The 56,249-nt window shown below is 67.5% G+C and carries 53 protein-coding genes (1 of these 53 running past the window's edge); 29 read left to right on the forward strand and 24 right to left on the reverse strand.

Annotation, left to right across the window (positions count from 1 at the left end):
* On the forward strand, positions 1-191 hold a 191-nt coding region (locus QRN07_RS17075), incomplete at its 5' end, for a hypothetical protein (RefSeq protein ID WP_285241705.1).
* Between the two features lie 29 nt (positions 192-220).
* Entirely contained in the window at positions 221-865 is a 645-nt protein-coding gene (nboR, locus tag QRN07_RS17080; protein ID WP_285241706.1) for a nicotine blue oxidoreductase, read from the forward strand.
* Here nboR and QRN07_RS17085 read toward each other — a convergent pair.
* The 6 genes from QRN07_RS17085 to QRN07_RS17110 form a co-directional block, all read right to left on the reverse strand.
* Entirely contained in the window at positions 850-1,830 is a 981-nt protein-coding gene (locus QRN07_RS17085; protein ID WP_056601181.1) for an aldo/keto reductase, read from the reverse strand. The two genes, nboR and QRN07_RS17085, sit on opposite strands and share 16 nt — an antisense overlap.
* Positions 1,831-1,996: 166 nt before the next feature.
* Positions 1,997-4,852 carry a molybdopterin-dependent oxidoreductase gene (locus QRN07_RS17090; protein WP_285241707.1) on the reverse strand — a complete coding sequence of 952 codons (2,856 nt, stop codon included), beginning with the start codon at positions 4,850-4,852 and terminating at the stop codon, positions 1,997-1,999.
* A 2-nt stretch (positions 4,853-4,854) separates the two neighbouring features.
* A complete protein-coding gene (locus tag QRN07_RS17095; protein WP_285241708.1) occupies positions 4,855-5,829 on the reverse strand; it encodes an FAD binding domain-containing protein in 975 nt (324 codons plus the stop codon).
* A complete protein-coding gene (locus tag QRN07_RS17100) occupies positions 5,820-7,070 on the reverse strand; it encodes an XdhC family protein (RefSeq protein ID WP_285241709.1) in 1,251 nt (416 codons plus the stop codon). The genes QRN07_RS17095 and QRN07_RS17100 overlap by 10 nt, the downstream gene beginning before the upstream one ends.
* 80 nt (positions 7,071-7,150) lie before the next feature.
* Entirely contained in the window at positions 7,151-8,653 is a 1,503-nt protein-coding gene (locus QRN07_RS17105) for an NCS2 family permease (RefSeq protein ID WP_050685139.1), read from the reverse strand.
* A gap of 14 nt (positions 8,654-8,667) precedes the next feature.
* On the reverse strand, positions 8,668-9,162 hold the full coding sequence (locus QRN07_RS17110; protein ID WP_050685138.1) for a nucleoside deaminase: 495 nt from the start codon (positions 9,160-9,162) through the stop codon (positions 8,668-8,670).
* A gap of 456 nt (positions 9,163-9,618) precedes the next feature.
* Between QRN07_RS17110 and QRN07_RS17115 the strand changes: the two genes are divergently transcribed.
* Positions 9,619-10,992 carry an 8-oxoguanine deaminase gene (locus tag QRN07_RS17115; protein WP_050685137.1) on the forward strand — a complete coding sequence of 458 codons (1,374 nt, stop codon included), beginning with the start codon at positions 9,619-9,621 and terminating at the stop codon, positions 10,990-10,992.
* 21 nt (positions 10,993-11,013) lie between these two features.
* Positions 11,014-12,258, forward strand: coding sequence for a non-homologous end-joining DNA ligase (gene ligD / locus QRN07_RS17120; RefSeq protein WP_285241710.1), 1,245 nt, complete (start codon positions 11,014-11,016; stop codon positions 12,256-12,258).
* 96 nt (positions 12,259-12,354) lie between these two features.
* On the opposite strand, the gene QRN07_RS17125 is transcribed toward ligD, so the two are convergent.
* The gene (locus QRN07_RS17125; protein WP_285241711.1) at positions 12,355-13,017 is read right to left on the reverse strand and encodes a biliverdin-producing heme oxygenase; all 663 of its coding nucleotides are present in this window, start codon (positions 13,015-13,017) and stop codon (positions 12,355-12,357) included.
* Positions 13,018-13,421: 404 nt separating this feature from the next.
* Between QRN07_RS17125 and QRN07_RS17130 the strand changes: the two genes are divergently transcribed.
* The 7 genes from QRN07_RS17130 to QRN07_RS17160 all read left to right on the forward strand — a co-directional run bounded on the left by QRN07_RS17130 (position 13,422) and on the right by QRN07_RS17160 (position 21,404).
* Complete coding sequence (locus QRN07_RS17130) at positions 13,422-14,417, forward strand: heme/hemin ABC transporter substrate-binding protein (RefSeq protein ID WP_231686036.1); 996 nt, start codon at positions 13,422-13,424, stop codon at positions 14,415-14,417.
* On the forward strand, positions 14,414-15,580 hold the full coding sequence (locus tag QRN07_RS17135; RefSeq protein ID WP_285241712.1) for a FecCD family ABC transporter permease: 1,167 nt from the start codon (positions 14,414-14,416) through the stop codon (positions 15,578-15,580). Before QRN07_RS17130 ends, QRN07_RS17135 begins: the two co-directional genes overlap by 4 nt.
* Positions 15,577-16,482, forward strand: a complete 906-nt coding sequence (locus tag QRN07_RS17140; protein ID WP_285241713.1) for a heme ABC transporter ATP-binding protein — start codon at positions 15,577-15,579, stop codon at positions 16,480-16,482. Before QRN07_RS17135 ends, QRN07_RS17140 begins: the two co-directional genes overlap by 4 nt.
* On the forward strand, positions 16,479-17,651 hold the full coding sequence (locus QRN07_RS17145; protein WP_285241714.1) for a hypothetical protein: 1,173 nt from the start codon (positions 16,479-16,481) through the stop codon (positions 17,649-17,651). Before QRN07_RS17140 ends, QRN07_RS17145 begins: the two co-directional genes overlap by 4 nt.
* The gene (locus QRN07_RS17150; protein WP_285241715.1) at positions 17,648-19,009 is read left to right on the forward strand and encodes a hypothetical protein; all 1,362 of its coding nucleotides are present in this window, start codon (positions 17,648-17,650) and stop codon (positions 19,007-19,009) included. The genes QRN07_RS17145 and QRN07_RS17150 overlap by 4 nt, the downstream gene beginning before the upstream one ends.
* On the forward strand, positions 19,006-20,388 hold the full coding sequence (locus tag QRN07_RS17155; protein ID WP_050685131.1) for a hypothetical protein: 1,383 nt from the start codon (positions 19,006-19,008) through the stop codon (positions 20,386-20,388). Before QRN07_RS17150 ends, QRN07_RS17155 begins: the two co-directional genes overlap by 4 nt.
* Positions 20,389-20,453: 65 nt before the next feature.
* The gene (locus QRN07_RS17160; protein ID WP_285241716.1) at positions 20,454-21,404 is read left to right on the forward strand and encodes a WxL protein peptidoglycan domain-containing protein; all 951 of its coding nucleotides are present in this window, start codon (positions 20,454-20,456) and stop codon (positions 21,402-21,404) included.
* A 165-nt stretch (positions 21,405-21,569) separates the two neighbouring features.
* Here QRN07_RS17160 and QRN07_RS17165 read toward each other — a convergent pair whose 3' ends face one another.
* Complete coding sequence (locus tag QRN07_RS17165; protein ID WP_050685129.1) at positions 21,570-21,758, reverse strand: hypothetical protein; 189 nt, start codon at positions 21,756-21,758, stop codon at positions 21,570-21,572.
* 351 nt (positions 21,759-22,109) lie between these two features.
* Here QRN07_RS17165 and pucL point away from each other — a divergent pair, with 351 nt between their 5' ends.
* Both pucL and QRN07_RS17175 read left to right on the forward strand, forming a co-directional pair.
* Positions 22,110-23,018, forward strand: coding sequence for a factor-independent urate hydroxylase (pucL, locus tag QRN07_RS17170; RefSeq protein WP_285241717.1), 909 nt, complete (start codon positions 22,110-22,112; stop codon positions 23,016-23,018).
* A 158-nt stretch (positions 23,019-23,176) separates the two neighbouring features.
* A complete protein-coding gene (locus QRN07_RS17175; protein WP_285241718.1) occupies positions 23,177-24,685 on the forward strand; it encodes a nucleobase:cation symporter-2 family protein in 1,509 nt (502 codons plus the stop codon).
* Between the two features lie 116 nt (positions 24,686-24,801).
* On the opposite strand, the gene QRN07_RS17180 is transcribed toward QRN07_RS17175, so the two are convergent.
* Both QRN07_RS17180 and QRN07_RS17185 read right to left on the reverse strand, forming a co-directional pair.
* Entirely contained in the window at positions 24,802-25,050 is a 249-nt protein-coding gene (locus QRN07_RS17180) for an SCO4226 family nickel-binding protein (protein ID WP_050685126.1), read from the reverse strand.
* 135 nt (positions 25,051-25,185) lie between these two features.
* Positions 25,186-25,941, reverse strand: a complete 756-nt coding sequence (locus QRN07_RS17185) for an IclR family transcriptional regulator (protein ID WP_050685125.1) — start codon at positions 25,939-25,941, stop codon at positions 25,186-25,188.
* A 210-nt stretch (positions 25,942-26,151) separates the two neighbouring features.
* On the opposite strand from QRN07_RS17185, the gene QRN07_RS17190 reads away from it, so the two are divergent.
* From QRN07_RS17190 to QRN07_RS17205, 4 genes are read left to right on the forward strand one after another with little or no spacing between them, the layout of a single operon-like run.
* Positions 26,152-27,600, forward strand: a complete 1,449-nt coding sequence (locus QRN07_RS17190) for an NAD-dependent malic enzyme (RefSeq protein ID WP_050685124.1) — start codon at positions 26,152-26,154, stop codon at positions 27,598-27,600.
* A 37-nt stretch (positions 27,601-27,637) separates the two neighbouring features.
* Positions 27,638-29,236 (forward strand): malate synthase A, encoded by a 1,599-nt coding sequence (gene aceB, locus QRN07_RS17195; RefSeq protein ID WP_050685123.1) that lies wholly within the window; start codon positions 27,638-27,640, stop codon positions 29,234-29,236.
* Between the two features lie 3 nt (positions 29,237-29,239).
* A complete protein-coding gene (locus QRN07_RS17200; RefSeq protein WP_285241719.1) occupies positions 29,240-30,508 on the forward strand; it encodes a DUF6986 family protein in 1,269 nt (422 codons plus the stop codon).
* Positions 30,509-30,523: 15 nt separating this feature from the next.
* Positions 30,524-31,336 (forward strand): bifunctional allantoicase/(S)-ureidoglycine aminohydrolase, encoded by an 813-nt coding sequence (locus tag QRN07_RS17205; RefSeq protein ID WP_050685121.1) that lies wholly within the window; start codon positions 30,524-30,526, stop codon positions 31,334-31,336.
* A gap of 86 nt (positions 31,337-31,422) precedes the next feature.
* Here QRN07_RS17205 and QRN07_RS17210 read toward each other — a convergent pair whose 3' ends face one another.
* A complete protein-coding gene (locus QRN07_RS17210; protein ID WP_050685120.1) occupies positions 31,423-32,604 on the reverse strand; it encodes a zinc-dependent alcohol dehydrogenase in 1,182 nt (393 codons plus the stop codon).
* A gap of 159 nt (positions 32,605-32,763) precedes the next feature.
* Here QRN07_RS17210 and QRN07_RS17215 point away from each other — a divergent pair, with 159 nt between their 5' ends.
* Positions 32,764-33,012, forward strand: a complete 249-nt coding sequence (locus QRN07_RS17215; protein ID WP_050685119.1) for a hypothetical protein — start codon at positions 32,764-32,766, stop codon at positions 33,010-33,012.
* A gap of 20 nt (positions 33,013-33,032) precedes the next feature.
* Here the strand turns inward: QRN07_RS17215 and QRN07_RS17220 are convergent, their stop codons facing one another.
* From QRN07_RS17220 to QRN07_RS17230, 3 genes are all read right to left on the reverse strand, one after another.
* The gene (locus QRN07_RS17220; protein ID WP_285241720.1) at positions 33,033-33,749 is read right to left on the reverse strand and encodes an HAD family hydrolase; all 717 of its coding nucleotides are present in this window, start codon (positions 33,747-33,749) and stop codon (positions 33,033-33,035) included.
* A complete protein-coding gene (locus tag QRN07_RS17225; RefSeq protein ID WP_050685118.1) occupies positions 33,746-34,033 on the reverse strand; it encodes a DUF1508 domain-containing protein in 288 nt (95 codons plus the stop codon). Before QRN07_RS17225 ends, QRN07_RS17220 begins: the two co-directional genes overlap by 4 nt.
* A 100-nt stretch (positions 34,034-34,133) precedes the next feature.
* A complete protein-coding gene (locus QRN07_RS17230) occupies positions 34,134-35,942 on the reverse strand; it encodes a glycoside hydrolase family 15 protein (protein WP_502934797.1) in 1,809 nt (602 codons plus the stop codon).
* A 124-nt stretch (positions 35,943-36,066) separates the two neighbouring features.
* Between QRN07_RS17230 and QRN07_RS17235 the strand changes: the two genes are divergently transcribed.
* A complete protein-coding gene (locus QRN07_RS17235) occupies positions 36,067-36,795 on the forward strand; it encodes a DUF72 domain-containing protein (RefSeq protein ID WP_050685116.1) in 729 nt (242 codons plus the stop codon).
* Between the two features lie 75 nt (positions 36,796-36,870).
* On the forward strand, positions 36,871-37,974 hold the full coding sequence (locus tag QRN07_RS17240; RefSeq protein ID WP_082484547.1) for an App1 family protein phosphatidate phosphatase: 1,104 nt from the start codon (positions 36,871-36,873) through the stop codon (positions 37,972-37,974).
* On the opposite strand, the gene QRN07_RS17245 is transcribed toward QRN07_RS17240, so the two are convergent.
* Positions 37,975-39,513, reverse strand: a complete 1,539-nt coding sequence (locus tag QRN07_RS17245; protein ID WP_056601327.1) for a glycoside hydrolase family 1 protein — start codon at positions 39,511-39,513, stop codon at positions 37,975-37,977.
* 107 nt (positions 39,514-39,620) lie between these two features.
* On the opposite strand from QRN07_RS17245, the gene QRN07_RS17250 reads away from it, so the two are divergent.
* Positions 39,621-41,012 (forward strand): AAA family ATPase, encoded by a 1,392-nt coding sequence (locus tag QRN07_RS17250; protein WP_285241722.1) that lies wholly within the window; start codon positions 39,621-39,623, stop codon positions 41,010-41,012.
* Here the strand turns inward: QRN07_RS17250 and QRN07_RS17255 are convergent.
* Complete coding sequence (locus QRN07_RS17255) at positions 41,009-41,713, reverse strand: phosphatase PAP2 family protein (protein WP_502934798.1); 705 nt, start codon at positions 41,711-41,713, stop codon at positions 41,009-41,011. The two genes, QRN07_RS17250 and QRN07_RS17255, sit on opposite strands and share 4 nt — an antisense overlap.
* 191 nt (positions 41,714-41,904) lie before the next feature.
* Here QRN07_RS17255 and QRN07_RS17260 point away from each other — a divergent pair, with 191 nt between their 5' ends.
* Complete coding sequence (locus tag QRN07_RS17260) at positions 41,905-43,014, forward strand: DNA alkylation repair protein (protein WP_285241724.1); 1,110 nt, start codon at positions 41,905-41,907, stop codon at positions 43,012-43,014.
* 20 nt (positions 43,015-43,034) lie between these two features.
* Here QRN07_RS17260 and QRN07_RS17265 read toward each other — a convergent pair whose 3' ends face one another.
* The 6 genes from QRN07_RS17265 to QRN07_RS17290 all read right to left on the reverse strand — a co-directional run bounded on the left by QRN07_RS17265 (position 43,035) and on the right by QRN07_RS17290 (position 47,823).
* Positions 43,035-43,907, reverse strand: a complete 873-nt coding sequence (locus tag QRN07_RS17265; RefSeq protein WP_056601315.1) for an NAD-dependent epimerase/dehydratase family protein — start codon at positions 43,905-43,907, stop codon at positions 43,035-43,037.
* Positions 43,904-44,497 carry an adenylate kinase gene (locus QRN07_RS17270; RefSeq protein ID WP_285241725.1) on the reverse strand — a complete coding sequence of 198 codons (594 nt, stop codon included), beginning with the start codon at positions 44,495-44,497 and terminating at the stop codon, positions 43,904-43,906. Before QRN07_RS17270 ends, QRN07_RS17265 begins: the two co-directional genes overlap by 4 nt.
* A gap of 145 nt (positions 44,498-44,642) precedes the next feature.
* On the reverse strand, positions 44,643-45,878 hold the full coding sequence (locus tag QRN07_RS17275) for an Ig-like domain-containing protein (protein ID WP_285241726.1): 1,236 nt from the start codon (positions 45,876-45,878) through the stop codon (positions 44,643-44,645).
* A complete protein-coding gene (locus QRN07_RS17280; RefSeq protein WP_285241727.1) occupies positions 45,875-46,432 on the reverse strand; it encodes a hypothetical protein in 558 nt (185 codons plus the stop codon). Before QRN07_RS17280 ends, QRN07_RS17275 begins: the two co-directional genes overlap by 4 nt.
* A gap of 1 nt (position 46,433) precedes the next feature.
* On the reverse strand, positions 46,434-47,276 hold the full coding sequence (locus tag QRN07_RS17285) for a hypothetical protein (RefSeq protein WP_285241728.1): 843 nt from the start codon (positions 47,274-47,276) through the stop codon (positions 46,434-46,436).
* A 91-nt stretch (positions 47,277-47,367) separates the two neighbouring features.
* Positions 47,368-47,823, reverse strand: a complete 456-nt coding sequence (locus tag QRN07_RS17290) for a hypothetical protein (RefSeq protein ID WP_285241729.1) — start codon at positions 47,821-47,823, stop codon at positions 47,368-47,370.
* Between the two features lie 392 nt (positions 47,824-48,215).
* Here QRN07_RS17290 and QRN07_RS17295 point away from each other — a divergent pair, with 392 nt between their 5' ends.
* Positions 48,216-48,959, forward strand: coding sequence for a GAF and ANTAR domain-containing protein (locus QRN07_RS17295; RefSeq protein ID WP_285241730.1), 744 nt, complete (start codon positions 48,216-48,218; stop codon positions 48,957-48,959).
* Here the strand turns inward: QRN07_RS17295 and QRN07_RS17300 are convergent.
* Positions 48,956-50,164, reverse strand: a complete 1,209-nt coding sequence (locus tag QRN07_RS17300) for an MFS transporter (protein WP_285241731.1) — start codon at positions 50,162-50,164, stop codon at positions 48,956-48,958. The two genes, QRN07_RS17295 and QRN07_RS17300, sit on opposite strands and share 4 nt — an antisense overlap.
* A complete protein-coding gene (locus tag QRN07_RS17305; RefSeq protein WP_162242826.1) occupies positions 50,161-51,000 on the reverse strand; it encodes a MurR/RpiR family transcriptional regulator in 840 nt (279 codons plus the stop codon). Before QRN07_RS17305 ends, QRN07_RS17300 begins: the two co-directional genes overlap by 4 nt.
* A 153-nt stretch (positions 51,001-51,153) precedes the next feature.
* Here QRN07_RS17305 and QRN07_RS17310 point away from each other — a divergent pair, with 153 nt between their 5' ends.
* The 6 genes from QRN07_RS17310 to QRN07_RS17335 all read left to right on the forward strand — a co-directional run.
* Entirely contained in the window at positions 51,154-51,747 is a 594-nt protein-coding gene (locus QRN07_RS17310; RefSeq protein WP_050685103.1) for a tripartite tricarboxylate transporter TctB family protein, read from the forward strand.
* 2 nt (positions 51,748-51,749) lie between these two features.
* Complete coding sequence (locus tag QRN07_RS17315; RefSeq protein WP_050685102.1) at positions 51,750-53,273, forward strand: tripartite tricarboxylate transporter permease; 1,524 nt, start codon at positions 51,750-51,752, stop codon at positions 53,271-53,273.
* Positions 53,270-54,277: a Bug family tripartite tricarboxylate transporter substrate binding protein gene (locus QRN07_RS17320; RefSeq protein ID WP_056601298.1), complete on the forward strand. Its 1,008-nt coding sequence runs from the start codon at positions 53,270-53,272 to the stop codon at positions 54,275-54,277. The genes QRN07_RS17315 and QRN07_RS17320 overlap by 4 nt, the downstream gene beginning before the upstream one ends.
* 2 nt (positions 54,278-54,279) lie before the next feature.
* Positions 54,280-54,918, forward strand: a complete 639-nt coding sequence (locus QRN07_RS17325) for an RraA family protein (protein WP_350224302.1) — start codon at positions 54,280-54,282, stop codon at positions 54,916-54,918.
* 128 nt (positions 54,919-55,046) lie between these two features.
* Positions 55,047-55,454, forward strand: coding sequence for a response regulator transcription factor (locus QRN07_RS17330; RefSeq protein WP_050685100.1), 408 nt, complete (start codon positions 55,047-55,049; stop codon positions 55,452-55,454).
* Between the two features lie 22 nt (positions 55,455-55,476).
* Positions 55,477-56,249: the 5' portion of a phosphodiester glycosidase family protein gene (locus QRN07_RS17335; RefSeq protein ID WP_285241732.1), read on the forward strand. It continues 208 nt past the right edge of the window; the window shows 773 of its 981 coding nt (coding positions 1-773); its start codon is at positions 55,477-55,479; the stop codon falls past the right edge of the window.

A 56,249-nucleotide genomic window follows, 5' to 3' on the forward strand; every position in this document is an offset into this window, starting at 1 on the left:
GCTTCTCCGACACCCGCGCAGCAGCACGCCGCTTCTTCAAAAACGACACCCACTCGATTGTGGTGAAAACCCTGCAGCTGCTCGCGGCGAGGGGCGACGTGGAGGAGGGCGCGCCGTCGTACGCCATGGACCGCTACAAGCTCCTGGACGTGCGGGCCGGCACTACAGGCGGCGCCGGCGGCGACTCCTGAGCGGGAGCCGCGCCGGATAGTCTGGGCCCATGAAGTACAACGGCGAACCGCGGACCATCGGCGTGGTGCTGGCCGCCGGCAGTGGCAGCAGGCTGGGGCTTGGCCCCAAAGCCCTGCTGCCCTACCGGGGCCGGCCGCTGGTGGAAGCCGCTGCCGCCGCCCTGGCCGGTGGCGGCTGCAGCGACGTGGTGGTGGTCCTGGGCGCCGGCGCGGACAAGGTGGCGGCGGCCGCTGACCTCGCCGCCTGCCGCGTGGTGGTCAACGCCGCGTGGGAAACGGGCATGGGCGGCTCCTACCTGCTGGGTGAACACACCGCAGGCCCGGCCGGCCACCTGCTGATCGCACTGGTGGACCAGCCCGGCCTGCTGCCGGATACGGTCCGGCGCCTCCTCGGGCAGCACCGGCCGGGCCGGATCACCGCCGCCGCTTATCGGGAACCTGCTGCCCCGGGCGGGCTTCGCCGCGGCCATCCGCTGCTGATCGACGCCTCGCTGCGTACTGCGGTGGCAGCAACGATAACGGGCGACGCCGGGGCGCGCGGCTTCCTGCGCGCACACCCGGAGCTCGTGGACGAGGTGGACTGCAGCGACCTGTCAGACGGACAGGACGTGGACACCCCGGACCAGCTGCACCTGTTGGCCGGTCCGGAGGCGGCCGGTTACCAGCGCGGGTGAATGGCCTCGCGGAAGTAGTGGTCGTAGATCCAGCGGACGCCGCCGTCGAACTCTTCATCGATTTTGACGGTGGCCGCGGCAGCGTTGGCCGTTGCCTGCTCCACGGAACGGGCACCGGGAATCACGCTGGTGACGCCGTCCTGGGCTGCGATCCAGGCGATGGCTGCCTGGGCGGTGCTGGCGCCGGCCGGGACCAGCTGCTCGAATTCCGCCACGGCCTTGAGGCCCAGGGCGTAGTCGACGCCTGAGAAGGTCTCCCCCACGTCGAAGGAGCCGCCGTCGCGGTTGTAGTTGCGGTGGTCGTTGTCCGCGAACGACGTGTCCTTGCTGTACTTGCCGGACAGCAGGCCGGAGGCGAGCGGGACGCGGGCGATGATGCCCACCCCGGCTGCCTTGGCGGCCGGCAGGACCTCGTCCAGCGGCTTGAGCCGGAAGGCGTTGAGGATGATCTGGACCGAGGCGGTGCCCGGATGACGGATTGCTTCGAGTGCTTCGTCGGTGCGTTCGACGCTGACGCCGTAGTTCCGGATGGCGCCTTCCGAGACCAGGGTGTCCAGGGCGTCGTAGACCTCGGCGTTGCTGTAGACGGGCGTGGGCGGGCAGTGCAGCTGGACCAGGTCCAGGGTGTCCGTGCCCAGGTTCTTCCGCGACCGGTCAATCCACTGGCGGAAGTTGGCCAGGGTGTAGTTTTCCGGCTTCTGGTCCATCCGCCGGCCCATCTTGGTGGCCACCGTGATGTCCAGGCCCGGGTTGTCCTTGAGGAACTTGCCGATGGCCTGCTCGCTTTTGCCGTCACCGTAGACGTCAGCGGTGTCAAAGAAGGTCACGCCGGCTTCGGCCGATGCCGCCAGCAGCTCCTGCGCCTGCGCGTCGTCCACGTTGCCCCAGTCCGCGCCGAGCTGCCAGGTGCCCAGCCCCACGGTGGAGACGTTCCGTCCGGTCCTGCCTAAAATCCGCTGTTCCATCCCCCGACTATAGGGGTTGGCCCGGCGGCGGCTGAATTCCGGAAACCGCCCCACCCCCTGTTGCCCTATCAGTTATGGTCCCCATCCGGCCGAATGGGGACCATAAGTGATAGGGCAACGAGGAGGGGTGATAGGGCAACGAGGAGGGGTGATGGGGCGACGGGGGTCAGGAAACCAGGTGCCCCTGCCCCACCCCCGCTTCCGCCGCCGGGACCTTGCCCGCTTCCCGGAGCCCCAGGTAGATCCGGTCGCGGGCGATGGGCAGTTGCGCGAACCGCACCCCGGTGGCGTTCCGGATGGCGTTGGCCAGCGCGGGTGCCACCGGATTGAACGGGCTTTCGCTCATGGATTTGGCGCCCAGCGGGCCCGTGGAGTCGTTGGTGTCAGCGAAGTAAACCTCGCTCCGGGGCACGTCGGCGAAGGTGGGGATGTGGTACTGGCGCAGGATGTCGGTGGTGACGCGGCCGGCGTCGTCCACCACCACCTCCTCATACAGCGTCGCGCCGATCGCCTGGGCGATCCCGCCCTCGATCTGCCCCCGGCACTGCCGTGGGTTGACCACCACGCCGGCGTCGGCTGCCTGCACGCTTTGCAGGATTTTCAGCTCGCCCGTGTTCCGGTTCACGGCCACCCGGAAGCCGTGGACGTTGAACGCCACGGACCGCGGGGTGCCGCCCCAGCGCCCTTCGGCGGCAAGTTCGACGCCGGCTTCCGCGGCCGCCGCCGCAAGCTCCGTCAGTGGCACGTCGGTTCCGTCACACACCACCGTGGCGCCGTGGATGACGCAGGCCGAGGCCTGGGTTTGCCGGATCCCGGCGGCAAACGCCCGGATCCGGACGGCCAGTTCCTCCGCCGCGGCCAGGGTGGCTTTGCCGGCCACCACCGTCCCGGCGGAGCCGAAGGCCCCCGTGTCGTGCTCGATCAGGTCCGTATCGGACTGCCGGACCTGCACACGGGTGGACTCCGTGGCGAGCGCGGTGGCCGCCAGCTGGGCGTGCACGGTGGTGGTGCCGTTCCCGAATTCCGCCGTGCCGACGTCGGCCTGGTACGTCCCGTCCGGCAGGAGCCGGATCTTCGAGTGGGCAAAGTGGCCCCGCGGCGGGACGGTGTCAATCATGGACAGCGCCTGGCCCTCCCCCACCAGCCAGTCCGGGCCAAGGTCATCAAGTCCGGCCTCGCGGTACCTGTCCTGGCCGCGCTGCAGCGCATCCCGGACCAGGTCCAGGCACTGGTCCAGCCCGTAACTGCCGTAGTGGACGTCCTCCTCCGGTTCGGGCTGGGTGGACAGCATGTCATCCCCTTCCCGGACCATGTTCCGGCGGCGGAACTCCTGCGGATCCATGCCGATGCCCGTGGCCAGCTCATCCATTGCCGATTCGATGGCGAAGATCATCTGGCTGAGCCCGTAACCGCGGAACGCCCCGGCCGGGACGGTATTGGTGTACACCGAGTGCGCGTCCACCTTTTTGTTGGCGCATTTATAGACACTGAGCGATTCGCCGCAGCCGTGGAACATCACCCCCGGACCGTGGTTGCCGTACGCGCCGGTGTTGGTGACCACGTCCAGTTCCAGTGCTGTCAGCCGGCCGTCGGCGCTGGCACCGGCCTTCAGTGCGATGGTGAACGGATGCCGGGTGGTGGTGGCGGTGAACTGCTCGGTGCGGGTCAGTTCCAGTTGGACCGGCCGGCCCAGCTGCAGGGCCGCGAGCGCCACGAGGTCCTCGGTGAGGACTTCCTGCTTTCCGCCAAAACCGCCGCCCACGCGGCCTGCCACCACATGGACGCCGTCCTCGGGGAGCCCGAATATACGGCAGAGGGTCCGCCGGACCAGGAAGGGGACCTGGCTGGAGGTGCGGACCTGGAGCCGGCCCGCTGGGTCCACGGAGGCGATGGCTGCGTGGGTTTCCAGCGCCACGTGCTGGACGCGCTGGGTGCGGTAGGTCTGTTCGTGGATGAAGTCGGCAGCTGCGAAACCGTCCGCCACGCTGCCCAGCTCAGAGTGGAGCTCGGCCACCACGTTGCGGTCCGGCCGGGAAATCCGGGCGATGGGACCGTCCTTGTCGCCGTGGACCTGCGGGGCGCCGGGCTGCAGGGCGTCCTGCGGTGAAAACACGGCAGGCAGCACCTCGTAATTAACAGCCAGGGCCCGGACGCCGGCCTCCGCGGCGGCCACCGTTTCCGCAACGACGGCGGCCACCCGCTGCCCGATGAAACGGACCACGTCGTCGAGGACCCGGGTGTCGTCCGGGTCATCGGTGAAAAGTTCGTGCTGGGCGGTGGAAAAGAGCTGCTCCGGGGCGTCGGCCGAGGTCAGGACGGCCACGACGCCGGGAATTTCCAGCGCAGCGGCGGCGTCGACGGACAGGACCCGGGCGGAGGCGTGCGGGGAGCGCAGGATCTTCAGGTGCAGCAGCGCCTGCTGCTCCGCCACAGGGAGGTCCAGCGTGTAGCGGGCGGCGCCGGTGACCACTGCCCGGCTGGCGGGCGCGGGGACGTCGTCGCCCAACTGGCCGGGGACCGGATCGGGCTGGCTGTCCCCGGCGATGCCCGAGCCGGGCCCCTCCGGCGCGGGGTGCCCGGCGTGGCCGCAGATCGCGTCCCCGATGGCCCGGTAGCCGGTGCACCGGCAGAGGTTGCCCTTGAGACTGCGGGGCAGGTTGCTTTCCTGCTCGGCGTCGAAGGTTGCCGCTGTCATCAGCATGCCGGCGGTGCAGAACCCGCACTGGAAGCCTTGCCGCTCCATAAACTGCTGCTGGACCGGGTGGAGCCCAGACTCCGAGGGTTCGGCCGCGGTGGCGGCCAGCCCCTCGATGGTGGTCACGGCGTGGCCCTCCGCCCGGACTGCCGGGTAGATGCAACTGTGCACCGGGGTGCCGTCAACGTGGACGGTGCAGGCGCCGCAGTCCCCGCCGTCGCAGCCCTTTTTGACGCCGGAGTTGCCTTGCTCGCGCAGGAACGTCCGGAGGCACTGGCCCGGGCGGGGCGCAGCGTCTGCGGCCGTTCCGTTGATGCTGATGGCCATGCTCAGGCCCCTTCCTGGTTGGTGGTGCCGGACGCAGGCGGGATCGATCCAGCCGGGATGGGCCCTGGCGGGACCGCTGCGGTCGGCGTGGACCCGGGCTGCGGCGGCCAGAAGTCGCCGGAGACCTGCAGGCCGGGCGTTCCTTCCGGTGCGCCGAGTTCGGCGCGGATCTCCTCGGCGAGGAGGTGAGTCATGTCGCGGCGCCAGTCCGGCAGGCCGTGGATATCGGAGTGGTACAGGTCGGGGGCGATCGCGTCATCCAGGGCAGCGGCCAGGGCCGGGGCCGCCGGGATGCCCTCGAACCGCAGCTGGACGGGCCGGGTAGTGGCGGCGGTGACGGTCAGCACCAGGGCGGTCCCGCCGTCGAGCCTTCCCACCAGCAGCACCCCGGACCGGCCCAGGTTGCTCAGTGACAGTCGCCGGAATGCCACCCGGCCAGACAGTGCCGACGCCGGCAGGTGGATGCTGCGCAGGAGTTCGCCGGGTGCCAGCGCATTGGTGGCGTCGCCGGTGACCAGGTCAGCCACCGGCAGGGTCCGGCTGGAGCCGCCGGGGCCCAGGATGGTGGCCACGCCGTCCAGTCCCGCGCACAGTGACGTGACGGGGCCCGCCGGCAGGGAGGTGCAGATGTTGCCGCCCACGGTGGACATGTTCCACACCTTGAAGGAGGCAACAAAGGAGTCGCAGCAGGGCCGGATGAGGTCCAGCCCGGGCCAGGAACGGCCGGTCACGGCCGCGGGCAGCGCATACAGTTCCGCCACCGTGCATGTGGCGGCGAGTTCAATTCCGGTGTCCGTTACAGTGACCGGCGTCCACCCGGCGCTGCCCAGGTCGAGAAGGCGTGTGAGCGGCTCGGGGCCAAACGCGTAGCTGCCGTAGGAGAAGAGGACGGTGCCGCCGGCCAGCCAGGCATCGCCGTCGCGCCACTGCGCGGGGTCATCGGTGGGAACCACTGCCTCAATGGTGTTCATGTCCATGCGATCTCCTGCTGGGTCATAGGGGCTGCAGATGCAGCGAGTAGGTGATGGATGGGACCGCTTGCCTCGCGCAGGGGCATGCCGGTGGCGGCACGGCTGCGGGCGGCGATCAGTTCGGCGGTGATGGACACTGCCACTTCCGCGGGGGTTTCGGCGCCGAGGTCCAGTCCGATGGGTGAATGCAGCCGGGCGATCCGGTGCGCCGGGATTCCCGCGCCAAGCAGGTCGTCCACCCGTTGAAGGTGGCTCCGGCGCGACCCCATGGCGCCAACATAGGCGAGGTCAAGGGCCAGCGCCGTTTCCAGCAGCGGCAGGTCGAATTTGGGGTCGTGGGACAGGACGGCGGCCACGGTGCGGCCATCCAGCCGGCCGGCCGCCGCTTCATCGGCCAGGTAGCGGTGCGGCCATTGCGCCACCACCTGGTCGGCGGCCGCGAAGCGGGGCTGGGCGGCAAAAGCCGGCCGGGCGTCCACCAGGGTGACGTGGTAGCCCAGCAGCTTGGCGGCGGGGAGCAGTGCGGCGCCGAAGTCGTTGGCGCCAAACACCAGCATCCGGGGTGCCGCGATGCGGGATTCCACCAGCAGGACGGCCGACGCCGGCTCCTGGCTGTGCAGGTCCGGCGGGCAGGAGCCTGCCTGGGTCAGCCCCACCAGCCCTGCTCCGCCGCGGCGGAGCAGGGCAGCGGCCTGGGCCAGCGGCGCCGGCCAGGCTCCGGCCCGGCGGTCCTGCTGGTTGCACAGTTCCGCCAGGCCGGGCAGGACAGCAGATGCTTCACCGGGATTGCTGACCACCACTGCCTGGCCTGGCCGGCCGGGGACGGCCAGCCGCCGGACCAGTCCCACGGGCTGGTCCGGGCCGGTTGCTGCCAGGGCCACAAGCGCGGTCCGGAGCGGCTGGCAGGCAGCCATCCCGCCCGGATCCACGGCGGGGACGGGCTCGACGTGGATGTCCAGCTCGCCCCCGCAGGTGAGCCCGGCGGCGAAGGCATCAGCGGAACTGAAACCGAACCGCTGCCGGCGGGGGCCGGCGTCGTCCATTGCCGCCATGGCCAGCGCCACCACGGCGCCTTCCACGCAGCCGCCGGAGAGGCTGCCCAGGATGGACCCGCTGCCGGCGACCAGCATGGACGTTCCCACGGGCCGGGGAACCGATCCGGTGGCCGCCACGATGGTGGCCACCGCGAACGGTCCGCTGGCAACGGTGGGCACCCAGCCGCGCAGTGAAGGGATCAGGTCAAGCATGTCGGTGCTCCTTCTGCCGCGCGGCGGTGGTGTCCATATTGTCGTCGGTCAGGGGTGGTTGGGGGAAGGAACCGCGCGGGTCAGGCGCCCAGCAGGGCGTTGATGGGCCCGCGGGCGAAGTAGACCAGGAAGCCGGCGCTGACCACCCACATCAGCGGATGGATCTTTTTCGCCTTCCCGGATGCCGCGCCGATGATCGCCCAGCTGACGAAGCCCACCCCGATGCCGTTGGCGATCGAGTAGCTCAGCGGCATGGTCACGATGGTGAGGAAGGCCGGCAGTGCCACCGTGAACTTGGTGAACTTGATCTCGCGGATCTGGGCCATCATCATGGCGCCCACCACCACCAGGGCTGCGGCCGCCACCTCAATCGGGACCACGCTGGTGAGCGGCGTGAGGAACATCGAACCCAGGAACAGGACACCGGTGACCACCGACGCCAGGCCGGTGCGGGCGCCTTCGCCGATCCCTGCCGCGGAGTCGATATAGACGGTGTTGGAGGATCCTGAGGTTGCTCCGCCGGCCACGGCGCCGAAGCCTTCCACAATGAAGGCCGACTTGAGGCGCGGGAACGTCCCGTCCTTATGGGCGACGCCGGCGCTCTTGGCCAGGCCGGTCATGGTGCCCATGGCGTCGAAGAAGTTGGTGAACACCAGGGTGAAGACCAGCATGGTGGCGGCGAGTCCGCCGATCCGGCCGAACGCACCGAACACGTCGAACTGGCCCACCAGGCCAAAGTCCGGTGCCGAGACCAGCTGGCCGGAGAGGACCGGCGTGTTCAAGTGCCAGCCGCCGGGGTTGGTGGCGCTGGCCGGGCCGATCTTCAGGAAGGCTTCCACGACGGCTGCCAGGAACGTGGTGGCCACGATGCCGATCAGCAGGCCGCCCTGGACCTTCCGCGCCACGAGGATGCCCATGGCGAGCAGGCCCACCACAAAAACCAGGGTGGGGATGGAGGTAATGGAGCCGCCGTCGCCAAGCTGGACGGGCGGGCCGCCTGCCGTGGGCCGGACGAAACCGGAGTCCACAAAGCCGATGAAGGCGATGAACAGGCCGATGCCCACCGTGATGGCGGCCTTGAGTTCCTTGGGGACGGCCCGGAAGATCGCGGTCCGGGCACCGGTGACGCCGAACAGGACGATCAGGATGCCGTTGATCACCACCAGTCCCATGGCCTCGGCCCAGGTGACTTCCTGGATTACGGAGACGGCCAGGAAGGAGTTGATGCCCAGCCCGGCGGCCAGTCCGAACGGCAGGTTTGCCACCAGCCCGAACAGGATGGTCATAACGCCGGCGGTGAGGCCGGTGACGGCGCCCACCTGTGCGGCGGACAGCCAGCCGCCGGCCACATCCGTGGGGGCGTTGTCCGCGCTGAACCCGCCCAGGATCAGGGGGTTGAGGATCACGATATACGCCATGGTGAAGAACGTGACCAGGCCGCCGCGGAATTCGCGGGCCAGGGTGGATCCACGCTTGGTGATCTGGAAGAAGCGGTCCAGGAAATTTTCCGGCGGCGTGGGCGCCTGGGTGGTGCGTGCCTGCGGAGCCGGTTGCTCCCCGTGTGAATTGTCCAAAATAGTCATCTCAGCCACCGGGCCTAGTAATCAATCCTGGATTCGAGCGTGTTCCAGGTGTTGAACGGCTCCAGCGGCGCCGGGGCGTCGGGGCCGGCCAGCACCAGTTTGGACACGGGCATCAGGGCATCCCGGTCCTGGTTTTCGAAGTACTCGTAAAAGACTGCGTCATCGAATCCCACGGAGGCGGCGTCATGCCGGCCGGCGGCAAACACCACCCGTTCCACGCGGGCCCAGAGGGCCGAGGCGAGGCACATGGGGCACGGCTCGCAGCTGGTGTAGAGGACGGCTCCGCTGAGGTCGAACGTGCCGAGCTCCCGGCACGCGGTGCGGATCGCGGTGACTTCTGCGTGGGCCGTGGGATCGTTGTCCGCGGTGACCCGGTTGACGCCATCAAACGTCTTTCCGTCCGCGGTGACGATCATGGCGCCGAAGGGCCCGCCGCTGTTGAGGACGTTGGCTGTTGCCAGCCTGATGGATCTGGCCAAAAACTGTTCGGCCGTGACGGTGGTACTCATGATGCGACTCCCTTTGCCGGGAAGCCGGATAGCCGGGTGCAGGACCAAGGGGACCAGGTGCGACGGTTACCAGGCTTCAGCATTTGCTGTGAAGGTTAAGTTGCGCCTGGTAGATAGCTTCCCGGGGTCCGGGTGCCCGCCTTTGGCAAATTGAGATTAGCACCACACCTGTGGTCCGCGCCATAGTTTCTGGAAACTTAATTTCGCAATGTGAAATTCATGTTTCGGCTGGCTCACGGCGTGGGATTTCCGCCGCCGCTTCAAGCCGCCGTTCCAGGCCCCGGTCCGCCCGTCCCTCCCGCCAACAGACCGGCCGGTCACATTCGGGCCGTTGACGGCCACCGCCGGCGTTCCCTACGCTGGACCCAGCCGCACATCGCTGCGGTCACCTGGATCAGCAGACAGGGCTTCACTGAGCTGGATTTACCGCCGCTTCGCTCAGACAAGGACAGCCCCATGACCCAGCCCACTCCTTCCGCCGGCAACCAGCGCCTCTGGATCCGGAACCCGCAGGCGGCTTTCACCGCCAACCACCTGGACGCCTCGGGCGGCATAGTGGTCAGCGGCGGCGTGATCGTGGAGGTCCTGGCCGCGGGCCAGCAGCCCGCCACGCCCTGCGAGACCACGTTCGACGCCGGCCGGCACGTCCTGATGCCGGGCCTGATCAACACGCACCACCACTTTTACCAAACGCTCACCCGCGCCTGGGGGCCCGTGGCCAACGCGCCGTTGTTCCCGTGGCTGCAGAACCTGTACCCCGTATGGGCCCGGCTGACACCGCGGGACCTCGAACTCGCCGCGACAGTGGCCCTGGCCGAGCTCCTGCTGTCCGGGTGCACCACCGCCGCGGACCACCACTACCTCTTCCCGGACGGCCTGGAACACGCCATCGACATCGAGGTGGAGGCTGTGCGGCGGCTTGGCATGCGCGCCACCCTTACGCGCGGGTCCATGACGCTGGGAACGGACGACGGCGGCCTGCCGCCACAGTCCACGGTGCAGGCTCCGGAGGTGGTGCTGGCGGACAGCGAACGGCTGATCGGCCAGTATCACGAGCGGGGTGCGGACGCCGTGATCCAGATTGCCCTGGCCCCGTGCTCTCCGTTCTCGGTCACCAAGGAAATCATGGCCGAAAGTGCCCTGCTGGCCGGCCGCCTGGACGTCCGCCTGCATACGCACCTGGCAGAGACCCTGGACGAGGAAGACTTCTGCCGGGAGATGTTCGGCCTGCGGACCGTTGACTACCTGGACAGTGTCGGCTGGCTGACGGACCGCACCTGGCTGGGCCACGGCATCCACTTCAGCGACGACGAGATCCGCCGGCTGGGCGCCGCGGGCACCGCCGTCGCGCACTGCCCCACCTCCAACATGCGGCTGGCCTCGGGCACCGCCCGGGTCCTGGAACTGGAGGCCGCCGGCGTCCCCGTGGGGCTGGGTGTGGACGGTTCGGCGTCCAACGATGCCTCGAACATGATCCTGGAAGCACGCCAGGCGCTCTACCTCCAGCGCCTCCGCTACGGCGCGGACGTGCCCGTTGAGCGCGCCCTGGGCTGGGCCACCCGTGGCTCGGCGGCGGTCCTGGGCCGGCCGGAACTGGGCCAGCTGGCACCCGGGATGCAGGCGGACCTGGCCCTGTTCACCCTGGATGAGCTGCGGTTTTCCGGCAGCCACGATCCCATCGCTGCCCTCCTGCTCTGCGGCGCCGACCGTGCGGACCGGGTGATGGTGGGCGGCCAGTGGCGGGTGGTGGACGGCCAGATCCCGGGCCTCGACATTGCCGGGCTGATCGCGGAACATTCGACGGCGGCGCGAAGGCTGGTTGCCGGCTGACCTGGCTGCTAGCGTGGCCGCATGACCCCGTCGAAGACGCCGGCTGAAGTCCTCACCATTAACGGTGCCGAGGTCCGCATCTCGAGCCCGGACAAGGTGGTGTTCCCGGAACCCGGGCTGACCAAGCTGGATGTGGTGAAGTATTACGTGGCCGTCGCTGAGGGTGCCCTGCGGGGCGCCGGCGGCAGGCCCATGGTGCTCAAGCGCTTCCCCAAGGGCATCGACGCCGAGCCGTTTTTCCAGAAGCGGGTGCCGGAGAACCATCCCGCCTTCATTGACACCACCACGCTGCACTATGCGTCCGGCACGTCGGCGGAGGAGGCAGTGATCCGGGACGCTGCGGGCCTGGCGTGGGTGGTCAACCTTGGCTGCCTGGACCTGAATCCGCACCCGGTGCGCGCGGAGGACCTGGAACACCCGGACGAACTCCGGGTGGACCTGGACCCGATGCCCGGCGTGGACTGGTCGCGGATCGTGGACGTCGGGTATGTGGTGCGGGAGGTGCTGGACGACGTCGGCCTGGCCGGCTGGCCGAAGACCAGCGGTTCCCGGGGACTCCACATCCTGGTGCGCATCGCCCCGGAGTGGTCCTACCGGGACGTCCGGCTGGCTGCCGAGACCCTGGCCCGCGAGGTGGCGAACCGGGCCCCGGGCCTGGCCACGGCGCGGTGGTGGAAGGAGGAGCGCGGCGAGAGCGTGTTTGTGGACTTCAACCAGAACGCCAAGGACCGCACCGTGGCCTCTGCCTATTCCGTCCGGGCCCTGCCGGACGCGCGGGTTTCCACGCCGCTGACCTGGGACGAAGTCCGTACCGCCCTGCCCGCGCAGTTCACCGTCCGCACCGTGCTGGAACGGTTCGCAGCCATTGGCGATCCCCACGCCGGTATCGCTTCCTCGGTGGGCCGCCTCGACGGGCTGCTGGCGCTGGCCGCAGAACTCGGGCCCGCGGAAAAGCCGCCGCGCAGTGGGGACGGGTCCGGCCGGCGGCAGTCGGTGATGCCCCTGGTGGAGGTGGCCCGCACCCGGACCAAGCCGGAGGCGCTGGCCGCCCTCGGGGAATGGAAGTCCCGGCACGCCGGCATCGTCGCCGCGTTGCAGCCGGCGGATGTCCTGGTGGACGGGATGCGTGGCTCCAGCTCGCTCTGGTACCGGGTCCGGGTGAACCTGCAGCACATTCCGGAGGCGGAGCGTCCGGCTCAGGAGGAACTGATCGCCGACTACGACCCCTGGGCCAGCCGGCAATGGCCGGGTAAGCCGGGATCCTGACGCAGTTTACTTTTCGACGCGCAGATTCCCTGGCGCCCCCGTTATTCCGGGTGCGCCTGGGAATATGCGGGTCGGCAGTGAATTTGCGCGTCGGTTTCAGCTGGGGACGCCGGACCCCAGCCGGTGCGCCATCAGATCCACAAACACCTGCCGGTTTGTTTCGAACGCGGCGGCGGCGTGGGCCAGTACGTCGGCGCGTTCCGATCCGGAGAGCTCCACGTCATCCAGGCGCTGCCGGTAGGCGTCCTTGTAGGCCTTGAGTTTGCCGACGCCGTCGAAGGCGTAGAAGTTCAGCCCCTCAGGACCCAGTCCGTAGTGCCGCTGGACCAGGGTGGAAATGATCTGGCCACCCGAAAGATCCCCCAGGTACCTGACGTAGTGGTGGGCCAGGAGATATGCCACGGACGTGGGCCCCATCGCGGCCAATTGGTCCGCATACGCCCGGGCGCCGGGCGTCACGTACAGGTTGGCCTCGGCTGGCAAGCTCTCCCAGCCTGCACCGAAGTGCACCTGGAGGTCCTGTTCCAGGGCGGGCACCCGTGCCAGTGCCGGATCGGCGAACGCCTGCAGGCGCGGGTCCTGGTTGGCAGCCAGCGCCTCCTCGAGGGCGCGGTAGATGATCAGGTTCTGCAGCAGCAACGCGCCGACCTGGCCCCGGTCCAGCCTGCCGGCGAGGAGTTCGGTGACGAATCCGGCGTCCTCGGCGTGCTGGTGTGCGGCAGCCGTATGCGCCTTGAGCTGTTCGGAAAATTCTGTCATGGAGACTCCAGTGAGGGTGGTCGGATCGCCACGGTCGGGGCGTTTGATGACACTCTGTCACACTCTTCGGAGTTAGGTAAGAGTTTTGTGACGTAATGCTGAAACTTAATGTTAGGCTAGCCTCACCTTAGCGCCAGCAGGACTGCATCATGCCTGTTCAGCGGCCTGAATCCAATAAAACACACGTCCAGGTGCGGCTTTAGCATGCCCATCTTCGGGGGAGAACCATGCTCAAAAACCAGCCGCAACGACCGGCAGTGCGTGCTGTCAACGCCGCAGCACGGCGTGCGACAGCAGCCCCTGCCCGCCGGCGCGGGACCCTTCGGTGGGTGGCCGCCGTCGCCCTGTGCCTTGCCCTGGCCGGTTGTTCAACTGCCGGGGCAGGCGCTGGCAGTAAGCCGGGCGTGGCCCTGCGCGATGCCGTGGTGCTCGAGGATCCCCAGGCCTATGTGGGGCCCTCGACGGCCGTGCTCAACAGCCCGGACCTTGACCCGCTGGATTCCCCCCAGGAGCAGGTCCTGCCCGCGACGGTCACGGACAGCCAGGGCACCACGGTGACGGTGGCGGACACCAGCCGGATCCTGGCCATCGACCTGTACGGCACCACGGCCCGCACGGTCTTCGAACTGGGACTGGGCGCCAACGTGGTGGGCCGTGACGTGAGCTCAGGCTTCCCGGAAATCGCCGGCCTGCCGCTGGTGACGCAGAACGGCCACGAACTCAGCGCCGAAGCCATCCTGGAACTCGCACCAACAGTGATCATCACCGATTCCAGCCTGGGGCCGTGGAATGCCGTCCTGCAGATGCGGGAAGCCGGGATTCCCCTGGTGGTGGTTGATTCGCACCGGTCCATGGACAACGTGGGACCACTCATCAAGCAGGTGGCCGACGCCCTGGGCGTGCCGGCCGACGGCGATCGGCTGGCCGCGCGGACCGCCGACGCCATCAGCGCAATCACGGCAGCCATTGCCGGGATCACGCCGCCCGACGGCAGGAAGCTGCGCATGGTATTCCTTTACGCCCGCGGCCAGTCCGGCATCTACTACCTGTTCGGGCCCGGGTCGGGTACCGATTCGCTCATCACGGCGCTGGGCGGAGTGGATGTGGCAGCGGAAACCGGCATGCAGGGCATGCAGCCGCTGACGGATGAGGCGCTGGTGGCGGCCAGGCCGGATGTGGTGCTCATGATGACCAAGGGCCTGGAATCGGTGGACGGCGTGGACGGGCTGCTGACCAGCGTCCCCTCGCTTGCCCACACCCCGGCCGGGGAAAAGCGCCGGATCGTGGACATGGCGGACAACGACGTCCTGAGCTTCGGCCCCAACACCGCCAGCGTCCTGGAAGCCCTGTCCGTTGCCATTTACGCGCCGGCCAGCACGTCCGCGGCGGTCGCAGGATGACCGGCGTCGGGCTGCGCCAATCCGTCACGGCGCTGCCGGCGCCCCTGAAGCTCGACGCCCCCGGGACCCTGCCTGCACCATCGGGCACCGGAACCGGCGCAGCACAGGCTCCAACCACGCCGGCCGGAAACCGTACCCGCACCGGCCTCCTGTTCGGCACGCTGGCCGCGGCGCTCCTGGTCCTGGTCTTTGTCTCCGCAGGCTTGGGCCAGATGGGCATCAGCGCCGGTGAGGTGCTGGGCTCGGTCCTGCACCGGATCGGCATCCCCGCCGGCCCCCTCCCCCAACAGCAGTATGCCGAGTCCGCGCTGTGGTCCATCAGGTTCCCCAGGGTGGTCCTGGCCCTGGCGATCGGCAGCGCCCTGGCCACGGCAGGAGTCCTGATGCAGGGTGTGTTCAGCAACCCGCTGGCCGAGCCCGGCGTGGTGGGCGTCTCCTCCGGCGCAGCGGCCGGCGCCTGCATTGCGATCGTTTTCCAGCTGGACTTCCTGGGCAACTGGACCCTGGTGGTGGCCGCCTTCCTGGGCGGGCTCGCTGCCACGGCACTGGTCTACGTGACGGCACGGCAGGGCGGCCGCACGGAGGTGGTCACCCTGGTCCTGACCGGGATCGCCGTCAACGCCGTGGGCGGAGCCATCATTGCCTTGATGACGTTCCTGGCCGACACGTCGGCCCGCGAGCAGATTGTCTTCTGGCAGCTGGGCAGCCTGAACGGCACCCGGTGGGAACATGTGGCCATCGTTGGGCCCATCACCATTGTTGGCATTGCCCTCGCCCTGTTGTTTACGGGGAAGCTCGACCTGCTGTCCCTCGGCGAGCGCCCGGCCCGGCACCTTGGCCTGAATGTGGAACGCCTGCGGATCCAGGTGGTGGTCCTGGTGGCCATCCTGACCAGCGCCGCCGTCGCCTTCGCCGGCATCATCGCGTTTGTAGGACTGGTGGTGCCGCACATCATCAGGATGGTTGTGGGCCCCGGACACCGGGTCCTGCTGCCGGCCAGCGCCCTGGGCGGCGCGCTCCTCCTGCTGGCGGCGGACACCTCCGCCCGCACCCTGGTGCCGTTCGCTGACCTGCCCATCGGGATGCTGACGTCCCTGGTGGGCGGCCCGTTCTTCTTCTGGCTGATCCGGCGTACCCGCCGCGGTGCGGGCGGCTGGCAGTGAGCGCCGGAACCGGGGCGCCGGCCGCCGTCGTCCCTGCTGCCCGGGCCAACCCGGAAACCCCGCCCACCCGGGAGACCACGGCCGCGCCTGCCCTGGCAGCCTTCGGCGTGGGGGTCACCCTGGCCGGAACCCGCATCCTGGCCGGCATCGACCTGGCTGTGCATGCCGGCGAGGTCGTAGCGCTGGTGGGCCCCAACGGGGCCGGCAAGTCCACACTCCTGGCGGCACTGGCCGGGGACGAGGCCTGCTCGGAAGGCCACGTGGAACTCGGCGGCACCAGGCTGGACAAGATTCCGGTGGCCCACCTGGCGCGCCACCGTGCCGTCCAGCTGCAGGAAGCCAGGGTGTCGTTCGCGTTCACCGTGGCCCAGGTGGTCGAGATGGGTCGCGCACCCTGGCACAACACCCGCCACGAAACCGGCGACAGCCGGGCCGTCAGCACGGCAGTGGCCCGCACCCGGACCGGGAACCTCACGGGGCGCAGTTTCCCCTCGCTCTCCGGCGGGGAGATGGCCCGCACCTCGTTTGCCCGTGCCCTCGCGCAGGAAACGGCGGTGCTGCTGCTGGACGAACCAACCGCGGCCATGGACCTGCGGTACCAGGAGCTGGTGCTCAGCGAAGTCCGCCGCCGGGCCGACTCAGGAGCCGCCGTTGTGGTGGTCCTGCATGACCTGTCCCTCGCCAGCGCGTACGCGGACCGCATCGTCCTGCTCCAGCAGGGCAAGGTCCGGGCCGTAGGCAGCCCCCGCGAGGTCCTGACCGCGGAGCTGCTGGAAGAGGTGTACCAGCATCCTGTGGTGGTTATCGACCACCCCGGCTCCGGGGGCCTGGCGGTCCTGCCGCTGCGTCCCGCCGCACCACTCCCTGCACCCCTTGTCCCTGCATCAAAGGAAACGCCATGAAGTTCCCCCTCCGCCGGCGCGCCGCCGCGGCTGCGGCAGCCATCACCCTGGGCGCCATGGCCCTGCCTGTCGCCCAGCTTGCGGCCGGCACGGAAGCCCGGGCCGCCGGCAGGGTCAGCATCAGCTCACCGCTGGGCGGCAACCAGGCGGCCGCAGGCAGTCCCACCACCGTGAGCCTCACCGGCAACGGATTCCAATCCATCCAGGGCGGCTTCGGCGGGGTCTACGTATTTTTTGGCTGGGTCAGCGACGGCGCCTGGCAGCCCAGTGCGGGCGGCAAAACCGGCACTGACCTCCTCTACGTTCCGGACAGCGAAGCCAGGGACAACCAGGGCTACCAACGCTTTATCGCCTTTCCCGGTTCCGGTACCGCCGCTTCAGCCAATGGCGGGACGCTCGGTACTGACGGGGCCTGGTCCGTCCAGCTGACCATCCCCGGGGCCTCGTTCTCCGCCCTGGACAGGTCCGGCGCCAGCAAAACCGTGGACTGCCTGGCGGTCACCTGCGGCATCATCACCATCGGCGCCCATGGCGTGGCCAACCCGGAAAATGAAAGCTTTACGCCCATCAGTTTCACGGGGCAGGCAACCGGGGAAGCGAACACGGCCCCCGGCAGAGCAGCCCCGGGCGGAACGGCGCAGGCCGGCGCGGCCCAAGGAACCGGCAGCTCGGTAGTCCCCGGCGCGGCGGCTGCACCGGGTGCGGTCCCGGCGGGCCCTGCTTCCCTCGGCGTGGACAGCAAAACCATCATCGCCGGACGGGTGTTGACCTTCAACGCCCGGGGCTTCCTGCCGGGTGAACAGGTCAGCGCCAGCGTCAGCGCCGGCCTGGTGGGAGCGGGGGCGCTGGTTGCCGGGCAGCATGGCGAGGTGGCCGGCGCCGTCCAGCTTCCCGCAGACATGCGCGCCGGAACCCACGTCATCAAGGTGGCTGCCGCAGCGTCCGGGACCACGGCACAGGCGGAATTCTCCGTGGTGGCCGACGCCGCACTCCTCAACGCGCAGACCTCCACCGCAGACGCCGGGACGGGCTGGTCGTGGCCGCTTTCCGCCGTGCTGGCAGCGGGCGGGATCCTGCTCCTTCTGGTGCTTACGTCGCTGGTCACCGCCATCCTGCGGCGGCGGGCAACCAAACCCCGGCGCGAAAACACCCCGGCGGCCACAGCGTGAGCGCCGGATGGTGGCGGCCCGCAACGGCGGCAGCCGCCCTGGCCCTGGGCGCCCTGGCCGGCCTGGCCCCGCCGGGCGCAGCTGCCAGCGATGGCAACGCCGGGGATGGCACCGGCAGTGGATCCGCCGTCGAAATTTCCGTGACCATCCCCGCCACCGGTGACCGCAACACCACCACCGGCCAGCTCCGCTGGGGCATCAACACCGAAGCCGGCAGCGGCTCCTTCTTTGGCGGCTGCAACTTCCTGTCCGCCGGCGTGCCCGGAAACTCAGGCAGTTCCCGGCCCTGGACGGCGGCCGACGGCTTCTACAGCCCCCAAAGCGGCAACGTCACCATCCAGAAACCCACCAGCAGCGGTTCCTGGGAAACATCCACGTGGAACGACAGATGCCAGGACCCTGCCGGCCGTGCGGTGGGCACCGGTCCGGCGGAAAAAGGCACCGGCGCGCAAGTGGTCTTCGGCTCCGGCTCCGGACGGGTGGACGTCGCCGCCGGCACCGCACAGCTGGGGTGGGAAGGTTCCTTCAGCGTGGTGTTTTACGGCGGCCTGACCTATTGGTGGGCCACGGATCCGCAACTGAACATCGCCAACGGCAAGGGAACCCTGACCGCCACGGCCTCCGGTTACGGCTCGGACCGGGCCAACGCCGCCAAGTGGGTGGAACTTGCGCCCACCACCATCACCCTGGCTACCCTCTCCAACGTGGAGCTTGGCGCCAACGGCATCACCGCCATCCCGGACTACCGCGGCGTTGCCACCACCCCCGGAGCGGACGGACCGGCCCAGGCCAGGACCGGAGCGGACTGGGGCGCCTTCCCACAGGACTTCATCGATTTCCAGGGCAACACCGGGCAGCAGGCCTACTGGTACTCCTCCGGGGGCCTGCGCGACTACGCCAAACCGGCCCTGCCCCTGTACGTCAGCTATGACGCGGCCAACCCCGTCCCCGTCCAACCGCCGGCCGTTACGCCGCCGGAAGCGGCACCGGGCACAGGCTCCGCGTCCGGCCAGGATCCGCGGCCGACGGCGGTCGGCCCCGCCCCCGTTCCCCGCACCGACGCAGCGGCCCCGACAGTCCTGCCCGCCGTGGCCGGGCCGGTCACTGCCGTTGCAGCCGCCGCGACCTGGCTGGGCAACAGCCTGATACCTCCTGCCACGGCCCAGGATCTGGTGAACCTCCGGGACACCTTCCTATGGGCACTGGCAGGCCTTCTCGCCCTGGCCGGCATCGCCGTGCTGGGCTTCCGCCGGGGCTGGCTGGTCCTGCCCGGCACCAAAAGACCTCCCGCCGCTGTCCGCGGCGGGGCTTCAGGAAAACCATCGCATCCCGTAAACGCATCAACGGAGGAACCATGAAACGACATTCCGCAACCGGCCGCCTTGCAGCAGCCCTCGGCACAGCGGCCGCTGTGGCCGCCCTCAGCGGGGTTTTTGCCCCCGCAGCACAGGCCGCCGAAAGCTCGATCACCGACGTCACCCTGCGCTGGGGCCTGAGCCAGGAAGCCGGCGGCGGCTCCTACTTCGGCGGCTGCAACTACCTGTCGGCAGGCAAGGCCGGCAACACAGGTTCCAGCCGTGTCTGGACCGAGGCGGACGGCTTCTACGCCGCATCGGCCGGGAACGTCAGCATCGAAAAGGACGGCGCCAACGCCACCAAGGTAGCCCCCACCTGGGCCACCAAATGCATCGGCGCCGCGGGTACCCCCGTCACGCCGGCCCCCGGCAGCAGCACCAATAACCAGGTGGTCCTCTCCGCGGGAACCGGTGTGGTGGACGCCGCTGCCGGTACCGCCAAAGTGCAGTGGGACGGCGACTTCACAGCGGTGTTCTACGGCGGCCTGACCTACTGGACGGCCTCCGATCCTGAACTGACGGTCAACGCTGACGGCACCGCCACCCTCACCGCCACCGCCAGCGGTTACGGCGCCAGCATGGAGGACACCACCAAGTGGGAGGCCATCAGCCCCCGCGTGATCGACCTGGCCAAGTTCACGGATGCCAGCCTGACCGCGAGCGGCTTCAGCGGCACTCCCGTTTACCGCGGCGTTGTGGTGACCGGTGTGGACAACCAGGTCACCACCGGCGCCAACGCCGGTGCTTTCCCGCAGTCGTACATCGATTTCCAGAAGCTGACCGGCCAGGCAAGCTACTGGTACTCCTCCGGCGGCGGCGCCGATCCCAAGAAGGTCGCTGCCCCGCTGGCGGCCTCCTGGACGGCACCCACCACCCCCAGCCCGGAGCCGTCCGACGACTCACAGGCAGTGGAAATCGGTGTCGACGTCCCCGTCACCACCCCCACCACTCCCGAAGAGTTCAAGTGGAGCATCGCCGGCACCGGCGCCGTGAACCTGGGCAGCGCCCAGCAGAACCAGGCCGGATCGTTTGCTGCCACCGGCGCCCTGCCCACCATCACCGTGACGGACACGCGCTCCGGGCAGTCGGGCTGGTCGCTGAGCGGCAGCGTCTCCGGGTTCACCTCCGGCGCCGGTTCCTTCGCGGCATCCGCCCTGGGCTGGGCCCCGGCGCTGGCCAACAACACCGTGGGTGCAGCCGCCGGTGCGGCAGTGGCTCCCGCCGCTCCGGGCCTGGGCAGCTCCGCTGTCCTGGCATCGGTGGGCAACGGGCACACCGCCGGATCCGTTGACGTCAACGCCGCGCTCAACCTGCTGGCACCTGCCGGCACGGCTGCAGGTTCCTACACCTCAACCCTCACCATCACCGCGCTGAGCGACTGATACAAACCCATGGCCGGGGCCGTCCGATTCCGGGCGGCCCCTGCCCCCTCCCCCTTGAAGGACCCATGTACCGTACAGCCGCCGTCGTCCTCATCAGCCTCCTGGCCCTGTTGGCTGGCGCGTTGCCGGCGCAGGCACTCGCCGCCACCAGCACCACCGCAGACGGACTCTCCTGGAGCATCCGGCCCGGCAGCACCGACGCCGCGCAGCGCAGCAATTTCTCCTACACCCTGGACCCCGGTGCCACCATCCAGGACACCCTGGTGGTGACCAACCTGGGCAGCACGCCGCTGGACCTCGCTGTTTATGCGGCCGACGGCGTGACGTCCGCGAGCGGGCATCTTGACCTGGAACCGGCCGCCACAGCCGCGGCCGGCGTGGGCAGCTGGTTCGCGGCAGACGCCGCAACCATCACCGTTCAACCCGGTGCGGCCCGGGAAGTCCCGTTCAGCCTGGCTGTCCCCGCCGATGCAAGCCCAGGCGACCATGTGGGCGGGGTGGTGACCTCGTTCGTTTCGGCTGCTGCGCAGGGCACGGTGAAACTTGACCGGCGCCTGGCCACACGGCTCAACGTGCGGGTGGCCGGTGAGGAAACCATCGCGATGGCCATCTCCGACGTCACCGTCAACTACCCGGCCGCGTGGAACCCGTTCGCACCGGTGGCACCCGAAGTCACCTATACCGTGACCAATAACGGCAACGTCCGCGCGCGGGCCGACGAAAACGTGGACGCGTCCGGCCTGCTGGGGGCCGGAGCGGCCTCCGGCGCCGTGGCGGAACTGATCCCCGGCGGAAGCAGCACCCGGACCGTGACCCTGCCGGGGACCTGGCCCATATTTGCCGGGAACGCCACAGTAGTCCTTCAGCCGTGGTCCGTGGCCGGCAGCCCCGGTACCGAGGTAACGGCCGCCGCATCGACGGCAGCAGTGCCGTGGGGCCAGCTGGCAGTCCTGCTGGTCGTTGTGGTGCTGGCAGTGATCCTGGGCCGCCGTCGGGCGCGGCAGGCGCGGGCCTGAATCGCTCTGCCCCGGCGGCGCCGTTGCCTGCGACGCGCTCCCTGGCCTGCGACGCGCAGATTCCCTGACGCCCCCGTTATCTGGGGCGCGGCAGGGAATCTGCGCGGCGGGAGTGAATTTGCGCGGCGGGCAGCGGCCCGGACCCGCGTTGCCAGGTGTACTGCGCTAGGAGCGCTGGCGGCCGAAGCCCGGGATCGCGGCGATCCAGCGGGAGATCCGGCCGGGAACGTGTTCCCTGTCCGCCGGCACGTGGAAGTCCGGATCAATTCCGCCGCCCCGGGGAAGGTAGAACTCCTGGGCGGCGGGTGCGGTGGCCGGCGTCGGGGTCACCGGCGTCGTATTGTGCTGGAACATCTAATCCTCCTCGTTATTTCGTATTGCGGAAAGTATTTATTGCTATACGAAATAGTAGGATCACCGCCTCCACCCAGTCAAGGGGTATCCCGAAGCGGCGCGGCCGGCAGCCGGTCACAATCCGGATTTTCATTTTGTGATGTACACCACCGATTTGCGGGAGTACGCTGTTAGTCAACTCGTGGCCCAGGTCACGTAACCTGGGAGCAGCAGGCAGGGTCGTAATGAGCTGGCATCAATCGATGCCGGCTCTTTTTTTGTTGGGTCGGCAACACCGGAAACGCGCACGAAATGCGCGCTTAATTTCAGTGAAGGAACCTAGGTTCCACTACCGGAAGTTGGGAACAGACCATGAGCAGCAAGATCATCCTCGGCGAAAACCAGTACGGCAAGGCAGAAGTCCGGGTCGTCAAAATCACCCGCGACTCAGCCCGCCACGAAATCGAAGACCTTAACGTCACCTCGCAGCTCCGGGGCGATTTCTCGGCCGCCCACCTCGAAGGCGACAACGCCCACGTGGTGGCCACCGATACCCAGAAAAACACCATCTACGCCTTTGCCCGCGAAGGCATCGGCTCCCCCGAGGAATTCCTCCTGCGCCTCGGCGGGCACTTCACCTCCAGCTTCGACTGGGTCACCGGCGGCCGCTGGGAAGCGGAGGCCTACAGCTGGGACCGCATCCAGGCCCACGGCAGCGAACACGACCACTCCTTCGTCCGCAACGGTCAGGAAGTCCGCACCGCGGTCCTGGTCCGCGACGGCGGCACCAGCCACCTGATCTCCGGGCTGAAGGACCTCACCGTCCTCAAGTCCACCCAGTCAGGCTTCGCCGGCTACCCGCGGGACAAATACACCACCCTTCCCGAAACCGCCGACCGCATCCTGGCCACGGATGTATCTGCCCGCTGGCGCTTCAAGACCGGCACCGACTTCAGCTCGCTGGACTTCAACAAGAGCTACGACGACGTCAAGGGCCTCCTGCTCGAGGGCTTCACCGAGAACTACTCGCACGCCCTCCAGCAGACCCTGTTCGACATGGGTACCAAGGTCCTCGAAGCGCACAGCGAAATCGATGAGATCAAGTTCTCCATGCCCAACAAGCACCACTTCCTGGTGGATCTCTCCCCCTTCGGCCTGGACAACCCCAATGAGGTTTTCTTCGCCGCCGACCGCCCCTACGGCCTGATCGAGGCCACCGTCCAGCGCGACGACGCCGAGGCCGCCCCGGTGGCCTGGTCGGGCATCGCCGGCTTCTGCTGAGCCCGCACCAACACCCGCACCACCCCGCTGCACCACCAGCCTGGAAACCGGTGGCCGCGCCGCATCCCGGCCCGGCCACCGGCACCACAGGCAGCACCACGTCAGCCAGACAACGTTAGCCAGACAAAGACGTCTGCCATGAACCCAGAAAGTCTGCCATGAACCTCAAAAAGAAGCCGGCCGCTGCTGCCGCCGGCAAACGCACGTCCCATACCGGCCGCCTCGAAGACCAGCGACTGTCCCTCGGAAGCACGTTCGCTTACGGATTCCAGCACGTCCTCACCATGTACGGCGGCATCATTGCCCCGCCGCTGATCATTGGCGCCGCTGCCGGCATGAACTCGCAGGACATCGGCCTGCTGATTGCCGCCTGCCTGTTCGTCGGCGGCCTCGCCACCATCCTGCAGACCGTGGGCATCCCATTCTTCGGCTCCCAGCTTCCCCTGGTCCAGGGCGTCTCCTTCGCGGGCGTCTCCACCATGGTGGCGATCGTCAACGGCGGGGGCGGTATCCAGGCGGTGTTCGGCGCCGTCATTGTGGCGTCCGTTATCGGCCTGCTCATCACCCCGCTGTTCTCCAAGATCATCCGGTTCTTTCCGCCCGTGGTTACCGGAACCGTCATCACCACCATCGGCCTGACCCTGATGCCCGTGGCAGCCAACTGGGCCATGGGCGGCAACAACAAGGCCCCCAACTACGGCAGCGTCTCCAACATCGGCCTCGCCGCGGCCACCATGGCAATCGTCCTGCTCCTGAGCAAAGTGGGCAGCGCCGCGATCTCCCGGCTGTCCATCCTGTTGGCCATGGTCCTGGGCACCCTGATCGCCTTCCTGTTCGGCATGGCTGACTTCTCCAAGGTGGGCCAGGGCGAAATCGTCGCCTTCCCCACCCCCTTCGCGTTCGGCCCGCCCGTCTTCGAAATCGCCGCCATCATTTCCATGTTGATCGTGATCCTGGTGACCCTGACCGAAACCTCCGCGGACATCATCGCCGTGGGCGAAATCGTGGGCACCAAGGTGGACTCCAAACGGATCGGCGACGGCCTGCGCGCCGACATGCTCTCCAGCGCCATCTCCCCCCTGTTCAACTCCTTCACCCAGAGCGCCTTCGCCCAGAACGTGGGCCTGGTGGCCATCACCGGCGTCAAGAGCCGCTTTGTGGTCAGCGCCGGCGGTCTGATCCTGGTCATCCTGGGCCTGTTGCCAGTCCTGGGCCGCGTGGTGGCGGCCGTCCCCACGCCCGTCCTGGGCGGCGCCGGTGTGGTCCTCTTCGGCACCGTTGCCGCCTCCGGCATCCGCACGCTGTCCAAGGTTGAATACAAAAACAACATGAACCTGATCATCGTGGCCGCGTCCATCGGGTTCGGAATGATCCCCATCGCGGCCCCGTCCTTCTACGACCAGTTCCCGTCCTGGTTCGGCACCATCTTCCACTCCGGCATCAGCTCGGCAGCCGTCATGGCCATCCTGCTGAACCTCCTCTTCAACCACCTGCGGGCGGGAAATTCGGAGAACCAGTCGGTGTTTGTGGCCGGCACCGGCCGTGTGGTCAAGGAAGAGGAACTGAAGTGCCTGGCCGACGGCGACCGCTTCGAAGGCGGCAAGCTCATCGACTGCGACGGCAAGGAAGTCCCGGTCCAGTCCAGCGAAAAGGCGTCAGAGCACTAACCCCCCACGCGAGATGGCACTTCGCGGCAATGTTTTCGAAGAACATTGCCGCGAAGTGCCATCTCGCGCTTCGGCGGTGGGGGCACAACGCCGGCAGCCGTGGTTCCGCGGCAGCTTCACACCACCAGGGGAACCGGATGGTATTCGTCGGCGGGATGCCCGGACCGCTCGTGGATCCGTTTCACGGCTTCCACGTCCGGCGCCTCGGACAGGCAATACACCAGGCCGGAGTCGGGATCAGCCCACGCCTGCTTGAACTCCACCTGCTCGTCCGCCTGGATTGCCAGGTCGGCGTTGTGGGCTTCGTGCAGTTGCTCAGCGGTGATGCCGACCATGTTGTGATGCACGTCCATGAAGGTTGCCATGACAGCGCTCCCAGGGTTGATTTCCAATGGATGCGCTGATGCTACGCCCGGGCCCGGAGGGGGTCAACGGCCGTGGCTGACCCGTGCCGGAAGCCCGGACAGGCAGGCTCCACCCGCCCGTCCGGACCGGCAGGATCAGTTGCGGTTGAGCTCATCCGAGATGGCCTGCGCGGCGTCCCGGAGCATGGGCACTGCCCGTTCGCCGAAGGAAAAGTCCACCCGGGATACGGGCCCGGACACCGAGATGGCAGTGGGGGTCGGCGCGTTGGGCACGGCCATGGCGAAGCAGCGCACGCCGAGCTCCTGTTCTTCCTCATCGATGGAATAGCCGCGTTCCCGGATCCGGCCCAGGTCCGCCAACAGCGCTTCGATGTCGCCGATGCTTTTGGCCGTGGGGGTGGGCATGCCGGTGCGGGCCACGATGCCGCGGACCACCTCGTCGTCCAGCTGGGCCAGGATGGCCTTGCCCACGCCGGTGTCATGGGTGTGGGCGCGCCGGCCCACCTCGGTGAACATCCGCATGGAGTGCAGCGAGGGAACCTGCGCCACGTAAATCACCATGTCAGAGTCCAGCACAGCCATGTTGGAGGTCTCCCCCAACCGGTCCACCAGGCCCTTGAGCTGCGGCCGGGCCACGGCGCCGAGCTGTTTGTTGGCGCCTTCGCCGAGCCGGATCAGCCGGGGCCCCAGCGCATACCTGCGGTTGGGCAGCTGGCGGATGTACCCCAGGGACACCAATGTCCGCAGGAGCCGGTGGATGGTGGGCAGCGGCAGGTCCGTGGACGAGGACAGCTCACTCAGGGTGACGTCGCCGCCAGCGTCCGTGATCAGTTCCAAGAGTTCGAACACGCGTTCAACGGACTGAACGCCTCCGGCGGCTTTCTCAGCCATGTACCAGTCTCCTGTGGACTCGGATTCCGACAAGTCTTATCCGCATGGTGAAAAAGACGTGCCCTAGTTGTCCCAACTTACAGCACGGCCGCGGCCGGACGCCATGAAACACCTCGGGGCTTGTATTTCCACAAAGTAGATAATAATATCCATAATACGAAAACTTTTCGAAAGCAGAAAGCCCGCTAGGGCCCTACAGGAGGACATTCAATGGCGAACCCGAGCCCCGGAAATTCGATCACCCTGCGCGTGGAAGCACCCTCAAGCTTCACGGCCACCAGTGAACTGGCCGCCGCCGTCGGCGCAGCCGGCGCAGCCATCACCGCACTGGACGTCACCGAGTCCCACCACGAGACCCTTGTAGTGGACGTCACCTGCAACACCACCGACGACGACCACGCCGGCCGCGTGAAGGACGCCCTGAACGCGCTTGACGGCGTCACGGTCCAGCATGTCTCGGACCGCACGTTCCTGATGCACCTGGGCGGCAAGCTTGAAGTTGTCCCCAAAGTAGCCCTGCGCAACCGCGATGACCTGTCCCGCGCCTACACGCCCGGCGTCGCCCGCGTCTGCATGGCCATCGCCGAGGACCCCGCTGCTGCCCGCAACCTGACGGTCAAGCGCAACACCATCGCTGTGCTCACTGACGGTTCGGCGGTCCTGGGCCTGGGCAACATCGGCCCGGCCGCGGCCCTGCCGGTCATGGAAGGCAAGGCGGCACTGTTCAAGCAGTTCGCCAACGTTGATGCCTGGCCGGTCTGCCTGGATACCCAGGACACCGAGGAAATCATCATGATCGCCAAGGCCATGGCCCCCGTTTACGGTGGCATCAACCTCGAGGACATCGCCGCCCCGCGCTGCTTCGAGATTGAGAACCGCCTCCGCGAGGAACTGGACATCCCGGTGTTCCACGATGACCAGCACGGCACCGCCATCGTCACCCTGGCAGCCCTGGTCAACGCCCTGCGTGTGGTGGGCAAGACCCTCGCCGAGGTCAAGATCGTTGTCTCCGGCGTTGGCGCCGCGGGTTCCGCCATCATCCAGCTCCTCAAGGCCCAGGGCGCCCAGCACATTGTTGCTGCCGGCCGCTCCGGCGCCATCCACTCCGGCGAAACGTACAACGACAGCCACCGCAGCTGGATTGCCGCCAACACCAACGAGGAAGGCTTCGCCGGAACCCTGCACGAGGCGCTCAAGGGTGCCGACGTGTTCATCGGCGTCAGCGCACCGCACGTCATCGGCGAGGAGCAGGTCGCCTCGATGGCCGCAGATGCCATCGTGTTCGCCATGGCCAACCCCACGCCGGAGATCGACCCCGTCATCGCCGCAAAGCACGCAGCAGTAGTGGCCACGGGCCGCAGCGACTTCCCCAACCAGATCAACAACGTGCTGGCGTTCCCAGGCTTCTTCCGCGGCCTCCTGGACGCCGGCGCATCGGACATCACGCCGGAGATGCTGGTGGCCGCCGCGGATGCCATCGCCAACCGGGTAGCTGACGACGAGCTGAATGCCAGCTACATTATCCCCAGCGTCTTTGATCCCCACGTGGCCGCCGATGTGGCGGCAGCGGTGGCAGCAGCCGCCCGTTCAGCCCAGGCGGCAACAGCGGCTGGCCAGGCAACGGAACCGGCGGCCGAGGCCGCTTACGCCAACGCCTGACACACCGCCTGACCCGCAGCCAAGGAAAGGACCAGAAATGGCCATCACAGTCACAGACCCCACGCCGATCGAGCGCGCGGAGGAAATCCTCACGCCCAAGGCGCTGGCTTTCGTGGAGGAACTCCACAAACGTTTCGCCGGCACACGCGACGAGCTCCTGGCTGCCCGCGGTGCCAAGCGCCAGCGTGTTGCCGAAACCGGCAAGCTCGATTTCCTGCCGGAAACGCAGGAGGTGCGCGCCGGCGACTGGAAGGTTGCCGCCGCACCGGCAGCCCTGCAGGACCGGCGCGTGGAAATGACCGGGCCCGCTACGCCGGCCAAGATGGCCATCAACGCCCTTAACTCCGGTGCCAAGGTGTGGCTCGCGGACCTCGAGGATGCCAGCACCCCCACGTGGGGCAACGTCATCGACGCCATCCTCAACCTCCGCGACGCCGCCCAGGGCACCCTGGCCTTCACCTCTGATGAGGGCAAGGAATACCGGCTCCGCACCGACGCGCCCCTGGCCGTCGTGGTGGCCCGCCCCCGCGGCTGGCACATGGCGGAAAAGCACCTGCTGCTGAACGGCCAGCCGGCCGTAGGCGCGCTGGTGGACTTCGGCCTGCACTTCTTCCACGTGGCAAAGCAGCTGGTCCTCAACGGCCAGGGCCCGTACTACTACCTGCCCAAGATGGAAAGCCACCTCGAAGCCCGGCTGTGGAACGACGTGTTTGTTTTCGCGCAGGACTTCCTGGGCCTGGGCCAGGGCACCATCCGGGCCACGGTGCTGATCGAGACCATCCCGGCTGCGTTCGAGATGGACGAAATCCTGTACGAACTGCGGGACCACGCGTCGGGCCTGAACGCCGGCCGCTGGGACTACCTGTTCAGCATCATCAAGTACTTCCGGGACGCCGGCGAGGAATTCGTCCTGCCGGACCGCGCCTCCGTGGCCATGACCGCACCCTTTATGCGGGCCTACACGGAACTCCTGGTGAAGACCTGCCACCACCGGGGCGCCTTCGCCATGGGCGGCATGGCGGCCGTTATCCCCAACCGGCGCCACCCTGAGGTCACCGAGGCGGCCTTCGCCAAGGTCCGCGCAGACAAGACCCGGGAAGCAAACGACGGCTTCGACGGGTCCTGGGTGGCCCACCCGGACCTCGTCCCCACCTGCCGCGAAGTCTTTGACGGGGTCCTCGGCGACAGGCCCAACCAGCTGGACAAGCAGCGCCCCGAGGTCACCGTCACGGCAGCCCAGCTGCTGGACGTCTCCTCCGCCGACGGCCAGGTCACCGAAGCCGGCCTTCGCCTGAACCTCTACGTGGCCGTCGCGTACACCGCCGTGTGGCTTTCGGGCAACGGCGCCGTGGCCATCCACAACCTGATGGAGGACGCCGCCACCGCGGAAATCTCCCGGTCGCAGGTGTGGCAGCAGATCCGCAACAAATCGGTGCTGGCCGATACCGGCAACACCGTCACCAAGGACCTGGTGGAGCGGATCCTGGGCGAGGAAACCGAACGGCTCCGCACGGAGGTGGGCGACGAAGCGTTCCTCCGCTACTACCAGCCGGCCAGCGGGCTCATCGGGGACATCTGCCTTTCCGATGGCTACACCGACTTCCTGACCACCCCTGCCTACGAACTGGTGGGCTGAGGCATGGCGGCAACACCTTCTCTCTCTGCTGCGGACCTGGCCCACATCGACGGGCAGCTCGCAGCCACCGACCGGTTGCTGGACCGCAACTACCCGGGCGACGACGGCTCCCGCCAGCCCGTCCATACGGTGTACGTGCCCGCTGACCGTTTCTCGCCGTCGTTCGCTGCGGACTGGGGCGCCGAGGCGCTGGCTACCGTGGCAGCCAAGGGCGGCTTCGGTAAGCTCGCGGACCTCCTGGGCCAGGACGCCGGGCTGGCCGAGGCCGTGTCCACCCGGGTGGCGGCCAAGCTGGCCAGCGAACCCATCGAGGACCTGCGGCTCGACTTTGAGGACGGGTTCGGCGACAGGGGCGACGACGCCGAAGACACCGCCGCCGTTGCCGCGGCTTCCGCCGTGGCCGCCGCAGCCGCGGCCGGGACCGCCCCGCCGTTCATCGGGATCCGGTTCAAATGCTTCGAGGCCGCCACCCGGGCCCGGGGGCTGCGGACCCTGGACCTGTTTGTGTCCGGCTTGGCCGCTGCCGGCGAACTTCCCGAGGGCCTGATCCTGACCCTGCCCAAAGTCACCACCGTGGCGCAGGTCCAGGCCATGGACTTCGCGGTCTCACGCCTGGAAACAGTTCACTCCCTGCCTGCCGGCAGGCTCCGCTTCGAGGTGCAGGTGGAAACACCGCAGCTGATCCTCGGACCGGACGGCACCTCGCCGGTGGCGCAGCTTCCGCACGCCGTGCCCGGCCGGATCAGCGGCCTGCACTACGGCACCTACGACTACTCCGCGTCGCTGCAGATCGCGGCCGAGTACCAGTCCATGGAGCACCCCGTTGCCGACTTCGCCAAGGAAGTCATGCAGCTGGCCGTGGCCGGCACCGGCATCCGGCTCTCCGACGGGTCCACCAACATCATCCCGGTGGGCGACAACGTGGAAAACGCGTGGCAGCTGCACGGCCGGCTGGTCCGCCGTTCGCTGGAACGCGGCTACTACCAGGGCTGGGACCTGCACCCGGCCCAGCTCCCCAGCCGGTTCGCCGCCACCTACGCCTTCTACCGGGAAGGCCTGCCCGCAGCTGCCGCCCGCCTGCGCAACTACGTTGAGCGGACCGAAGGCGGTGTGATGGACGAGCCCGCCACGGCCCGCGCCCTTGCGGCGTTTGTCCTCCGCGGTGTCCAGTGCGGCGCTGTTGGTGCCGACGAGGTCCTTGCGGGGACCGGCGTCGACATTTCCCACCTCACGGCCCTTGCCCACCCGCGGCTGGCCGCTTCCACCTCCTAAGCAAAGGACTTCCCCATGGGCAAGTACTACACCCCCCAGGGCGGCCTGCCGCCGCAGAGCCACCTGACCACCGAGCGCGCCATCGTCACCGAGGCCTACACGGTGATTCCCAAAGGCGTGATGACGGACATCGTGACCAGCAACCTGCCTGGCTTCTCGAACACCCGCTCCTGGATCATCGCCCGGCCCATCTCGGGCTTTGCCACCACCTTCTCCCAGCTCATCGTCGAGGTGGGCCCCGGCGGCGGCGCACCGAAAGCTGAATTCGAGCCGGGCGTCGAAGGCGTGGTGTTCCTTACCCGCGGCAGCCTCAGCCTCACCCTCGACGGCGAGCTGCACCAGCTGGAGGAGGGCGGCTACGCCTACCTGGCCGCCGGCTCGGAGTGGGGCGTCGAGAACAACTCCACCGAACCGGCGTCGTTCCAGTGGATCCGCAAGGCCTACGAACGCCTGGAAGGGCACGAGGCCAAGTCCTTCGTGACCAACGAAAAGGACGTTGAGCCCACCGCGATGCCGGACACCAACGGCGCGTGGAAGACCACCCGCTTCACGGACTCCAGCGACCTTGCCCACGACATGCAGGTCAACATCGTGACCTTCCAGCCCGGCGGCGTGATCCCCTTCCCGGAAACCCACGTGATGGAACACGGCCTCTACGTCCTCGAGGGCAAGGCCATGTACCTGCTGAACAACGACTGGGTGGAAGTGGAGGCCGGCGACTTCATGTGGCTGCGCGCGTTCTGCCCGCAGGCCTGCTATGCCGGTGGCCCGGGCGAGTTCCGCTACCTGCTGTACAAGGACATGAACCGCCAGGTCCGACTCACCTAGGAACTTCTTCTTCCCCACCTGAGTAGCGCCAAGTGTCGTTGTTAACCCTCATGACGGCACGTGGCGCTACTTGGTTGGGTTGGGGCTTATGCTCCGGGGTTGAGGACCACCTTGATGCAGCCGTCCTCTTTCTTCTGGAACTTCTCATACAGGGCCGGCGCACCGTCCAGCCCGGACCGGTGGGTGACCAGGTCCATCACGCCCAGCGGATCGGCGTCGTCCTCCACCAGCGGCAGGATGTCATCGGTCCAGCGCCGGACGTTGCACTGGCCCATCCGCACCTGCAGCTGCTTGTCGAACATGGTCATCAGGGGCATGGGGCTTGCCTCGCCGCCGTACACGCCGCTCAGGGAGAGCGTTCCACCGCGCCGGACGGCGTCGATGGCCGTGTGGAGCGCCGCGAGCTTGTCCACGCCGGCCGTTTCCATGGCTTTCTGTGCCAGCTTGTCCGGCAGCAGCCCCAGCGCCTGGTGCGCGAACCCGGCAAGCGGGGAACCGTGTGCTTCCATGCCGACGGCGTCAATCACCGCGTCAGTTCCGCGGCCGGCAGTCATCTCCCGCAGTTCGTCCGCGATGCCTTTGCTGTAGTCCAGCGTTTCCACGCCGTGCCTGGCAGCCATGGCCCGCCGTTCAGGTACCGGATCAACGCCGATGACCCGGACGCCGCGGTGGGCGGCGATCCGGCTGGCGAACTGGCCCACGGGACCCAGCCCGAACACCGCCAGCGTTCCGCCCGGCTCAACGTCTGCGTAGTGCACACCCTGCCAGGCGGTCGGCAGGATGTCGGAGAGGAAGAGGTACCGCTCATCCGGCAACTCGGTTCCCACTTTGACCGGCCCGTAGTCGGCGTGGGGAACGCGCAGGTACTCGGCCTGCCCGCCCGGGACGGACCCGTACAACTCAGAGAACCCGAAGAGGGAAGCTCCTGAGCCTTTTTCCTTGACCTGGGTGGTTTCACATTGGGACTGCAGCCCCTGGCTGCACATAAAGCAGTGCCCGCAGGAGATATTGAATGGGACCACCACCCTGTCGCCCTTGCGCAGGTTGGTTACCGCGCTGCCCACTTCCTCCACGATGCCCATGGGCTCGTGGCCAATCACATCCCCCTTATGCATATATGCGCCAAGGACTTCATAAAGGTGCAGGTCCGAACCGCAGATGGCGGTGGACGTGATCCGCACAATGGCGTCAGTGGGTTCCTGGATGACGGGATCCGGCACTTCCTCAACACTTACTGATCGTTTTCCCTGCCACGTCAGTGCTCGCACTGTCTTCTCCTTTACCTCGGGTCCGGGCCGGCTGCCCTCGTTTCGACGCTATCGGATTCCGCCCAAAAAAGTAAGCATGCTGATGAAAACCCTTGTCGTCCGCGCCACAGGCTCTTAGCGTAGGAAGAACAGATCCGTACCGCAGGAAGGGGAACAGCCATGACGCTCTACCAGCCGGAACCAGTCGAAATTTCCACCCGGATACGGCCCGGCGAATGGACCGAGGAAAGCCTTACGCAATTGGTGGCGTCGTACCGCACCAGGATCACGGAGATGGGGGCCGTCCCGGCCGACGTCGGAACGAACGTCCAGCGCAACGGCGACGGCTCCGTCCATGTGCTGGTGACGTGGAACAAGCCGCCCGACGCCGGCGATGAGGACGCTGCCACGGCCGGGCCAACTGCCTGACCCACCGGGAGAACCGCTGTTTACTGCCCGGGATCCGGGGTGAGGAGCCGGCCGATCGCACTGGCGCCAAGCTTGTCCAGCAGCTCACGCGGCCCGCTGTAGACCTCCACGGCCCCGGCTTCCCGGAGCGCTTCGGCGGGGATGCCGCCGCTGGTGACCCCGATCGCCGGTATGCCCAGCGCCGCCGCAGCCTTCATGTCCCACACCGCGTCCCCCACGTAGACCGCGTCTGCAGCTTCCACCCCGATGGCGGCCAGGGCGGCCACCAGGATGTCCGGGGCAGGTTTGCTGCGGCTGGCATCATTGGCGCTGGTAGCAGCGTCAATCGCATCGCCGGCGCCCAGGACGTCCCGCATGACCGCCAGGTCCTCGGTGCGCGCGGACGACGCCAGTGCGACGGCGAGGCCCGCGGCGTGACAGCCGGTCAACAGGTCGGCAGCGCCGTCAAAGGCCCTTAGTGCGGGCCAGTTGGCGGCGTACAGGGCACCGTGGGCGGCCAGGACGTCCGCAGTGGCCGGGCGGTGGGGTCCAGCCGGAAGCAGAGCGTCCACCAGGCGCGCGCCGCCCATGCCCACATGCTGGTGGATCGCGGCCATGGGGATGTCCTGGCCGTATTGGCGGAACGCACCCCACCACGCCACGGTATGCAGATACGAGGAGTCAATCAGCGTCCCGTCCACATCAAAAAGCACCCCCCGGCGCAGGCCGGAGGGCGCCTGGTCTGCCGCCTTACTCACACTGCCGCCCGCCGGACGTCCGGCGCTTTACGGCGCAGGGCCGCTTCCTCCTTGGCGGAACTGACGGGCCGGACCCGTTCGCGGAGCACAGTTCCTGCACCGCCATGGCTCTTGTCCCGGATCAGGCCGGTGCCGGCCACCTCGCGGGCCATGGCAATGCCGGCGGCGGCCGCCCGCTTGGTGGGGAAGGTTACGGAGATGGCCATCAGGTTCCCCGCCCCATCCATCATCCGGACCCGATAGCCGCCGTCGGGCGCATCCACGAGTTCAAAATATCCGGCCATTCGTATCACTCCTCCGTTAATCACGGCACTGTGCATCTGGAAGCACTCCATGAAGTACTAGTAAGTATACTTACCGGTTGGCTGATGGAAAAGCGGCGGTTCAGCCGGCGGGAACCGTTTCGGGCGGGATGGGCCTGTCGCTGCGGCGCATGGTGTCCTGGTGCAGCTCCAGCGCGCTGGTCACCAGGGCGAAGTGGCTGAAGGCCTGCGGGGTGTTGCCGAGCTGGCGGCCGGCTTTGACGCCCCACTCCTCACTGAGCAGTCCCACGTCATTGCGCAGTTCCAGCAGGCGCTCAAACAGCTGCCTGGATTCCACGTGCCGGCCGGCGCCCAGCAGGGCCTCCACCAGCCAGAACGAGCAGGCCAGGAACACCCCCTCGTCGCCCGGCAGGCCGTCGTCGCTCTCGTCGGGGCGGTAGCGCAGCACGAAGCCGTCCTCCGTCAGGTCCCGCTGGATGGCCTCGATGGTCCCGATCACGCGGGGATCATCCGGCGGCAGGAACCCCACCCGGGGAATCAGCAGCAGGCTGGCGTCCAGCTCCGGCCGGCCGTAGGACTGGACAAAGGTGTTCCGTTCGGCGTCGAACCCGTTGGCCATCACTTCCGCGTGGATGGTGTCCCGGAGCTCCTCCCACCGTTCCACCGGACCGGGCAGCCCGTAATCCCGGACGCCCTTGACCATCCGGTCCGCGGCAACCCAGGCCATCACTTTGGAGTGCGTGAAGTGCCGGCGGGGACCGCGCATTTCCCACAGCCCGTTGTCCGGCTGGTCCCAGATGGTTTCCAGGTGGGCCATCAGGGCCAGCTGCACCGCCCAGGCCTCGTCCGAGTGCTTCAGCAGTGAATTCCGGGTCAGCGCCAGGCAGTCCAGGACCTCGCCCCACACATCCAGCTGGAACTGGTCAGCGGCACCGTTGCCGATCCGCACCGGAGCGGAGTTTTCGTAGCCTTTCAACCAGGGCAGTTCCATCTCGGGGAGCCGGCGTTCGCCGTGGATGCCGTACATGATCTGCAGGTCTGCCGGGTCGCCGGCCACGGCGCGCAGGAGCCAGTCGCGCCACGCTGCGGCCTCGGCCGTGTAGCCGGCGGCGAGGAGCGCCTGGAGCGTCATGGCGGCGTCGCGGAGCCAGCAGTACCGGTAGTCCCAGTTGCGGGGGCCGCCCAGCTGTTCCGGCAGGGAGGTGGTGACGGCAGCAACGATGCCGCCGGTGGGCGCATAGGTCAGCGCCTTGAGTGTCACCAGGGAGCGGACCACGGCGTCCTGGTACTCGCCCTTGACCGCGCACTGCGATGTCCAGCCGCGCCAGAACGCGAACGTGGTGCCCAGGACCTCTTCCGCATCCATCATGTGGGGCCGGCCCACATGGCTCGGCGCCCACGTCAGGACGAACGGGATCCGCTCCCCTGCGCTGACCGTGAAGTCGCTGACGGTGTGCATGTTCTCGCCGTGCAGCGGGGCAGGGGTAACCAGGTAAACCGCGTCCGGGCCAGCGATCGCGTGGAGCCCGTGCTTGTCCCGGCGCACCCAGGGAATGATGTGCCCGTAATCGAAGCGGAGGGTCAGCTCGCCGTGCATTTTGACGGTGCCGCTGATGCCTTCAACGATGCGGACTATATCGGCCACGGAGTCGCGTGGCGGCATAAAGTCGATGACGCGCACCGTGCCTTCCGGCGTCTCCCACTCCGTGTCGAGGATGAGGCTGCCGTCCCGATAGCTGCGCCGCGTGCAGCTGCCGCCGCCTTCGGGCGCGAGGAGCCAGCGCCCGGCGTCGGGAGTGTCCAGCAGCGCGTTGAAGCACGCCGGCGAATCGAACCGCGGAAGGCAGAGCCAGTCGATGGAGCCTTCCTTGCTGACCAGCGCCCCCGTGTGCAGGTCGCCCACTACCGCATAATCCTCGATACGTGCCATGGTCCCACCCTGCCATATGCACCTGCGGCCAGGGCCGGTTCCGGCGTGTAGCCTGACAGTTGGTGATGCAACAGCCTTCCAGTCCGGCCCGCCCGCGGCGGGCCCACCACTAACGGCAGGTACCATGGCAATCCACATCGGCACGTCCGGCTGGAGCTACGACCACTGGGAGCATGTCCTCTACCCTTCCGGGTTGCCCGCCCGCGATCGGCTGCAGCAATACGTGTCCCGGTTCAGCACGGTTGAGTTGAACGCCAGCTTCTACCGCTGGCCGCGGGACACCGCATTCGCTGGCTGGAACCGCCGCCTGCCCGCCGGCTTTGCCATGTCCGTCAAGGCGCCGCGGGGACTGACGCACGGCAGGAAGCTTTACGGCCCGGAGGTCTGGCTGGAACGCATTGCCCGCTGCTGGCACGAACTGGGCGACAAACGGGCTGTCCTGCTGGTCCAGCTGCCGCCACAACTGGAACGCGACGAAGCGCGGCTGGACTACTTCCTGTCCGCCGTCCCGCCGTGGATCCGGGTGGCAGTCGAGTTCCGCCATCCCAGCTGGGACTGCCCCGGGGTGTACGCCCTGCTGGCGCGGCACCAGGCCGCGTACTGCGTCATGAGCGGGGCCAACCTGCCTTGCGTCCTGCGCGCCACCGCGCCGTTCGCCTACGTCCGGCTGCACGGCCCTGACCAGCACCATCTGTATGGAGGTTCCTACCAGGATCCGGACCTGCACTGGTGGGCGGACCGGATCCGTGAATGGGACGCCGCGGGACTGGACGTGTACGCATATTTCAATAACGACGGCGGCGGCCACGCCGTGCGCAACGCCGCCACGTTGCGGGGGTTCCTCGGCGTGTGACGCCGGGGTGGCTGCCTGCACCTTCGCCACCCATGCAGCACCGTGTGAGGCATCGCCCTGTGGCAGAGTGGAGGGATGGACCAGGCCCCGCACGACGTGCCCCCGAACGCAGCTCCGCAGCCCCACCATTTGCCGGACGGGAATGGGTTGGCCGGTAACGGGTTTTTCCGGCTGGCCCACCGCATCTCGGACGCCGTCAACGGGGTCAGGATCAAGCTCGCCAAACGCTGGGACTTTGTGCCCCAGACCATCGCCTACCAGGGCTACGGCTCCACCAGCCGGGTGCGGGTGCTGGGCCGGGTGCTGCTGACGCAGCGGCCGCTGCCGGGCAGCCGGGCCGAGCGGGAGGCCGGCAGCGGCATGCAGAACGTCCGGGGCTGGCGTGCGTTCACCAGCGTGCCGCTGCAGTTTACGGACGTCGAAATCACCATCGGCGATGTGGTGGCCCGCGTCAAAGCGGACCGGGGCGGCCTGGTTGACACGGAAGTGGACGTCCGGCTTTCACCGGGCTGGCATACCGCAGTACTGCAGGCCGAAGGCACCGAACCGTACGAGGCGCTGATCCAGGTGGTGGCTCCGGAGGTACGCTTCGGGATCGTCTCGGACATAGACGACACTGTGATGGTCACCGCCCTGCCCCGGCCTTTCCTGGCACTCTGGAACACGTTTGTGCTGAGCGAACGTGCCCGCATGGCCACCCCCGGCATGGCGGTACTCCTGGACCGGCTCAGGATCCAGCATCCGGAGGCCCCGGTGATCTACCTATCCACGGGCCCCTGGAACGCGGCGCCCACCCTGGCCCGGTTCCTGGTCCGCAACATGTACCCGGCCGGCGCCCTGCTGCTGACGGACTGGGGCCTGACGCAGGACCGCTGGTTCCGCAGCGGCCAGGAACACAAGCGCCGGAACCTGGAGCGGCTCAGCAAGGAGTTCCCGGACATCCAGTGGCTCCTGATCGGCGACAACGGCCAGCACGATGAGGCCATCTACAACAGCTTCGCCGCGGACAACCCGGACCGCGTTGCGGCCATCGCAATCCGGCAACTGTCCGTCAGTGAGTCGGTGTTCGCCGGCGGCCACTCGGAGGACGGCGACCACTCAGCGTCCCGGGTGCCGTGGATCTACTCCCCGGACGGCGCCGGCATGGCGAAGCAGCTGGCCACCCTGGACCTGCTCTAGCTAGGCCATGGCACCCACGGGCGTGGCGCCGTCGTCCGGAATTGCAGCGCCTTCCGGGACCGCTGCCTGTGCCACCGCCATCCCTGCGGCCTGCAGGAGGTTGCGTTCCTCGATCAGCTCCTGGAGCCAGTAATAGGAGGCCTTGGGCGTCCGCTCCAGGGTTTCGAAGTCCACGTGGAGCAGTCCGAACGGCTGTTTGTACCCGGCTGACCACTCAAAGTTGTCCAGCAGCGACCACACGTAGTAGCCACGCAGCTCGATGCTCTCCGCGATGCCTCCCGGCGCCGTTGCCTTTACCGCGGCCTCGATATGGTCGGACAGGTACTTGAGGCGGCGCTCATCGGGAATGGACACGGTGTTGGTGGCTTTGTCCCGGACCAGGATGTCCTCGAAGCTGGCCCCGCCCTCGGTGATGTACACGGGCGGCAGGTTGGGGTACCGGGCTGCCATTTCCTTCAGCGCCACCCCCATGTACTCCGGCTTGACCGGCCAGCCGTAGGCAGTAATGTCAGCCTCCGGCCAGGCTTCAACGTGGAACGGGGCCGTACCGCCGGTGGCGCTGATGTCGCTGCCCATGGCTTCGGCCATGCTGGCAGGCACCGCACCGCTGCCTGGACCCACTGCGACCTTGGTGGGCATGTAGTAGTTCAGGCCGTAGAAGTCCAGGGGCGCGGAGATGAGTTCCAGGTCTTCGTCCGGGTGCTCGAAGGAGCTGAAGAACTTTGCGGCCCGGACCAGGTCAGGGTATTTGCCCTTCAGGACGGGATCCGCGTAAAGGGTGTTTTGTGCCAGGTCCATCAGCCCGGCCGCAACCTTGTCCAGGGGGTTGATCGAGTTGGGCACCATGGGCGAGTAAACGTTGGTCATGCCGATTTCCCCGCGTACCCCTGCAGCCCGCAGCGCCTGCAGTGCCAGGCCGTGGCCCAGCAGCTGGTGGTGGACGGTGGGGAAGGCGCCCAGAAGCAGATCCTTCCCAGGGGAATGCAGCCCCAGCGTGTAGCCGTTGGTGGTGACGGTGGCGGGCTCGTTGATGGTGACCCAGCGGTCCACCCGGTCCCCGAACGCCTCGCCAAGGATGGCTGCGTATTCACCCAGGCGGTAGGCCGTGTCCCGGTTCATCCAGCCGCCGTCGTCGTCCAGGGCCAGCGGGGTGTCCCAGTGGTACACGGTGGCCATCGGCGAGATCCCGTTGGCCAGCAGTTCGTCCAGGAGCCGGTCGTAGAAGTCCAGGCCGGCGCGGTTTGCCGGGCCCTTGCCCGTGGGCTGGATCCGCGGCCAGCCAAAGGAGAACCGGTACGAATCCACGCCCAGCTGCTTCATCAGGGCCACATCCTGGGGCATCCGGTGGTAGTGGTCGGTGGCCACCACGGGGCTGTGGTCCCCCACGATGGTTCCGGGCCTGGCAGCGAACCGGTCCCACCCTGCGGGGCCGCGGCCGTCCTCCTCCAGTGCCCCCTCGATCTGGAACGCAGCGGTAGCCACTCCAAGGGTGAATCCGGAGGGAAGGAGGGCGGCAAGATCCTTGGCGGTGATGTGCATGCGGGGCTGCAACTTCCTAGGCTGGGGCGTAAACTGTACCCCCCAGAATCTCACACCGCGGGGATGCTGACGAGTGGCAATCCGGGCCTTCCTGCTAGGGTCTGGGCATGGATGGAAAACTGGGGAAGTTCATCGACGATTTTGCTGCGCTGGTTAATCTGGCGCAGTCCGCAAGCCATAAACCGCAGGCCGGAACACAGCTGGTTGAAGCCCTGACCGGGCATCTCGGCGTGGCTGCCGGGGAGCTTTCGGTGGTGGTGGAACAGATCCCGCCGCACCGGTTTGTGGATGCCGACATTGTGATGGCAGGCCTGGTGGAAAAGGACCCCGCTGGCCGGCTGGTTGGCATCGGCGGTGGGTGCCAGCGGCATCACCAGTCCCTGAGCGACATGGTCCAGGAATCACAGCTCTACCCGCAGTTCCCGCTCGCCAAGCCGGACTTCGCGAACCTCGCGGTGGGCCCGGACAGCCACCGCCAGGCCGTGGCCCTGGGCCTCTGGCTGTTCAGCTTTGACGGCAAGCCACTGGCCGTCCTGCAGCGCGACAGCAGCCCGCAATCCGGCCGCCCGCAGGCGACGCTTGAAGTCCTCGCCGCGGACCGGGATGCCGCCACGGGGTTCCTCGCAGAGTTCCGGCGCCGGATGGATGGCAACAGCGTCCTTAAGGGGCAAGTGATTTCCCTGGTGATGAACGAATACGGCCCCAGCGCCGCGGGCGTGACGTTCCATCACCGGCCAAGCCTCCCGGCGTCGGACGTCATCCTGCCTGCAGGACTCCTGCAGAAGGTGGCGGACCATACAGTGGGCATCGCCACGCACCGCGCTTCGCTCAGGGACCACGGCCAGCACCTCAAGCGCGGCATCCTGTTGTACGGGAAGCCCGGGACCGGAAAAACGCACACCGTCAGGCACCTGCTGAGCCAGAGTGCAGGCTCGACGGCGATCCTCCTGTCCGGCGGGTCCCTCGCCAGGATTTCCGATGCGGCGCGGATGGCCCGGGCGTTGCAGCCGTCCATTGTGGTGATGGAGGACTGCGACCTGATTGCCGAGGACAGGAGCTTTGGGCACGGCCCGCAGCCGCTGCTTTTTGAGGTGCTGGATGCCATGGACGGGCTGGACAACGACGCTGATGTGGCGTTTGTGCTCACCACAAACAGGCCGGACATGCTGGAACGGGCCCTGGCCCAGCGCCCTGGCCGGGTGGACCTGGCCGTGGAGGTCCCGTTGCCGGGGCGTGCGGAGCGGATCCGGTTACTGGAGCTCTACGCCCGCCACGTTGGCTTCTCGCCGGCTGCGCTGGCGGCTGCCGCCGAACGGACGGAGGGCACCACCGCGTCCCTCGCCCGCGAACTGGTCCGCCGCGCGGTGGTGGCGGCCGCGTTGGAGGGCGCAGCGGTGTCCGACGCCCACCTCGCCGCCGCGGTGGAGGACCTGATGGCCGACGCCGAATCCCTCACCCGCAGCCTGCTGGGCAGCTGTGGGGAACCAGCCGGAACCTAGTCGCCCGGCGCATCCGCTTTGGAGAGCTCGCCGGTGATCCGTTCGCCCGGGATCCGGGCCGTGCGCCACGTGTCGAGCGCGATGACCGCACCCAGGATAAGCAGCGACAGCGACAGCGACGCCAGGGCGTCGGTGAACCAGTGGTAACCCAGGTACAGCCGGCTGAGCGCTGCCAGCACAATCCCGACGCCGGCACCTATAAAGCCGAGCACGGCGGCCCGGGTGTTGGTGCGCCGCGAGACGATCAGGAAAACGCCCACCAGCAGGAAGTCGCAGGCACCCAGGACATGGCCGGAAGGGAATGAGAACGTGTGGTCGGCACCGAACAGCATCAGTTCCACAGGCGGCCGGGACCGCCGGACGATCTGCAGGATGATCTGTGAAATCACCACCCCCGTGAGCATGCCGCCCGCCAGGAGCATGGGCCGCCAGGCATGCTTGGCCGCGAACCCCCAGACCAGGATGATCACCAGGACGATAATCGGCAGGGCTATGGGTCCAAAAACCACGGCCAGGAAGATCATCACCGCTGTGAGCACCTCCGACCGGGTGGAGAGCAGCCAGTTCCGGGCTGATTCATCGGCCGACGCCAGCCCATCCCGCTGCAGGACCCCAAGCAGGGTTACCACAAACAGGACGGCACCCACTGCCATCAGGATCACGGCCCAGCGGTACAGGGCTGTTCGCGCCGCGGGGTCCATGTAGCGCTCTTCCACAACGAACTTGTCGTGGAAGCGGCGCCACCAGTTGGGGCCCCTGCCGGATGTTCGCTGTCCTGGTTCCTGTGCCACGTGTGTGTTCCGCCCTTGCGCCGATGATGAGACCTACGGTGAAGATTATCCCCGTTGGCCGCCGTGGGGTGGTGATTGGCGCCGCGGGATAGCCTGACGGCATGGGTGCGATGAATGAGCTGATTAGCCGGCAGGCGGTAGGCGTGCTGGCCGGGATCCTCGCAACCGCAGCGCCCGCCGCCCGGTGGCCTGCGATGGCCGGGGCCGGCACGGGACTGGCCGAACTCAGCCTGCGTCAACGCACTGACCAGGTCAGCGCCGCGCTGGTGGCGGACCTGGGCCGCCTGGCGGACCCCGGCTACGCGACGGCGGCCCATGTGCTCCGGAAGGCGCTGGCTGACCCCGGGTTGACCGGATGGATCCTCTGGCCGGTCTCCGAGGCCGCCGTCACACTGGCCCTCGAGTCGGATGATGCCCGCGATTTTGGCGACTGCCTGGCCTTTCTCGCTGAGCTGACGCCCCGGCTGACCGGGGAGTTTGCCATCCGGCGGCTGCTGGCCCGGGATCCGGACGCGGCCCTGCAGGCCATCCGGACCTGGACGGGCCACCCCGACGAACACGTCCGCCGCCTCGCCAGTGAGGGCACCCGGGCCTACCTGCCCTGGGCTGTCCGTGTTCCGGCCCTGGTTCAGCGCCCTGAAGCCACCCTTCCCATCCTCGACGCCCTGTACCGCGACCCGTCGGAGTACGTGCGCCGCTCCGTGGCCAACCACCTCAACGACCTGGCGCGCCACGCACCCGCCGTAGTGGTGTCGACGGCGGCAGGCTGGCTGGCCGCGCCGGACGCCAATACGGCGTGGGTGGTCCGGCACGGACTGCGGACTCTGGTTAAGAAGGGCCATCCGGAGGCGTTGGCGCTCCAGGGCTTCGAACCGGCGTCGGTGGCTGTCTCGGAGCTCCGCCTGGACCGGATCGAGGTCGCCATGCCAGGGGACCTGGGCTTCGAATTCGAGATCTCAAACAGCGGCAGTGAGCGGGCGCGGCTGGCGGTGGACTACGCGGTCCACTTCCGCAAGGCCAACGGCAGCCAGTCCGTGAAGATCTTCAAGCTCACGGCACTGACCCTTGCCCCGGGCGAGACCAGGACGCTGGGGAAGCGGCACGCCTTCAAACCGATGACCACCCGAGTCCATCATCCTGGTCTGCACGCCCTGGAGCTCCAGGTCAATGGCCTACGGCACGGCCGCGCGGAGTTCAACGTCCGCACCTGACGGCCGCGATGCCGGCTCCGTCAGTCCTCCGTGGGTGTGGTCCTGTTGGGGTGGTAGGTCCGCCAGCTGTGCTCCGGTTCGAACCCCAGCAGCCGCCGCGCCTTGTCAATGGAGAGCATGGTTTCGTGCTCCCCCAGCTCCTTGGTGACCCGGACGTCCGGGAAGACCTCCGCGGCCAGGCTGGCGCTGGAACGGCTCATCACGGTGTCCGCGTTGGCCACGATGAACGCTTCGAACCCCGGCTCCCCGTACTCGAGCGCCCGGACCACGGCTTGGGCCCCGTCGCGGCCGTCAATGTAGCCCCACAGGTTCCACTTCCGCAGTGTGGCGTCGGCATCAAAGGACGGGAAGTTCTCGTAGTCCTGGGCGTCCATCACGTTGGAGAACCGCAACGCCACGATGCCCAGTTCCGGGTCCCAGCGCGTCAGTTCGATCGCCATCTGCTCTTCGAGGTGCTTGACCAGCGAGTAGGTGCTTTCCGGCCGGGCGGGATATTCCTCGTCCACCGGAATGTAGGGCGGGTCAACGTCGAAGGGCAGGCCCAGCACCGTCTCGCTGGACGCGTACACCACCTTTTTGATCCCGGCCCGGCGGGCAGCCTGGAAGACGTTGTAGGTGGAGAGCATGTTGTTTTCGAAGGTGGCCGCGTCCGGGAGGATGCCCGGCGCGGGGATCGCCCCAAGGTGGACGACGGCGTCAAAGCCTGAGTGCCTGTCGTCCAGTCCCAGCAGCACATCCAGGACCTGGCCGTAGTTGCGGAGGTCCACGATCGCCAGTCCGGGGCTGCGGTCCCCCGCCCGGTCCAGGTTCAGGACCTGATGCCCGTCAGCGGTGAGCCTGCGCACCACGTGCCGCCCCAGTTTTCCGCTGCCGCCTGTCACTGCAATTCTCATGGGTGTCCGCCTTTTCCGTTCAGGAAGTGTTCGACGGCGGCAATGGCCGCCTCCGTGATTTCGCCGGGGTCCCCGCTGCCGTCCACGGACACCACCAGACCCCGGCCAGCGTACACGGAGACCACTTCGTGGGTTTCGCGGTGGTAGAGGTCGAGGCGGCGGCGGAAGACATCCACTGTGTCGTCCTTGCGGCCCTGGTCCTTGGCCCGCTGCAGCATGCGTTGTTCCAGTTCGGCGTCGGGTGCCCGCAGTTCGATGACGGCGTCCACCCGCTTGCCCTGCGAGCGCAGCATGTTGTCCAGTTCGGTGACCTGCGGTGCCGTGCGGGGAAAGCCGTCCAGCAGGAACCCGGCCTCGACATCGGCGTCCAAAAGCCTGTCCTTGACCAGTGCGTTCGTCAGGTGGTCGGGCACAAAAAGGCCGTCATCCAGGTATTTGGCTGCTTCCTTGCCCAGCGGGGTCTCTTCGCTGACGTTGCTGCGGAAGATGTCGCCGGTGGAAACGGCGGGGATCCCGAAATGCCGCGCCACGTGCTCGGCCTGGGTGCCTTTTCCGGAGCCGGGCGGACCGATGATGAGCAGTCTGGTCATATTCCTTGTCCCTCCGCGGCGTCATCGCCACTGTGTTGGGGTCAGCCTCCGGCAACGCCGGTGCGTGCTTCATTCTGCCCATAAGGGTCAGCACAATGCCAGCCGCCGGGAGGGGACCGGAGGCTGGCATGGTGCTGGCGGGGAGTCAGAACTTGGAGGCAGCCCCCGTGAACGGGGTTGTCGGTAGCGCGTAGCCATTGCGATCCGTCATTCCGGCGGCCGGGGTGTAGCGGTGGCTGCCGGGTTTGCTCACCGAATTGCCTGTCCCGAACCGGCTTCCAAGGGTAATCGTCAGTTCGTTCGTTGCGGCGTTCCAGGCCAGCGAGGACACCACGGAGCCGCTGACGCCTGTACCGTGGAAACTCAGGGCTGTAGCTCCCACGTAATTGCCGTCAAGCTTCACCGAGCCAATTCGCGCAGTTCCGCAAGCCGGACTGCCTATGGCGACGCTCAGTACCTGGTCAGTGCCGACGTTGACAGTGACCTGTTCTGAACCGGCCACGACCTGGCTGCCGCCCGTAGGGCTCCAATTGCTGCAGATACTCGAGGGGTCCAGCGCCTCGGAGAACTTGATCACCACCTTGTCGCCCGGGTCAATGTTGTTGTTGCTTCCTCCGTTGAGGAGTGTCAGCGCCTCGACAGCCGGCGCCGTGGTGTCCTTGCTCGAGGTAGCCGTCCCGGCAACAACACTGACGTTGCCCGCTGCATCCGTGGCGACCACCGAATAAGTGACCGTCGGGTCGTTGAGCGTGGTCAGGTCCATCACGGCACTCCACTGGCCCAAGCTGTCGGCAGAGACTGTTTTCGGAACCGAGTGCACTGCGCCAGCGTCCTTGGCGGTAATCGTCACCGATGACAACGGCTCGGCGTTGCCGCTGACCTGGACACCCCCGACAGTGCTGCTGGTGATCAGCGCCGGTGCGCTGATTGTTGGCGTCGGTGGTGGTGTGGTTTCTGCAGCAGCGACACCTAAGCTGCGTGCCGATTCCGCCCCGGCCCAGTCGCCGAGGACGGGCGTGACGGTGTAGTACCAGGTGCCGGCCGGCAGGGCGGCCTCGGTGCAGGTGAGCGCATCGATATTCCCGGAGCACGCTCCCCCGGCGGCAACCTTGGTGCCACCGGCAGCTGACGCGTAACGCGCAACGGTGTAGCGGGCAACCGGGCGGCCCGCCGCCGTCGTGCCCTGCTGCCAGCTGACCGAAGCGGCACCGGCAGATGCCGATGCTATGGGTGCTGCCACAGCCTGTAATGAATCGGCGCGGGCTGCTCCGGCGTTGCTGCCCAGGGCCTGCCAGTAGGCGTTGGCCGCCGGCCCACCCCACGTAACGGCGAGCGCCGCCGTGACCACGCAAGCGATCCGGGTCCTGGCTGTACGGTTCATTTGCGGGCCTCCAGGGTGACGGGCAGGCTGAATGTGGCGCCTTGGCACACTGAGGCTGATGCCGTGGACATGGCTGCGGCGCCGGGCAGGGTGATCAGCGCCGTCGAGTTGGCTGCAATAGTGACCGGCGGGGCCAGCGGCGCCGCAGGAGCAACGAATGTCACCCCGGTGGTGAGGCAGGTCGCGTGGGCGGCGTCTGCCGTGGCCGCGCCGCTGCCCGTGATGGCGTAAACCTGCACGGCGTAACTGTTGGGGTTGAACGCCCGGACGGCAACATCGGCGGTGCCGCCCGGGACGAGGGTGGTTTGCGGGCTGTCGCCTGCCACGAGCGCCTGCGCCGTGACAGCTGCCATGGTGCCGTTGGTGGCGGAACCGGTACCCGAGCCCAGCAGTGCCCAGTAGGCGTAGGCACCGCCCGCGCCCGTCGCCAGGCACAGCGTGAGGGTTGCCGCCGCAGTCCTGGCAGCCAGCTTTCGGGGCGCAGGCCGCGACGCAGACTTTATGGTGGTGGCTGTGAAGAGCCCGGTGGCTGCCCTGTGTCGTCCGGATGTCATCTCAGTTCCCTTCCCCTACGGCGGAGTAGGCGAGCTGAAGCGTGGCGCCCTTGCAGCCATCCTGGTTCAGCGCCGTGTCCAGCATGGTGATTTTCGGCCATACTGCCGACGACGATTTGAGGTTGCTGAGGGTGCTGGGCCCGACCGGAAGGGTCAGTGGATAGCCTCCGCTGTAGTTGGTCACCACGTAGTCCGCCATGGTGCAGGGAAGCCCCGCCGCGACGGCTGCCTGGGTCCTGGTGATGCCGGCGATCGTCACCGACAGGTTGGACAGCGCCAGGGTTTTGTTGTTCGGGTTGGCGAAGGATGGATTGAGCGGGAGCGTGGATCCGGGGGTGAGCAGCTGGCCGAGGTTCCCTGAGATGCTGAACGTCTTCTTGGCGGCCTGGACGAACAGTTGGACTACAACGGCGGCGGCCTGGCTGTCGCCGGCGGTGGTGGAAAGGGTGAGGTCCGCTTTGCCGTTCGGGGTGGTGGCTGACGTTGCCACGGTGAGCACAACCGTGGCGGCCTTTCCGGAACCCAGCGTGACCGACGCCGGCGCGAAGACCGCCGTCGTGCTGGCCGGAAGTCCCGAAACAGTGGGAGTGACGGTGCCGCTGAAGCCGTTGGCCGAGGTCAGTGCCACGGAATAGGTGACAGTATCGCCCTGGTCAACCGTCCGGCTGGCGGGAGTGGTCTGGATGGTGACGCCCTTTTTGGTGCTGCCCTGGCTCCCGCCCTGGCTGGCAGCGAAGATGGTGCCGGCCGAAACGAGCATCACCAGAAGCCCCACCAGCAGCACTTTGACTGCTGTAGTGGTTCTTCGCATGGCAGTGCGGAAGTACCCGGATTCGTTCTGCACGTCTTGCCCTTCTGGTTTGGTCTGGGAGTTGCGGGCGGGTTGGAAATCGCCGGCGGGGAAGGATCAGGTCCTCCCCCGCCGGCGAAGCCTGTTAGACGCTGCCCACCGTGATGGTTACGACGGCGCCCTTGCACGCGTCCTGGTTCTCGTCGCTGTTGTTGAACTTCAGCACTCCGCTGCCCACGGAGACATTGGACGCACCGGCCGCAACGAGGGAGTTGGATGTGACAGCGGTGACCTCAAACCAGGAGGCCTTGCAGTTCGTGGGATCGCTCGTGCTTACGGTGGCGGTCAGGGCGCCCACCCTGGAGCCTGTTGTGTTGGTGTTGGCAGCCGTGTAGGCGACACTGGCCTCGTTGCCCGGCGCAAGACCAGCCGCGAAAGTTGCCGTCAGCGCCAGGGTGCCATTGGCCGTGGCGTTGGTGGCAGTGCCACTGCCCGAGCCCGTCGTGGTCCAGTAGGCGTAGGCTGCGCCGCCGCCGCCGGCCACCAGTGCGAGCGCTCCAGCAGTTGCGAGGACCTTGTTCTTCTTCGTCATTGTGCGCATGAGTAGGACTCCTTTGTCTGAAAGTAAGAGTGATGATGAGACTCACAGCGACCGGGCCCGCTGTGGGATCCTGGCGTTTGGCTGCTCGATGACGCTCATACTTCCGGGCGATGGGAACGTGAACAACGCGTAGCGGTACTGGTCTTTTGGCACAGCTCCCGCCGGCGACCTCTTGGTTTCACCACCTGGTACTCAGTTTTTGCCGCGGCGCCGCCCAATCCGTGACGGTGCAGTTTCAGCGGCTGGCGCGTGTATATAATTTTGGATACCGGCTTAGCAGAAGGCCGTTGGAAAGTTCGTCGATCCAGCGACCGTCACCCGTTCCCCGTTGCACGCGGAACCGCTGTGGGTTGCTGGCTCGTTTTGACCTGAGCGATTGGCACCAGAAAATCGTGGCCGGCGAGTCAACTGCAAAACCCGATATATCCATCACAGAGCACCTCCATGAACTGGTCCTCAGCAGTTCCGACGTGGAGGACTTCCTGAGCGAACTTGCGCAGGTTTCTGCCCGCAACCTCTCCGAGCCGGGCGACGAGATCCTGTGCGCCATCACGTTGCTGCGGCCGCGCAAGGCCGCCACCACTGTTGCCAGCAGCCCGGGGGCCGATGGCCTGGGCCAGCTCGAACACGAGTTTTCGCACACACCCAGCATGTCCGCCTCCCTCGGCCGCGAAACGGTCCATGTCCGCGACGTGAGCGGGGACGTCCACTGGGCGGACTACTCGGCGGCAGTCCTGGCGGAAGGCGTCCGGTCGGTCCTGGCCCTGCCTTTCGAACTTGAGGGCGAAACCAAGGCCGCTCTGCTGCTCTATTCCAGCCGGCCCAACCGCTTTGCGGGCCGGGTGCTGAAATTTGCCGAAGAATTTGTTAAGCAGACGTCGCTGGCCCTGCGGCTGGCTGTCCGTTTTGCGCATTACAGCGAAACCGCGGCCAACCTGCGGGCCACACTGGAATCACGGACCCAGATCGACATGGCCGTGGGCATCATCATGGCGCAGAACCGGTGCAGCCAGCAGGAGGCCTTCGAAATCCTGCGGACCGCTTCCAGCACCCGGAATTCGAAGCTGCATGACGTGGCCACCGCGGTGGTCAATTCCCTGGGCCAGGGCCCGGCCAAAACCCACTACGACGGCTAGGACCCGCCACCGTCCGCCTCCCGGGGCGGCAGGGAGCCGACGTTGGAACCGCCCACCACCACGACTGCTCCGACCAGGAGCGCGGCGTTGGCCCAGAAGATTCCCAGGACGCCCAGCGGCGCCGCAAAAGCTCCGACCGCGACGGGCAAAGTAACCTGCGCCAGGCGGTTGACGCTCATCCGCAGCCCCAGGACTGCGCCGTGGCTCGACGAGGCGGTCAGCGCCACCACCCAGGCCATGGTCAGAGGCTGCGGAATACCCAGGCCCAGGCCAAGGCCCACCATCACCGCAATGGCGCCGGGGGCACCCACCAGGGGCAGCGCGGCGAGCGAGAGCACTGCCGCACCGATGGAAACCATCAGCATTGCCTTGCGGCCGAATTTATCGATCAGGCGCGTCAGCCCGAGCCTGCTGGCGACTGACACGGCCGCGCGCAGGGCAAGGAGCATTCCCACTACCGGCGCACTGACATTTTGCTCCGACGCCCACACGGGGACGAACGCATACATCAGGTCAACGGTCACCAGCACTGCTCCGCTGACCACCAGGGACCGCCACAGCCCGGGGGTCTTCAGCACCGTGGCCGCACTGGCCCGGGGCGCCCCCGCTTGCCGCCGGTTCTTCCGCAGCCCCGCATCGGTGCGGCGGAGGAAAAAGTAGGCCGGCAGGGCCAGCGTGCTGAATGCCAGGCACACCAACAGGCCAAGGCTGGTGTCCGGAGGATTGCCGCCGGGCACAGTGGCCGCGGCCGCGAAGGTGACAGCGGGCGGTCCCACCAGTTGTCCGATCGAGGCCGCGGCAGTGAGCGTTCCGAACGCGCTGTCCCTGGAGGCGCCGTGGCTGACGTGCGCCACAAAGGCCTGCTGCCCCACCATGACCATCAGGTGGCCCAGGCCAATCACGGCACTGGCCAGCAACAACACGGGCAGCCCCGGCACCAGCAGCATCAGGCCCGTCCCGCCCGCCGCAAGCAGCAACCCGGTAAAAGCCAGCACAATCCCGCCCACTTTGTCCGCCAGCCTCCCCACGGGGAAGGCGGCAAGCAGCGCAGGAAGGGCGAAGCTTGACGCGAGGACGCCCAGGAAGACCGGGTCTGCCCCGGCGGCGAGCGCGCGGTAGCCGATGATGAGCCGGATGCCCACCCACGAGGCCTGGGCCAGGATGGCTTGGCCGCTCAGGGCCGTCCGCCAGCCTGCATGGCTCACGGGCGCAGCGGTATTTCGTCCGCTCCCCCCAACAGCCTGGTCAGGTCATCGATGCTGTCGCGGGTGGCCTGGTAGCGGTCCGGATCGAGGTGGAAGATGGCCAGCTGCAGGGCGTAGGCAAGCGCCATGGGAATCAGCTGGGTCCGGTATTCGGTGTCGTCCCCGCGCCGGGCGGCAAGCAGGTGGTCCGGGCTGGGCCGGAAACGGTAACCCGGAACGTCGGAAAGCACAATGCTCCGGCCGCCGCGCCGCGCCGCCTCGGAGATGAGGGTGGGAAGGTGCAGCGGCGCTTCCCGCAGCGCCAGCGCTATGAGGGCGCTGTTTTCGTCGAAGCTGACGAAGCCTTCCGCGAGGTCCTTCGGGGTGGCGCCCAGCAGGACGGTTGCCAGGCCCAGCCGCCGCAGCCGGCGGGCAAGCAGTTCAAGGGTGGGCCGTTCATCGTTTTTTGAGTACAGGTACACCACGCTGGAGACGTGCAGCGCCTTGGCGGCAGCGTCCAGGTCCTCCTGCGGGACAAAATGCGGCAGCCGCTTCAGCGCCCTGATCTCGTCGGCGATAAAGGCTGTCAGGTCATGGCCCGATTCCCCGCGCATCACGGTGGCGCTGGGAACCGTCTCCTCTTCGTCCCTGCGCAGGTCTGCCCGCAACTCCGGGTAGCCCCGGTAGCCCAGCTTCTTTGCCAGGCGAACCACCGTGGATTCATGGGTCCGGGCCCGTTCGGCCACTTCAGCGGCCGGGATGCCCGCCATATCCCCGGACATCAGCACGTTCATGGCGCGCTCCTCGGAAGCGCTCAGCCTGACCGTACTGCTGGCAACTACTGCTTTGAAACTCACTCTGGCTCCCCTTTGAGATCCGCGTTCCATTCGATGTGATGCTTGACACTATGCCACGGACATGCAATCCTGTGCAAGATTGCAAGAACGGTTAAGGACCAATCCTGCTTCACCTATTTTCTCCACTTTGCCGCAGAGAGGCGGACAACAAAGATGCAAACCCTCAACGCACCTGTTGCGCTTGAATGGACGGTTGCCTCCGCGGCCGTCGCCGGGGGCCTGGCCATAGCAGTGGTGGGTGCCGGTTATGGCCTCACCAACACGTCCGGCGTGGGCGCCGGGTTCTTCCCAACAGTGGCCGGCACCCTGATGGCCCTGGCCGGTGTGCTCTGGCTCCTCCAGCTCGCAGCGGCTCGCAAAACGGCTGCCGCAGCACCCGCCATCGGCGACATACTGGAGTCCGTACCGCCGCACCACGATTCCGGTTCGGCACTGGTGTCGCTGCTTGATGACGACAACAGCGAGGAACCGGAAGCGGACTTCCCGGACCGGCAGGGCATTGCCCGCGTGGGGATCATCGCCGCCGCGATCCTGCTGGCCGCGCTGCTGCTGCCCTACCTGGGCTACACCATCGTGATGACCCTGATGCTGGGCTCCATCCTCTTCCTCGTCAGCAAGCGGAAACTGTGGCTGGCGGTCCTGGTGGCTGTCGGCGCCGCGCTGGCGTCCCGCCTTGTTTTTGAAGTGTGGCTGGGTACGGCGCTGCCTACCGCCAGCATCGACTTCCTCGCCGGACTGGGGCTGTAGCCATGGGTTTTGACCAGCTTCTGGGTGGCCTGGCCACCGTCTTCACTCCCGAACACCTCCTGTTTGCCCTGATCGGCTGCGTGCTCGGCATGCTGGTGGGCGTACTTCCGGGCTTCGGCCCGGCTGCGGCGGTGTCCCTGCTCATCCCGGTGACCTTCGGCTTGGACGCCACGTCGGCGATCATCATGCTGGCCGCCATCCTGTACGGCGCGGCCTATGGCGGAACCACGACGGCGGTCCTGCTGCGGATCCCGGGCGAAGCATCCTCCATCGCCACCACCCTTGACGGCTACCAGATGGCCAAGCAGGGACGGGGCGGACCGGCCCTGGTGATCGCGGCCCTCGCCTCCTTTGTGGGCGGACTGATCGGCGTCGTCGGGTTTGTGGTGGTGGCCCCGTTCAGCCGCCTCGCCCTGGAATTCGGCGCCCCGGAACTGTTCCTCGTCTCCCTCCTGGGCTTCGCCCTGATCACCAGCTTCGCCGGCTCGAACCCCGCCAAGGCCCTGCTCAGCGCCGCGGCCGGCCTGGCCATCGCCACCGTCGGGGTGGACTCCGGTGTCGGAATCGCCCGCTTCACGTTTGACATGCCAGAACTGTTCGACGGGCTGGGCCTCGTGGCCATCGTGATGGGCGTCTTTGGCCTCAGCGAAGTCCTGGGCCAGGCCCAGAAGGGCCCCCTGGGAGTGCCGAGCCCGCTCAAGGTCGCAAGGCTGCTGCCCACCCGCACCGACCTGCGGCGCTCCGCACTGCCGTCCCTGCGCGGATCGGTTATCGGCTTCTTTATGGGCCTGCTCCCGGGCTCTCCGGGCGCCGCCACCTCACTGGCCTCCTACGCCGCGGAGAAAAAACTCTCCAAGCGCTCCAAGGAGTTCGGCCGGGGCGCGGTGGAAGGCATCGCCGGACCGGAATCGGCAAACAACGCCCTGGCAGTGTCCTCGATGATCCCGCTGTTCACCCTGGGCATCCCCACCTCCGCCACGGTGGCCATCATGGCCGGCGCGTTCACCATGAACGGGCTTATCCCCGGGCCGCTGCTGTTCCGGGACAACCCGGACGTGGCCTGGGCCATCATCGCCAGCCTCATCGTGGGCAACCTGATCCTGCTGGTCCTTAACGTGCCGCTGGCCCGGGTCTGGATCGCCGTGCTGAAGGTTCCGTTCCACTACCTCATGGCCGCCATCCTGGCCTTTATGTTCCTGGGCACCTACTCCATCAACGGCAGCGCCTTCGACATCCTGATCATGCTGGGCGCCGGCCTGCTGGGCTACGTCTTCCAGCTGGTCAAGGTCCCGCTCACGCCGCTGGTCCTGGGACTCATCCTGGGCCCGTTGCTGGAAGAGAACTTCCAGCGGTCCCTGGCCCTGTCCCGCGGCGACTACAACGTGTTCCTGCAGGGCCCCATCAGCCTCACCCTGATCGGCGTCATCGTCCTGGCCATCCTGTTCGGCGCCGTCCGCCCCCTCATCGCTTCCATGCTGAAGAAAAAGACCATCACCCCTGTCGCATCAAAGGAGCTTGCGAAATGAAAAAAATCCCCGCACTGACCGCCACCGCCGCACTGGCCGCGTCCGTTGCCCTGGCCCTCACAGGCTGCGGCGGACAGCCGGCATCCAGCACCGCTGCCGCCGACTTCCCCAAAGCCGGCTCCACCATCGAGTGGATCGTCCCGTCCGCAGCCGGCGCCGGCAACGACATCCTGGCCCGCATCATTGCTCCTGTGATGCAGGAGGACCTGGGCGCCAACATCAAGGTGGTCAACAAGGAAGGCGGCAGCCAGGTAGTGGGCCTGAACTATGTGGCCCAGGCCAAGCCGGACGGCCTCACCTTCGGCAACACCAACATCCCCTCCATCCTTGGCCGCTACCTTGACCCGTCCAAAAAAGCCGCCTTCGACCGCGGCAGCTTCACCCCCATCGGCTCGTTCGCCACCAACTCCGTGGTGATCGGCGTCAACAAGGACAGCAAGTACAAAACCATCAAGGAACTGTTCGACGCCGTCAAGGCCGAACCGGGCAAGATCACCGTGGGCACCGACTCCCGCGCAGGAGATGACCACATCAACCTGCGTCTCCTCGAGGACCAGCTTGGCCTGGACTTCAACATCGTGCATTACAACAGTGGCGCGGACAAGGTCGCAGCCATCGTCTCCGGTGAGACCGATTTCGCCCTGGGCGGCGTCTCGAGCTTTTACGGCCAGTACAAATCCGGCGACATCAAGCTCCTGACCGTCGTCGAGGACGCTGCAAGCCCGTTCGCCCCGGAGGTTCCCACGCTGAAGGGCTCCGGCTACGACGTCAAGCCGATGGCCAGCAACTTCGCCCTCTCCGTTCCGTCCAAAACGCCCAAGGACGTTGTGGCAAAGCTCGAGTCCGCGCTGAAGAAGGCCACGGAAACTCCGGCCGTGCAGGAAAAGCTCAAGGGTGCGGCCACCCAGCCCGCCTGGAAGTCCAGCAGCGACGTAGCCAAGCTCTGGGAAGAGCGCGAATCCACCATCAAGCCCGTCATCGATGAACTCCTGAAGCAGCAGTAACCGTGGACTCCTCCAGAAAGGCCGGCGATACCATGCAGGCAGACCTCAGCTCTCCCCTGTCCACCGCTGAACTGGTGCAGCGACTGGCAGCCATTCCCACCGCCAACATCAGCGACGCCCAGGAACGGATCGGCGTGGCCTCGGCCCTCTCACCCTCCTGGCCCGGCGCCAGGCTGGCCGGGCCCGCCTACACGGTGTGGACCAGGCCCGGGGACAACCTCTACATCCACAAGGCGCTCGAAGAAGTGCAGCCGGGCGATGTGATTGTGGTCAACGGTGGCGGCGACCAGTCCCGCGCCCTCATCGGCGACATGATCGGCATCCGCGCCCGGAACCAAGGCGTGGCCGGCTTCGTGATCGACGGCGCCGTCCGCGATGCCGATGCCCTGGCCGAATGCGGGCTGCCGGTCTTCGCCCGCTCCGTTACCCCTGCCGGACCCTACAAGTTCGGCCCGGGCCGACTGCAGATCCCGGTGGCGATCGACGGCGTCGTGGTGTCACCCGGCGACCTGGTCATCGCCGACGCCGACGGCGTGGTGGTGGTCCGCCGGGACGATGCGGAGCAGGTCCTCGCCCAGGCGGAAGCCATCGAAGCCCGCGAGGAAGCCAAACGCACAGCCTTCGCCGGCGCCGCCAGCTAAACACCGGCACGCAGTGCTGGCCGGCGCCCCGCAGGGAGCTCCGGCCAGCACCACGTCAAGACGCGGGACGTAACACCACACGGGCACCTTCCAACGGTAGACTGGTGCAAAATCTTGCCGGGGGCCTCATGAAACAGCAACGCATCTGCCTCGTCATTGAGGACAATGACGACATCAGGGGACTCATCACCCTGGTCCTGGGCCGCGCCGGCTTCGAGGTCCGGGCCGTGGCCACCGGCGCCGCCGGCATCGCCGCGGCAGCGGATCCCGCCGTCGCCCTGATCACCCTGGACATGGGCCTGCCGGACATGGACGGGCACGTGGTGGCCCGGGCGATCAGGGCCCTGAGCAAAGCGCCGCTGCTGTTCCTCACCGCCAGGTCCGAAAGTGACGACATCCTTGCAGGCATGGCATCCGGCGCTGACGCATACCTGACCAAACCGTTCCGGCCCGCGGAGCTCCAGATCATGGCACTGCAGCTGTGCCCCGATCCGGTTTCACAGGCCCCGCACATATCCGGCAAATCAGCTTCCTAACTTGGCCGCCTAAAAATGAGGAATGACTCCTCAGCACAAACCAACACGTAGGCCGGGCCGCCTCAGGCAGGCCGTCATTGCAGGGTCTGTAGCCCTCACGCTTTCGGCCGGCGGCGCCACCGCCTGGGCCCTGGACCGCTTTGTGGTCCAGCACGTGGCCATCGCAGACGTCTCCGCGTACGAGGCCAGCCAGAACAGCGCCGCCGGCACCACCACCGCGGACACCGCCGCCGATGCTGCGGCCACCGCCGTCACCACTGACACGTCCTACTCCGCCGGCGACACCAACATCAGCATCTCCACGGTGACCACCGGAACCGGCGACAGCACCGTCACCTACTACGTGGCCGACGTCGTCCTCGATGACGCCACCACCCTCCAATCCGCCTTCGCCAACAACAGCTTCGGTGAAAACATCACCGAAACCACCTCCGCCATCGCTGCGGACAACAATGCCGTCTTCGCTATCAACGGCGACTATTACGGCTTCCGGGACACCGGCATCGTGATCCGCAACGGCGTGGTGTTCCGCGACGAGGGCGCCCGGCAAGGACTGGCGTTCTACCGCGACGGCACCGTCAAGGTCTACGACGAAACCACCACTACCGCCGACCAGCTGATTGCCGACGGCGTCTGGAACACCCTCTCCTTCGGCCCGTCCCTCCTGGACAACGGCGAAGTGGCCGCGGGCATCGAGGACGTGGAGGTGGACACCAACTTCGGCAACCACTCCATCCAGGGCGAACAGCCCCGCACCGCCGTCGGCGTCATTGACGGGAACCATCTGGTGTTTGT

It is taken from the genome of Pseudarthrobacter sp. MEB009 (assembly GCF_030208875.1).
GTDB lineage: Bacteria > Actinomycetota > Actinomycetes > Actinomycetales > Micrococcaceae > Arthrobacter.

Bases quoted from the DNA above. Each gene is read 5' to 3' on its own strand.
- nboR (WP_285241706.1), top strand. From the start codon at position 221: ATGAAGTACAACGGCGAACCGCGGACCATCGGCGTGGTGCTGGCCGCC.
- QRN07_RS17085 (WP_056601181.1), bottom strand. From the start codon at position 1,830: ATGGAACAGCGGATTTTAGGCAGGACCGGACGGAACGTCTCCACCGTG.
- QRN07_RS17090 (WP_285241707.1), bottom strand. From the start codon at position 4,852: ATGGCCATCAGCATCAACGGAACGGCCGCAGACGCTGCGCCCCGCCCG.
- QRN07_RS17095 (WP_285241708.1), bottom strand. From the start codon at position 5,829: ATGGACATGAACACCATTGAGGCAGTGGTTCCCACCGATGACCCCGCG.
- QRN07_RS17100 (WP_285241709.1), bottom strand. From the start codon at position 7,070: ATGCTTGACCTGATCCCTTCACTGCGCGGCTGGGTGCCCACCGTTGCC.
- QRN07_RS17105 (WP_050685139.1), bottom strand. From the start codon at position 8,653: ATGACTATTTTGGACAATTCACACGGGGAGCAACCGGCTCCGCAGGCA.
- QRN07_RS17110 (WP_050685138.1), bottom strand. From the start codon at position 9,162: ATGAGTACCACCGTCACGGCCGAACAGTTTTTGGCCAGATCCATCAGG.
- QRN07_RS17115 (WP_050685137.1), top strand. From the start codon at position 9,619: ATGACCCAGCCCACTCCTTCCGCCGGCAACCAGCGCCTCTGGATCCGG.
- ligD (WP_285241710.1), top strand. From the start codon at position 11,014: ATGACCCCGTCGAAGACGCCGGCTGAAGTCCTCACCATTAACGGTGCC.
- QRN07_RS17125 (WP_285241711.1), bottom strand. From the start codon at position 13,017: ATGACAGAATTTTCCGAACAGCTCAAGGCGCATACGGCTGCCGCACAC.
- QRN07_RS17135 (WP_285241712.1), top strand. From the start codon at position 14,414: ATGACCGGCGTCGGGCTGCGCCAATCCGTCACGGCGCTGCCGGCGCCC.
- QRN07_RS17145 (WP_285241714.1), top strand. From the start codon at position 16,479: ATGAAGTTCCCCCTCCGCCGGCGCGCCGCCGCGGCTGCGGCAGCCATC.
- QRN07_RS17155 (WP_050685131.1), top strand. From the start codon at position 19,006: ATGAAACGACATTCCGCAACCGGCCGCCTTGCAGCAGCCCTCGGCACA.
- QRN07_RS17160 (WP_285241716.1), top strand. From the start codon at position 20,454: ATGTACCGTACAGCCGCCGTCGTCCTCATCAGCCTCCTGGCCCTGTTG.
- QRN07_RS17165 (WP_050685129.1), bottom strand. From the start codon at position 21,758: ATGTTCCAGCACAATACGACGCCGGTGACCCCGACGCCGGCCACCGCA.
- pucL (WP_285241717.1), top strand. From the start codon at position 22,110: ATGAGCAGCAAGATCATCCTCGGCGAAAACCAGTACGGCAAGGCAGAA.
- QRN07_RS17175 (WP_285241718.1), top strand. From the start codon at position 23,177: ATGAACCTCAAAAAGAAGCCGGCCGCTGCTGCCGCCGGCAAACGCACG.
- QRN07_RS17180 (WP_050685126.1), bottom strand. From the start codon at position 25,050: ATGGCAACCTTCATGGACGTGCATCACAACATGGTCGGCATCACCGCT.
- QRN07_RS17185 (WP_050685125.1), bottom strand. From the start codon at position 25,941: ATGGCTGAGAAAGCCGCCGGAGGCGTTCAGTCCGTTGAACGCGTGTTC.
- QRN07_RS17190 (WP_050685124.1), top strand. From the start codon at position 26,152: ATGGCGAACCCGAGCCCCGGAAATTCGATCACCCTGCGCGTGGAAGCA.
- aceB (WP_050685123.1), top strand. From the start codon at position 27,638: ATGGCCATCACAGTCACAGACCCCACGCCGATCGAGCGCGCGGAGGAA.
- QRN07_RS17200 (WP_285241719.1), top strand. From the start codon at position 29,240: ATGGCGGCAACACCTTCTCTCTCTGCTGCGGACCTGGCCCACATCGAC.
- QRN07_RS17205 (WP_050685121.1), top strand. From the start codon at position 30,524: ATGGGCAAGTACTACACCCCCCAGGGCGGCCTGCCGCCGCAGAGCCAC.
- QRN07_RS17215 (WP_050685119.1), top strand. From the start codon at position 32,764: ATGACGCTCTACCAGCCGGAACCAGTCGAAATTTCCACCCGGATACGG.
- QRN07_RS17225 (WP_050685118.1), bottom strand. From the start codon at position 34,033: ATGGCCGGATATTTTGAACTCGTGGATGCGCCCGACGGCGGCTATCGG.
- QRN07_RS17230 (WP_502934797.1), bottom strand. From the start codon at position 35,942: ATGGCACGTATCGAGGATTATGCGGTAGTGGGCGACCTGCACACGGGG.
- QRN07_RS17235 (WP_050685116.1), top strand. From the start codon at position 36,067: ATGGCAATCCACATCGGCACGTCCGGCTGGAGCTACGACCACTGGGAG.
- QRN07_RS17240 (WP_082484547.1), top strand. From the start codon at position 36,871: ATGGACCAGGCCCCGCACGACGTGCCCCCGAACGCAGCTCCGCAGCCC.
- QRN07_RS17245 (WP_056601327.1), bottom strand. From the start codon at position 39,513: ATGCACATCACCGCCAAGGATCTTGCCGCCCTCCTTCCCTCCGGATTC.
- QRN07_RS17250 (WP_285241722.1), top strand. From the start codon at position 39,621: ATGGATGGAAAACTGGGGAAGTTCATCGACGATTTTGCTGCGCTGGTT.
- QRN07_RS17255 (WP_502934798.1), bottom strand. From the start codon at position 41,713: ATGGACCCCGCGGCGCGAACAGCCCTGTACCGCTGGGCCGTGATCCTG.
- QRN07_RS17260 (WP_285241724.1), top strand. From the start codon at position 41,905: ATGGGTGCGATGAATGAGCTGATTAGCCGGCAGGCGGTAGGCGTGCTG.
- QRN07_RS17265 (WP_056601315.1), bottom strand. From the start codon at position 43,907: ATGAGAATTGCAGTGACAGGCGGCAGCGGAAAACTGGGGCGGCACGTG.
- QRN07_RS17270 (WP_285241725.1), bottom strand. From the start codon at position 44,497: ATGACCAGACTGCTCATCATCGGTCCGCCCGGCTCCGGAAAAGGCACC.
- QRN07_RS17275 (WP_285241726.1), bottom strand. From the start codon at position 45,878: ATGAACCGTACAGCCAGGACCCGGATCGCTTGCGTGGTCACGGCGGCG.
- QRN07_RS17280 (WP_285241727.1), bottom strand. From the start codon at position 46,432: ATGACATCCGGACGACACAGGGCAGCCACCGGGCTCTTCACAGCCACC.
- QRN07_RS17290 (WP_285241729.1), bottom strand. From the start codon at position 47,823: ATGCGCACAATGACGAAGAAGAACAAGGTCCTCGCAACTGCTGGAGCG.
- QRN07_RS17310 (WP_050685103.1), top strand. From the start codon at position 51,154: ATGCAAACCCTCAACGCACCTGTTGCGCTTGAATGGACGGTTGCCTCC.
- QRN07_RS17315 (WP_050685102.1), top strand. From the start codon at position 51,750: ATGGGTTTTGACCAGCTTCTGGGTGGCCTGGCCACCGTCTTCACTCCC.
- QRN07_RS17320 (WP_056601298.1), top strand. From the start codon at position 53,270: ATGAAAAAAATCCCCGCACTGACCGCCACCGCCGCACTGGCCGCGTCC.
- QRN07_RS17330 (WP_050685100.1), top strand. From the start codon at position 55,047: ATGAAACAGCAACGCATCTGCCTCGTCATTGAGGACAATGACGACATC.